This window comes from Halopolyspora algeriensis (assembly GCF_003337235.1).
Lineage (GTDB): Bacteria > Actinomycetota > Actinomycetes > Mycobacteriales > Pseudonocardiaceae > Haloactinomyces > Haloactinomyces algeriensis.
In genome coordinates, this window is the sequence record NZ_QPJC01000008.1 from 113,009 (window position 1) to 169,982 (window position 56,974).

Consider the following 56,974-nt stretch of genomic DNA (forward strand, 5'->3'; position numbering starts at 1 on the left):
GGGGTAGCTGTATCCGAGCCGGTGCACCTCCAGCGCGGGTGTTCCGGCGTGCTCGTGGGCAGCGTCGTCGCCTGCCGCTGCGGTCAGGCGGTCCACAGCGCCACCCCCAGCAGGACGGCGGAGGTTCCGACCGGGGACAGTCCCAGCAGCCAGGTGCGGGTCCGGGACCACGCGGGAGCCGGGCGCCGTCGCTGCGCCTCGGGCATCGTTCCGGTCCATCCCCGTGCGAGCATCGCCAGGTGCACGCGCTCCCCGCGCTCGTAGGAGCGGATGAACAGGCTGCCCACGCTGCGTGCCGTGGCGCCTGCCTGCCACAGGAACCGCGGGTCGTGACCGCGGGAGATCCGCGCGATCCGCATCCGCCCGGCCTCGGCCACGATGAGCTCCACATAACGCAGCATCAGCGAGGAAATCGTGATGATCAGCTGCGGGGTGCGCAACCGCTGCATGCCGAGCAGGAGATCGTTGGGGGCGGTCGTCGCCGCGAGCAGCAGCGAGGTCGCCAGGCCGAGGGTGCCCTTGGCCAGGATGTTCCATCCGGCCAGCAGCCCCTCGACCGACAACGGCAGCCCGAGTACCGCCACCTGTTCACCTCCGGCCGTGAACGGCAGCAACAGTGCCAGCACCACGAACGGAACCTCGATCAGCAATCGCTTCGCCACCCACCGCGCCGGTACGCCGGCCACGGCCGAGACCCCGAACAACAGCAGCAGGTACCCGCCGAACGCCCAGAACACGTGGCGCGGTGTGGCCACGACGCACAGCACGGTCAGGAACGCGGCCACGATCTTGACTTCGGGAGCCGCGAGATGGACCGGGGAGCCGCCCGGCCGGTGCAGCAGGGTCGCGTGTCCCGCGCTCACGGCCGCTCAGTCCCTTTCGGCGCCACGTTGCCGCAGCAGCCAGAACAAACCACCGGCGACGGCCAGCGTCGCCGCGAAACCGATCGCGCCCGCGGCCCCGGTCAGTGCCTCGTTGCCACCGAGTGTGTAATCCGCGAGCGGACTGGAGTCGAGTGCGTGCTCGGTGGTGCTCTGCGCGATGCACTCGCCCCGGAGTTGCTCGCCCTGCGCGGTCTCGACGACCGTGCAGCCCTGCCGGGCGACAGCCTCCAGCCCGTCCGGTGAGGAGTCGGCGAAGTAGGAGACTCCGGAAGCCAGGAGCAGGGCAACGAGGCCGAAGCCGAGGAGGAATCCGCTTCGCCTGCGGTTCTGTCGGGGTGCGGTGCTCACGAAGTGCCCTCCATCGTCGCCTCGCCCGCTGCGTCGTCGGCGAGCGGCCGCCTGCGACGCAGCAGATGGATCAGGTCCGGGCGCGCACCGGCGACGGCGCCCACCGTCAGCGCGGTGATGATGCCTTCACCCAGGCCGATCAGGCTGTGCACGCCGACCATGGCGAGTGCGGCGGTGACCACCGAGTACCCGGCTGCGCCACCGATCGCGTACTCGAGGACGAAGCCCAGCGATGCGGCGACGGTGTTGACGAATCCCGCCACGAACGCAGTGGCCATCAACCCGCTGCGGCCGCGCGCCGCGATCGGCCGCATGGCGAGGGCGACGAGGTAGCCGAGTGCGGTACCGATCAGAGCCATGTTGGTGATGTTCGCGCCGAGCATCGTCAGGCCACCGTCGGCGAACAGGAAGGCCTGCACGACCAGCACGATCGACACGCACAGGGCACCGACCCACGGTCCGGCGAGGATGGCCGCCAGCGCCCCGCCGAGCAGGTGGCCGCTGACTCCGGGCAGCACCGGGAAGTTGATCATCTGGGCGGCGAAGACGAACGCCGCGACCAGTCCCGCCATCGGCGCGGCCCGGTCGTCGAGGTCGGACCGGGCCCTGGTCAGGGCCACACCCACTCCGATGATCGCGACCGCCCCGAACAGGAGCGAGGTCGGGGCGTTGAGCAGGCCGTCGCTCATGTGCAAAGCGACCGTCGTGGTGCTCACCGCGGTACTCCTTTTTCGGGATCGGTCTTTTCCTGGGGTTCGGCGCGAAGGGGCGCCACGGCCCCTCACAGAGTAAATGCCAGAGGTGGGCTCTCGCCATACATGTGCAGCAATGTGATCGACTCCGGAAGGCGGCGTATCTCACCGCGCGGCGATCGTGCGCGATCGCGGTGACCGGGATCAGCCGGGAGGCCAGGTCATGACACGGCCCCCGAGCAGGTGGCAGTGCACGTGATGCACCGTCTGGCCTCCCTCGTCGCCGGTGTTGAACACCAGACGATAGCCGGAGTCGGCGATGCCCTCGTTCGCGGCGATCCGGTGCGCGTGGTTGATCAGCTCACCGAAGAGCTCGCCGTCGGCCGTGGCCATCGCCGCCGCGGTATCGTGGTGCGCCTTCGGGATCACCAGGACATGGGTCGGCGCCTGCGGATTGATGTCGCGGAACCCGAGTGTCCGCTCGGTCTCGCCGACCGTCGTCGCGGGCATCTCGCCCGTGACGATCCTGCAGAACACGCAGTCGGTGGTGTCGGTCACGGTATCCCTTTCCCGTCGGCGGTTCGGCGGAACCGGTCGAGCTTGTGGATCTGACCGCCGCATCGTAGAGGGCCGCGAGGCAGTGGCGCGAAAACCGCGGGAATTTCCGAGCTGCTGCCGGTGTCTCATTGCAGGGCCGGTGTCGCTGGAGCAGGACTCACCCGGGGCGGGAGTGCCACTCGGGTGAGCCGGGATCGTTGCGAGCGAAAAGGAGAAAGGGTGCCACGGAACTCGGAGACGGTGCAGGATCCGGCCGCCGATCCGGGTGCGGACACCCGGCTTCCCCGGGAACTGTGGATCCTGATCGTCGGCAGCTTCATCGTCGCCATCGGGATGGGCATCGTCTCGCCCGCGCTGCCGACCTTCGCTTCCAGCTTCGACGTGGGAGTGACCGCGGCGTCACTGATCGTCAGCGCCTTCGCGTTCATGCGGCTGGTCTTCGCACCGGCCAGCGGCAAGCTGGTGTCGTGGTTCGGGGAGCGCCCGATCTACGCCTGGGGCATCTTCATCGTGGGCGTGAGCAGCACGGCCTGTGCCTTCGCCCAGTCCTACTGGCAACTGCTGGTGTTCCGGGGGCTCGGAGGCACGGGGTCGACGATGTTCACCGTCTCGGCGCTGGCACTGCTGGTGCGGCTGGCCCCGCCGCACCTGCGCGGGCGCGCCTCCAGCCTGTGGGCGAGCAGCTTCCTGCTCGGCAGTATCTCCGGACCGCTCATCGGCGGGGTGATGATCGGGTACTCGCTGCGGCTGCCGTTTCTCCTCTACGGTGTGGCGCTGTATCTGGCGGCGTTCGTCGGGTGGTGGATGCTGCGCCACTCGGCCCTGGCCGCGCCCGACCGTGGGAGCGAAGCCCCCGAGATCACCGTCCGGCAAGCTCTCGGGCACCGCGCCTACCGGGCGGCACTGCTGTCGAATCTCAGCAAGGGCTGGGTCGTTCAGGGCGTGCGACTCGCGCTGGTACCCCTGTTCGTGGTGGAGGCGCTGCGGTTGCCGGAGTCGATGTCGGGGATCGCGCTGTCGGTGTTCGCCGCGGGCAACGCCGCCGTGCTGATTCCCGCGGGGCGGCTGGCCGACGGGCGGGGGCGCAAGCCGCTGATCGTCGCGGGGCTGGCGGTCTCGGCAGCGGGCAGCGTCGCGCTCGGATTCAGCGACTCGGTGGCCTGGCTGCTGGTCGCCTCCCTGGTGGCCGGTATCGGTGCCGGCTTGATGAATCCCGCGCAGAGTGCCGCGATCGCCGATATCGTCGGAGCCAAGAGCAAGGGCGGTCCGGTACTGGCCGCCTTCCAGATGACCGCCGATGTGGGCGCGATCCTCGGACCGGTGGTGGCGGGCGTGCTCGCCGACGTGCTGAGCTTCCGGGCGGCGTTCACGGCGACCGGCCTGATCGCCGTGCTCGCCCTGCTGCTGTGGTCGGTCGCTCCCGAGACTCTGGTGCGGTCCCGGGGCGCCGCCGGGGAGGGCGACGGCAGCGAGCAGCAGGGCACCGCGGCCGAAGCCGGCTTCGCCGACACCTCCTCGGACGCCTCCCGCGCCGGACGCGGTACGGACTGACCGACCTTCCGCGGATGCTCCGTCCCCCGGGTGGGCCGTTGTCGTTGCCGTATGTGTCCGGGATCGCGAAACGGGGTATGTCCTCCTTGGGTACCGGATGGTGCTGCGAGGCAGCCCTTGGTCACACGGAGGACGACATGAGCACCGGCATCAACGCGACAGAGCTCTCCGAGGAGGCACTGGTCAGGGAACTCACGCACCTGCACCACACCCGGAACGAGACTTTCCTGCACGGTGCCCCCGACGCGCTGCAAGAACACACCGCCCGGACCTTCGAGCTGGAGCAGGAGTACTTGCGGCGGCATCCCGAACGCGAGGTCAATCCTCGACGGACCCGAGCAGGAGCGAGAGGAGCCAAGGCACATGCCTGAGTCCGCACCGCAAAGTCCCGGGCACACGGCGGGCAATCGTGAGCGTCCGCGCATCGTCGTCGTGGGTGGTGGGCATACCGGGCTGACCGCCGCGCTCCGGCTGCAGTCCCGGCTCGAGGACGGTGAGGCGACCATCACCCTCATCGATTCCCAGCCGCACATGACCTACCAGCCGTTCCTGCCGGAGGCCGCGGCCGGATCGGTGGAACCTCGCCACGTCGTGGTGCCGCTGCGGGAGTCCCTGCGCCGGTGTGAGGTGCTGACCGCGTCGGTGACCTGCATCAATCATGCGGAGCGGGAGCTCACCGCCACGATGGCCTGTGGCCGGGAGGAACACATCGAATACGACATCCTCGTCGTGGTTCCCGGCTCGATCTCCCGAGCCCTGCCGATTCCGGGGCTGGGGGAGGAAGGCGTCGGCTTCAAGACCATCGGCGAGGCCATCTACCTGCGCAACCACGTGTTGTCCAGGTTGGATGCCGCAGCGACCACCTCCGATCCGCAGCAGCGGCGCAAGCTGCTCACGTTCATGTTCGTCGGTGGTGGCTACGCCGGGATCGAGGCGATGGCCGAGCTGGAGAGCATGGCCCGATACGCCACCCGCAACTACCCGACGATCGATGTCGGGGACATGCGATGGATTCTGGTCGAGGCGATGGACCGGATCATGCCCGAGGTCAGCGAGCCGATGGGCGTGTACACCCGCCATCGCCTGCAGGAGCGTGGCATCGAGGTCAAGCTCAACACCACGGCGAAAACCATGGAGGGCGGACACGTCGTGCTCTCCGACGGCGATGAGTTCGACACCGACACCATCGCGTGGACGGCCGGGGTCAAGCCGCACCCGATGCTGGAGGAAAGCGACCTTCCCCGGGACGGCAAGGGCCGCGTGCAGTGCACGGCCAAGCTCCAGGTGGACGGGATGCAGGATGTGTTCGCGGCGGGCGACTGCGCCGCCGTGCCCGACTTGACCAGTAGCGATCCCGAAGCGCTCTGCGGACCGTCGGCGCAGCACGCGGTGCGTCAGGCGAGGGTTCTCGCGGACAACATCATCGCCGTGCTGCGGCAGCGCCCGCTGACCGACTACCGGCACAAGTACTCCGGGTCGGTCGCCGGCCTCGGATTGTTCCAGGGCGCGGCGGAGGTGTACGGCATCAAGCTCAAGGGATTTCCCGCGTGGCTGCTGCACCGCGCCTACCACCTGGCGAAGATGCCGACCGCCTCGCGCAAGGCGCGGATCATGGGCGACTGGCTCATGGAGCTGCCGCTGCCACGCCAGGTCGTCGCCCTCGGCGGGTTGCACGAGCCGAGATCGGAGTTCGTCAAGGCCGCCAACACGCGCGGATTGCCGAGCGAGCGGAGCCAGGCGGGCTGATCCGAAGCGGCGCGGTGCTCGTGCCGGGGCTCGACGCACGGGCCCCGGCACCCGACTGTGCCCTCGATGAGGAGGAGTTTTCCGTGGAAGCGCACATCATCGGGACCGGAGACGGCGGATCGGGGACCCCCCTTGATGGGCCCGCTCGGAGCCTGTTGTACGGTATGCAGGCACGCGATGAACGGAGGCAACAGCAGCCGGGATCGCGGTACAACCGAACAAGGGGCTGTGGCGCAGCGGTAGCGCACCTGACTGGCAGTCAGGGGGTCAGGGGTTCGAATCCCCTCAGCTCCACCAGTGAGAGCGGGCCGCCGGAATATTCCGGCGGCCCGTCGAATTGTGCGGAGAAACCGGTCGCCGTTGCCGGGCGAAGGTCCAGGGGTGTGGCAATGCCCCCTGCGGTGCATTCTGGGTGGATCGCTCACAACAATCACACGTGTTGGAAGACATGAACAACCACGAGACCTCAACTTATGGTGATCAGGCCGTAAGCCTGCCGCAGCAGACCGCCACCGGGCGGCGGCTCGCTCTGCTGCCGGAGAGCATGAACGAGTACGCGATCTTCTCGCTGGATGCGCAGGGTCGTGTGCAGACCTGGAACCCCAATGCCGAGCGCATCAAGGGCTACAGCGTCGACGAGATCATCGGCCGGCACTTCTCGGTGTTCTACCCGGCGGAGCAGGCCGCTACCGGTTACCCGGACTGGGAATTGGAGCAGGCCGCCGAGAGCGGGTTCTACATCGACGAGGGTTGGCGCCTGCGCAAGGACGGCAGCCGGTTCCTGGCCCATGTCGTCATCACGGCGCAGCGGTCGCCGGAGGGGGAGCTGAGCGGTTTCATCAAGGTGACCCGGAACATCACCGAGGCCCGGGAGCGGGAGCGGCGATCGCGCCGGCGGTTCACCGACCTGTTCCATATCGCTCCGGTGGGCATCGGCGTGTTCGACGAGACCGAGCAGGTGCTGGACGCCAACGACACGCTGTGCGATCTGCTGGATTACCGGCTGTCCGACCTCCACGGCAAGAACGCCGCCGACCTGCTGCATCCTCAGGACGGGGCCGAGGGGCTCATCTCGACGATGACGGACCCGGGCGGGCCCCCGAGTCGTCAGCGCATGCCGCAGCGGGTACTGGCCCGCTCGGACGGGCAGCCGGTGACGTGCGACGTGCACAGCGCGCTGTCGGTCCAGGAGGACGGGAGGCGCTACTGGCTGGTGGCGTTCCAGGACGTCAGCGAGCGGATCCACCACGCCGAGGTGCTGCACCATCAGGCCACCCACGACGATCTGACCGGGTTGCCCAACCGCAAGGGCCTCAACGAGCTGTTCGAGGAGTTGGGCGAGGACAACGCCGGGCGGATCGCCGTGCTGTTCTGCGACATCGACAACTTCAAGCGCATCAACGACTCGCTCGGCCACGAGGCGGGTGACGAGCTGCTGCTGGCACTGGCTCGGCGCCTGCAGAACGGGCTGCCGCAGAACTGCACGGCGGCCCGGCTCTCCGGCGATGAGTTCCTGATCGTCTGTTCGGACGTCGACGCCGCCGGGGGCCTGGAGGCGCTCACGACCTGGCTCGCGGAATTCCTGCACACGGCCGTGCCGATGCGCGAGCAGGTGATCCGCGTGTCGGCCTCCGTCGGTGCCGCGCTGTTCGACCCCGCCAGCATGACCGCCGACGATCTGTTGCGGATCGCCGACGCGGCGATGCTCAAGGCCAAATCGGGAGGAGCCGGGCGCACGTCGCTGGCCGACCCCGAGCAGATCACCACGCTCAGCGGGCAGGTGCGCCTGGAGCAGGAACTGCGTCAGGCGATCGACAACGACGGTCTGGCCCTGCAGTACCAGCCGGTGGTGGACCGGGACGGCTCGGTGGTGATGGCCGAGGCGCTGCTGCGCTGGCCCCATCCCGAGCGCGGCATGCTGGCGCCGGACGTCATCCTGCCCGTGGCCGAGCAGGGCGACCTGCTGCGGGACCTGGACCGCTGGGTGTTGCGCACAGCGCTGCACGAGGCGGCGAGCTGGCCGACGTCGAACGGGCACCCGGTGGGCATCGCGGTGAACCTGGGGGGGCTGCTGCCCGACACCCCGGACTTCGGCGACGAAATCTCGGCCATCATCACCGAGAGCGGTCTCGACTGGCACCGCGTGGTCCTGGAGGTCCTGGAAACCGTCCTGGTGGACCTGCCGGAACGGCCGCAGCAGGCCATGACCGAGCTCACCGGACGCGGGATGCGGTTCGCCATGGACGACTTCGGCACCGGCTACTCCTCGCTGGCCCGCCTGAACGAGCTTCCGACGCAGATCATCAAGCTCGATCGCCGATTCGTCTCCGGCGTGGACGACAATGCCGCCGACTATGCCATCGCGCGCGCCGTGGTGGACATGGCCCGTGCCATGGGGCGCGCCTGCGTCGCCGAAGGGGTGGAGACCGCCACCCAGTTCCGGTTGCTCGGTGAGCTCGGGGTGGATGCCTACCAGGGCTTCCTGTTCTCCCGGCCGGCCCCGCCCTCCGAGTTCCGCGCCCTGCTCGGCGGTGGACCGCTGTCCGTGCCGACCGACGAGTGAAACCGCGGTCGGCGACCCTGGGCTGAATTCGTGCACCGCTTCGGGAGAGCGTGGGCGCGCACCGGCACCGCGGTTGCCTGTTGCGGCCGGCCGGATCAGTGCACGAGGTGCAAGCGGCACCCACGTGGGTACACCCCCAGGGGCGGACGGAGCGACTCGACGCCGCCCCGATGACGCACGAGGGAGGTACCCATGACTTCACCCGAGCCCACCTCGGCAGCCACCCACCGCCGGATCGTGGCCTCCTACCCCGAGTACCGGCAGGCCGAGCGCGCGGTGGACCACCTGTCCGACAACGGCTTCCCGGTCCAGCACAGTGCCATCGTCGCGCGCGAGCTGGAACTGGTCGAGCAGGTCACCGGCCGGTACAGCTACTTGTCCGCCGCGGGCAACGGCGCGGGAGGGGGTGCGATCACCGGGGCGCTGCTCGGTTGGTTGTTCGGCTTGTTCACCTGGGTGACGCCGCTGATATCCGGGCTGCTGCTGGCGCTCTACGGCGCGATCCTCGGCGCGATCATCGGTGCCGTCATCGGACTGATCGCCCATGCCATGTCCGGCGGTCGACGCGACTTCAGCTCCATGCCCAACCTGCGGGCGGATTCCTACGATCTGCTCGTCGACAGCGACTATGCCGACCAGGCGACGACCATGCTGAATTCCGCGGGGGCTCCCGGCCTCGGGCGCGCCGCTACGGGAACCGAATAGCGACGGCACCGGGCGCCGAGGAGGCACCGACGGCGCGCTCCCCTTCGTGCCGGCGATCGAGCTTGTGCTCCACAGTGGTCGATTCACCGGCCCGGAGGGGTGGTGGCCGGTGCCGGTTCGTCCAATGAGGACATCAGTGGGCGATTGTTCCTGAGCAGAGCCACGGTGAAAACGCACCTGGTGCACATCTACAGCAAGCTGGGGGTGGATTCGCGGACGGCGGCGGTGGCGGCGGCGAGTGAACGGGGCCTCGTCCGGCGCTGGTGACCCGGCCGAGCCGAGCGTGGGCGGTGACCCCGAGTCACCGCCCACGCTTGGCTTTTCGTCATCGGCGCGTCAGCGCGGCTGCGGTATCCCGGCAGGGTCCGCGCCGGTAGCCAGCGCGCTGGCAACCGAAGGAGCACGGACGAACCGCTCGGTGACCTCCATCAGTTCCAGCAGCCGGTCCACCACGCGGTTTCCGGTGACCAGCACCAGCGAGATCCCGCGACGCTGGGCACGCCAGCCCGCCTCCAGCAGGGCCACCACACCGGCGGTGGTCAGAAACGACACGGCCGAGAAGTCCACCACCATCCTCTCGAACGTCGCGTCGATCCGGCGGCGGAGCACATCGGCGAACTCGTCGGCACCGGCGGAATCCAGAGTGCCACCGGCCGTGATCACGTGAGATCCGCTGTCGGGCTGGTGCACCCGCAACCACAGGGGACGCTCGACGGGTGGGCGGGACGCGGGCAACGCCGGGGGAGGTCCCTCGGAGATTTCCGCGGTGGCGGTGTTCGGCGCGTTGGCCGACGTGGAAGCTGAAACAATTGCCATGAGGACTCGCTTCATCGCAAAGAAGGGCCATCCGGTCGTACCGGGGTCCGAACACCTCTCAGATACCCCGGGGCCGGATCCGCACGGTCGGGTCATCCGCACGGACGGGCGGGCTCGTCGAACCCACAGCTTCACGATAGCTGCTGGTGAGGCCCTGACCAGCAAAGAAAACACGTAGTATCGCTCACAACACATATGGTGAGAATTCGGCGGATCGAAGGCGGTCAACCCGTGTCCGGCGGGGTGGTCCGCACCGGTTCTCGTGCACGAGCGGTGAGCGAGTGGGCGTGCCCGACGAGGAAACCGGGGCGTTTCCCACCTTCGGTGAGCCGTCACCGCACCGGTGCTGTCACACGTTGACGGTCTGCATCCCGCGCTCGTCGTAGCGCTGCCCGGAGGCGACCCCGCGGGGTGCGACCTCCTCGATCGCATCGAGGTCGGAACGGGTGAGGCCGACGTCCATGGCACCGATGTTCTCGTCGAGATAGGTACGCCGCTTGGTGCCGGGGATGGTCACGATGTCCTCGCCTTGGGCGAGCACCCAGGCGAGGGCGAGCTGCGAGGCCGTCACGCCCTTGTCCTCGGCGAGCTCGTGAACCCGGTCGACCACGGCCAGATTGCGGTCGAAGTTCTCGCCCTGGAACCTCGGCGCGTTGCGGCGCCAGTCGTCGGCCGGGAGGTCGTCGATGCTGCGGATCCTGCCGGACAAAAAGCCGCGCCCCAGCGGGGAGTAGGCGACGAATCCGATGCCCAGCTCGCGGCAGGTCGTCAGCACGCCGTTGTCCTCGGGGTCGCGGCTGAACAGGGAGTATTCCGTCTGCACCGCCGTGACCGGGTGAGTGGCGTGAGCCGCGCGGATCGTGTCCGGCGAAGCCTCGGAAATCCCGAGGTAGCGCACTTTGCCCGCCTGAACCAGCTCGGACATCGCACCCCAGGTCTCGGCCACGGGAACGTCCGGATCGACGCGGTGCTGGTAGTAGAGGTCGACGTGGTCGGTGCCCAGGCGCTGCAGGGAGCCGTCGACGGCCCGGCGGACGTACTCGGGACGCCCGTTGATCCGGCCGGCGAGGTTGCCGTCCTCGTCGACCTCGTTGCCGAACTTCGTCGCCAGGGTCACCTCGTCCCGGCGCCCGGCCAGCGCCCGCCCCACGAGACGCTCGTTGGTCCACGGCCCGTACATGTCGGCCGTGTCCAGGAATGTCGCCCCGTGGTCCAGTGCACGCAGGATCGTGGCTTTCGACTCCTGGTCGTCCTGGCCGGAGTAGGCGAAACTCATGCCCATGCAGCCGAGGCCCTGCGCGGGAACGGTCAGGCCCTGGCTGCCCAGACTGCGATGCTGCATCTGCCGGTTCTCCGTCTCCGTGAGAGATGATGCGACGTGGTCTCTTCACCTTGGTGATGTGCCCATGGTCGCCGCTTCGCCACCCGGCCGCATCACGTGGTCGGTCGGGGTGGCCTCGATGGAGCTTCCCGGCGCTGAATCACACGATCTTCGACATGCCGGACGGCTGGGCTTCGTTGCTTCCCACGAAGGGTTGAAGTTGCCCCTGTGACCGTATCCTCCGTGACCGTGTCGCCGACCGGGTTGCGCGCGCCGCGAGCAGACCGGTACCGGTGAGCCGGGCGATCCATCGAACGGCGCGCTCGGCGCTGCTTTTCGGGTCCGGGGTGCGACACGTGAGATGCTGAGCGCCTTCGCTTTCGGTCGATGGAGGAGGACGAGCATGGATCGCAAGGGTGTGCTCGTGGTGGTGTCTCTTGCCGTGATCGCGGCAGGCTTCCTGGTGACCCGTGACCCGGTGGGGGCCGCGGAGACCGTGCGCCGGGGATGGGACCTGGCCGTGAGTGCGCTGGCCATGGTGGCGGATTCCCTCGTGACGTTCCTCCGGCATCTCTTCGAGGGGCAGTGATCACTTTCGGCGGTGATCACTCCTTCGGGATTTTCGTCAAGAAATTCGGGCGTTCGTCACGTGTGTCGCTTGTCACCGACGAGTATTGGGGGCAGAGTCGGGGGAACAGCACGATCAAGGCACACGAGAGGTGTTGGGCATGTCCTCGACGGCTGAGATGGGGGACGTGCTGCGTGCGCTCGCGCAGCTGCGAACCGGGGTCGATGGCCTGCACGCGCGGTACGGCGACATTCCCACGGTGCGCCGTATCGACAACGATCTGGAGCGTCTGGAGATCGACGTCTCCGAACTGTCCACCGTTGCGCCGACACCACCGACCCAGCGGAGCACGCGGCGTTCCGCCCGGGCGAGCACGGAGCAAGGGGAAGTGGTCGAGGTGCCGGACACGCCGTACGACCCGTCCTTGTGGCGCGACGTCGACGACGAGGGAGTGGGCGGCAGGCAACCACACGATCGCTGATACGCCCGAACGACAACGAGGTCCGCGATGTCCGCTCCCCCCACCACCGCCACCGGCCGTGCACGGTTGTCCGCGCGCACTCTGCGAACCGACCGGTGGTGGCTGCCACCGCTGGCCACCTTCCTCGGCCTGTCGGCGTTCGTGATCTACGGCCTGATCCGCACCTTCATGAACCAGTGGTACTGGGTACCGGAGTACCACTACCTGGCACCGTTCTTCTCGCCCTGCTTGAGTGACACCTGCATACCGGGAGCGAGCCACTTCCTCGGTACGCCGTTCCCCCTGCCGTCGTGGATCCCGCCGCCGGTCATCGTGCTGCCGTTCGTGCTCGGCTTCCGCCTGACCTGCTACTACTACCGCAAGGCCTACTACCGCTCGTTCTGGGTGTCCCCGCCCGCCTGTGCTGTCTCGGAACCGCACAGCCGCTACACCGGCGAAACCCGGTTCCCGCTGATCATGCAGAACGTGCACCGTTACTTCTTCTACGCGGCTCTCCTGGTCGCCCTGGTGCTCACCTACGACACGGTGATCGCTTTTCAGGGCCGCGACGGAGGCTTCGGGATCGGGCTCGGCACCATCCTGATGGTGATCAACGTCGTGCTGCTGTGGGCCTACACCCTGGGCTGTCATTCCTGCCGCCACCTGGTCGGCGGCCGGATCAACCACTTCTCGAAGCACCCGGTGCGCTACTGGATGTGGACCCAGGTGACCAAGCTCAACAGCAGACACATGCTGCTGGCGTGGGCCTCGCTGATCTCGGTGGCGGTGGTGGATCTGTACGTGATGCTGATCGCCGGCGGTTTCTTCGCGGATCCCAGGCTGATCAATTGACCGCACGCTGCGCTCTGCTGCCGGTGCACGAGCGGCCCGAATCCTGGCAGGCTCAACCCACGAGGAGTCGAGACACGACATGGTGGAGATCGAACGGCACGACTACGACGTGATCGTGATCGGTGCCGGCGGTGCGGGCCTGCGCGCCGCGATCGAGACACGCATGCGGGGACTGCGTACCGCGGTGGTGTGCAAGTCCCTGTTCGGCAAGGCCCACACGGTGATGGCCGAAGGCGGCATCGCGGCGTCGATGGGCAACGTGAACTCCAGCGACGACTGGCAGGTGCACTACCGCGACACCATGCGCGGCGGAAAGTTCCTGAACAACTGGCGCATGGCCGAGTTGCACGCCAAGGAGGCGCCGCAGCGGGTCTGGGAACTGGAAACGTACGGGGCACTGTTCGACCGCACCGGCGACGGGCGGATCAGCCAGCGCAACTTCGGAGGGCACGAATACCCGCGGCTGGCGCATGTCGGCGACCGGACCGGCCTGGAACTGATCCGCACCCTGCAGCAGAAGATCGTCTCCCTGCAGCAGGACGACCACGCCGAGCACGGCGACTACGAGGCGCGGCTGCGGGTGTTCGCCGAGTGCACCGTGACCGAACTGCTGCTCGACTCCGGCCGGATCGCGGGAGCCTTCGGCTACTGGCGGGAGAACGGTCGCTTCATCCGGCTCCACGCCCCGACGGTCGTGCTGGCCACCGGGGGGATAGGCAAGTCGTTCAAGGTCACGTCGAACTCCTGGGAGTACACCGGCGACGGCCATGCGCTCGCGCTCCGCGCGGGAGCCTCGCTGATCAACATGGAGTTCGTGCAGTTCCACCCGACCGGAATGGTCTACCCGCCCAGTGTCAAAGGCATCCTGGTCACCGAGTCGGTGCGGGGTGACGGCGGTGTGCTGCGCGACTGCGAGGGTCGCCGGTTCATGTTCGACTACATCCCCGAGGTGTTCAAGGACTCCTACGCCGACGACGAGCAGGAAGCCGATCGCTGGTACTCCGACCCCCATGGCAATCGGCGCCCGCCCGAGCTGCTGCCGCGCGACGAGGTGGCGCGTGCGATCAACAACGAGGTCAAGGAAGGGCGCGGCACCCCGCACGGCGGGGTGTACCTGGATGTGGCCAGCCGGTTGTCGACCGAGGAGATCACACGACGGTTGCCGTCCATGTACCACCAGTTCAGGGAACTGGCCGATGTGGACATCACCTCGGAGAAGATGGAGGTCGGACCGACCTGCCACTACGTGATGGGTGGGGTCGAGGTCGATCCGGACACGGCCGCCGCGCGCGTGCCGGGCCTGTTCGCCGCCGGAGAAGTGGCCGGAGGAATGCACGGCTCCAACCGGCTCGGCGGGAACTCGCTGTCCGATCTGCTGGTTTTCGGCAGGCGGGCAGGCCTCGGCGCGGAGCAGTACCTGCGGCAGCTCGGTGCGGATCGGCCGGAGGCGTCCGAACCGGATGTGGACGCGGCGGCACGGCGCGCGCTGGCGCCGTTCGACGCAGGCGAGTCCCCCGCGGCGGAGAACGCCTACACGGTGCACGCCGAGCTGCAGCAGATCATGAACGACCTGGTCGGCATCATTCGGGACGGTGACGAGATGCGCTCGGCGCTGGAGTCGTTGGCCGAACTCGAGCGCCGATCCCGCAACCTCGCGGTGATGGAGGGCAATCGGCAGTTCAACCCCGGCTGGCATCTCGCGCTGGACATGTCCAACATGCTGCTGGTCAGCGAATGCGTCGCGAAGGCGGCGGTGCGCCGCACGGAAAGCCGCGGCGGGCACACGCGTGACGACCATCCCGAGATGGACCCGGCTTGGCGGCGCACGGTGCTGGCGTGCTCGTGGCGGGACGGGGCTGTCGAGGTCACCGAGCAGGAACAGCCACCGGTACGTGCCGACCTGCTCGAACTCTTCGAACTCGCCGAGCTGCGCAAGTACTTCACGGAGGAGGAACTCACCGGGATCCCGGACGGGTCGACTTCCGTGGGCCGGTCGTGAGCACAACAGGAAGGATCGGCGGCAATGGGTTACCAGGCACATTTCCGGGTGTGGCGCGGCGATGCCGACTCCGGCGGGCTGCACGACTACACCGTCGAGGTCAACGAGGGTGAGGTCGTCCTCGACATCCTGCACCGGTTGCAGGCCACCCAATGCCCGGACCTGGCGGTGCGGTGGAACTGCAAGGCCGGGAAGTGCGGTTCCTGTTCGGCCGAGGTCAACGGGCGGCCGAGGCTGACGTGCATGACGCGGATGTCGACGTTCACCGAGGACGAGACGGTGACCGTCACCCCGATGCGCACGTTCCCGGTCATCAAGGACCTCGTGTGCGACGTGTCCTACAACTACGTCAAAGCCAGGGAGGTGCCCGCCTTCCGGCCGCCGGAGGGCGTGGCGCCCGGGGAGTACCGGATGCAGCAGGTCGACGTGCAGCGCTCCCAGGAGTTCCGCAAGTGCATCGAGTGCTTCCTGTGCCAGAACGTGTGTCACGTCATCCGCGACCACGAGGAGAACAAGGAGGCCTTTTCGGGGCCTCGCTACCTGATCCGTGTCGCCGAGCTGGAGATGCACCCGCTGGACAGTCACGAGCAGGCGGGTGGAAACCGTGCCGAGGAAGCCCGTGACGAGCACGGACTCGGACTGTGCAACATCACCAAGTGCTGCACCGACGTCTGCCCCGAGCACATCCGGATCACCGACAACGCACTGATCCCGCTGAAGGAACGGGTCGCCGATCGCCGCTACGACCCGATCCTGCGGTTCTTCCGCCGCAAGGAGGGCTGAAAGGCGAGCGCTCGCCGGACGGGTCCGGTGGTGGGCGCAGGGAGGAGACCGGGTCTCCTCCCCGCGATCAGGTCAGCCTGATCTGACGGTTCACGTCCTTGTAGAGCAGGTACCGGAACTTGCCCGGCCCACCCGCATAGCAGGCCTGCGGACAGAAGGCGCGCAGCCACATGAAGTCGCCGGCCTCGACCTCGACCCAGTCGTCGTTGAGCCGGTACACCGCCTTGCCCTCGAGCACGTAGATGCCGTGTTCCATCACGTGCGTCTCGGCGAACGGAATGACGGCACCGGGTTCGAAGGTCACGATGTTGACGTGCATGTCGTGGGCGAGGTCGTCCGGGTCGACGAACCGGGTGGTCGCCCAGGTGCCGTTCGTGTCGGGCATCGGTGTGGGCTCGATGTCCTGTTCCTGAACGGCGAACGCCTTGGGGGTGGTGTAGCCCTCGAGAGGTTCGTAGGCCTTGCGGACCCACTGGAAGCAGGCCCGTTCGTCGGATTCGTTGGCCACCGACCAGTTCGCTCCGGCAGGCAGGTACGCGTATCCACCGGGAGTGAGGGGGTGGTCCTCACCTTCGACGGTCACGTGCAGGGTGCCTTCGAGGAGAAAGAGCACGGACTCGACGCCGCTTTCGGGCTCGGGCTCCGTGCTCCCGCCACCGGCCGACACCTCGACGATGTACTGCGCGAACGTGGTGGCGAACCCCTGCACGGGCTTGGCCAGGATCCACGCGCGCGTACGGTTCCACCCCGGCAGGTTGCTGGTGACGATGTCGCGGAGCACGCCACGAGGGATGACCGTGTACGCCTCGGTCACGACGGCACGATCGGTCAGCAGCGTGGACTGCGAGGGAAGGCCTCCCTCGGGGGCGTAGTACGTCGGTTCGCTCAACGAAAAAACTCCTGTCTCGGTCGCGACGGCTCCACGTGCTGCCGGGTGCGGGTATCACCGCCGGTGTGCGCCGCGAGCAGGGTACTGCGGCGCCAGTGAGGGTAGACGGTCCGCCCTCGAAACGTACACCTTTTGTTGAAGTAGCTGGTGAGAGGGCTGCGTTGCCAGGGTGATGGTGCCAGGGTCGATCGTGCTCCCGAGCAACGACCGCACACCCGTGCCGCCCGGTCGCAGCACGCTGCGCCGGTGCTACGAGTGCGGTCGCTCGCCGTCCCCGCGCTGCAGCCGTTGGTTGCGGGAGCTGAAGGAACGGCCCAGTTCGGCCACCTGCTGTTCCAGCTGCGGCATCAGCCGGCGCGTCGTGGGCAGCATCAAACGCCCCATCAGCCGCGAGGTCGGCAGGTTGCGCAGCCAGTGCATCAGCATGATCGAGCGCGGGACGTAGATCCTGCGAGCGCGGCGCTGAACCCCGTCGGCGAACGCGCGGGCGCACTCGTCCACCGATGTCGTGGCACGCATCGGCCACGGGAGCCGCCGTCGCATCTCGGTGAAGGCGGGCAGGTCCTCGGAGGCGTCACGGACGAGGTCGGTGTCGATCCACGACGGGTGTGCACTGCCGACCGCCACTCCGTGATGGGCGACCTCGGAGCTCAGGGCGCCGGCCAGCGCCTCGGCGCCCGCCTTGCTCGCGGTGTAGGCGGCCATTCCGCCGACCGGTGTGAAGGCCGAGAGCGAGGACACCACCAGAGCGTAACCGCGCCGCTCGATGAGCTGCGGCATCGCGGCGCGCACGGTGTGGAACACACCGTTGAGGTTGACGTCGACGGTCTTGGTGAACGCTTTCGGATCGTGCTGGTTGACCGTGCCGAACGGCGCCAGGCCGGCATTGGCGATCACCACGTCGATTCCGCCGAGCTGATCGACCGTCGCCTTCATCGCGGCTTCGACCGAGTCGGGGTCGGTCACGTCGGCCTCGAACCACGCGTGCCCGTTGCCCAGTTCGACCGCCACCGCTTCGAGTTCCTCGGGCTCCAGTCCGATCAGGGAGATCCGGGCTCCGCGACGGGCCAGTTCCCGGGCGGTCTGAGCACCGATTCCCCTGGCGGCACCTGTGATCGCAACGACTTTGCCGGAAATCTGCATCGGCATGGGCACTCCTCGATCGGCGCTGACGAGCGTGTCCCGAGTTCACACCCGGGTTTGAGCTACCCATAGTAGGTTACTCGGGCGTAAAGTAAAGGACTGCCGGTCGAGGTTGTGCGGGCATCGGCCGACGGTGGCCGGGCGCTCCCAGGTTAGCTTTCGCTGTGACCTGGCGCGGTGGTCGGTGAACCGCCTTCTCAGATGGCGCCTTGCGGCGTTGGAGGCCACATCAGGTAGCCACCTACATCACGTGGCCCCCTGCCTTGCAATGCATCCATCTGAAAAGCCGGAGGTGGTCACCCTGCTCAGGCTGAGCACTCGTGCAAAAGCCATTCTGAAAGACCTCATTAGGACCCGCTACAGGGTCTCCAGCCGTTGCCGCAGCTCCCGGATATCGGCCTGGCGATCGTTTTTGATCTGCTCGGCGATCGAGCGCAACTGCGGATCCGTGCCCTCGTTGATCTCCGTCGTGGCGGCGTCCACGACCTTCTGCGTGTGGGTCAGCATGCCCTGGATCCACAGCCGTGCGACCCGGCCCTGCTGGGCCTCCTCCAACTTGCTCAGCAGTTCGCCGGCGCCCACATTCGGCGCCTGCGCATCCTCGCCCGGGCCGACGTTCTGCGGCGGGGCATCGGACTGTCCGTGCTCGCGCAGCCAGTTCCGGATCTCCTCGATCCGCGGCCCGTGCTCGTGCTCGAACTGCTGCGCCAGATCCGCGACCCACTGCCTGCTCACGTTGGCCTCACCGGCCTCCAGCAGCTGCAGCTCCACCTCGTGGAGGGCAAGCATCTCCTGGGCGAACTGCAGGTCGGTGTTGACGTTTCTGGTCTCGTCCCCGTCCTGGGATCCCTCCGCGGGAGCGATGGCGCTGGGCGGCGGCGGTGTGCCCGGGGCGGGTGGCATGGGGCTGGGTGCCTCGGACGGACTGCAGCCTGCGAGTGCAATGCCGGCAGCCGCCAGCGCACCGGTGATCGTGCTCTTGCGCACCGTTGCTTCGCCTCCGGGTGTGGTGGTGCTCGTGCCCGTGTGAATCCGTGCTGCCGAATCCCGCGCCGGCGGCCTCGGTGATCGCGACGGGCTGTGAACGGTCTTGCCCGTGGAACCGTCCACGGCTCCACGGAGCTGTTTTCCGTAGCGTAACCCGACGGCGCTCGCGCAATCGCGCGGAGGCGTGCTCGCGGGCTCGGCCGGATCCGGGCGAAGAGGACTCGGCGAAAGATCCGGCCGAGCGTGTCGCGTGGATCTCAACCCGATGACCGGCCGTCGCCGGATAACTAGGGTGACTACGGCCCGGTCGCACAGCAGTGAACCGGCCGGGCTACTATCCGCAGGCGGCAGCGATCGTGACCTTCATTCGGGTACGGGCTGCCGGAATCACCGACCCACCCGGGTCGGCGGGCCCGAACCGGGCCCGGAACGTATTGAGGCAGTGCAGGAGGCACCGTGACGGCCGTCGCGCCACAGCCGATCGCCACGCGCCCACAACCGGTGCGCAACACATCGAAGGGGTCCGCTGTGCTGCGGCTGCTCCGCGTCACGGACCCCAAGCAGATCGGAATCCTCTACCTGACCACGTCGATGGGTTTCTTCCTGGTCGGCGGCCTGATGGCCATGCTGATCAGGGGTGAACTCGCGGTACCGGGGATGCAGTTCCTGTCGGAGGAGCAGTACAACCAGCTGTTCACCATGCACGGCACGATCATGCTGCTGCTGTATGCGACGCCGGTGCTGTTCGGTTTCGCCAACTACATCCTGCCGCTGCAGATCGGCGCGCCCGACGTCGCCTTCCCGCGGCTCAACGCGTTCTCGTACTGGCTGTACCTGTTCGGCGGACTCATCGTGATCGGGGGGTTCCTCGCTCCCGGAGGCGCCGCCGACTTCGGCTGGTTCGCCTACACCCCGTTGTCGAACAGCATCTACTCGCCGGGCATCGGTGCGGACCTGTGGATCACCGGGCTGCTCGTCAGCGGTCTGGGCACGATCCTCGGCGGCGTCAACATGATCACCTCGGTGGTGTGCATGCGCGCGCCGGGCATGACGATGTGGCGGATGCCGATCTTCACGTGGAACATCCTCGTGACGAGCGTGCTCATCCTCATGGCCTTCCCGATCCTGACCGCGGCGCTGGCGGGACTGCTGGCCGACCGGCACCTGGGAGCGCACGTGTTCGACCCCGCCAACGGCGGTGTCATCCTGTGGCAGCACCTGTTCTGGTTCTTCGGCCACCCCGAGGTCTACATCGTGGCGCTGCCGTTCTTCGGCATCGTCACCGAGATCTTCCCGGTGTTCAGCCGCAAGCCGCTGTTCGGCTACACCGGCCTGATCTACGCCACGCTCGGCATCGCCGCCCTGTCGATCGTGGTGTGGGCCCACCACATGTACGCCACCGGCGCGGTACTGCTGCCGTTCTTCGCCTTCACCACGTTCTTGATCGCCATTCCCACGGGAATGAAGTTCTTCAACTGGGTCGGAACGATGTGGCGCGGCCAGCTCACCTTCGAGTCGCCGATGCTGTTCAGCGTCGGATTCCTGGTGACCTTCCTGCTCGGCGGACTCACCGGTGTGCTGCTGGCCTCGCCGCCGATCGACTTCCACGTCTCGGACACCTATTTCGTGGTGGCGCACTTCCACTACGTGCTCTACGGCACGATCGTGTTCGCCACTTTCGCCGGGATCTACTTCTGGTTCCCGAAGATGACCGGCCGGATGATGGACGAGCGGCTGGGCAAGCTGCACTTCTGGTTGACGTTCCTCGGCTTTCACCTCACGTTCCTCGTCCAGCACTGGCTGGGCAACGAGGGCATGCCCCGGCGCTACGCCGACTACCTGCCCTCGGACGGCTTCACCACGCTGAACATGGTGTCCACGATCGGCGCGTTCATCCTGGGTGCCTCGATGCTGCCGTTCTTGTGGAACGTGTTCAAAAGCTACCGTTACGGTGAGATGGCCAATGTCGATGACCCGTGGGGCTACGGCAACTCGCTGGAGTGGGCCACCTCCTGCCCGCCGCCGCGGCACAACTTCACCGAGCTGCCCCGCATCCGCTCGAACCGCCCGGCTTTCGAGCTGCACTACCCGCACATGGCCGAGCGGATGCGGCTGGAGGCCCATGTCGGTTTGACCGGTAAGCCGTTGGCGCACTCCGCCGCACCTTCCGAGCATGCTGCCCAGCTCACGGTTCCCCCGGAGCAGGGCGGCGACCGTGATCCGCGGGAGGAGTGACGTCGGACATAGCCCCACGACACGCTGTTGTGTCAGGGTGGGTGAGCTCGATGCCGAGCCCCGGTGGACGGCCCATGGCCGTTCCCCGGGGCTCGCCTTTGTTCGAGTGTGCGAACCGTGATGAGTCGAATACTCGAGGGAGTGCCGTCAGTCGTGACCACGCCGAATCCCACCACCGTGCTGATGACCGTGACCGGCAAGGACAAACCGGGGGTCACCTCGGTCCTGTTCGCCGCACTCACCAGGCACGGGGTGGACGTGCTCGACGTGGAGCAGGTGGTGATCCGCGACCGGCTGGTGCTCGGGGTGCTGGTATCCACCGAGTATGACCCCGAGCAGCTGCAGGAGTCGGTCGAGCAGGCGATGGCCAGCGTCGGCATGGCGGTGGACATCGAGATCGGCGCCGAGGACGGCGAGGCCGACAAGCTGGGATCCACCCATGTCGTGGTCGTGCTCGGCCAGCCGGTGACAGCACGGAGCTTTTCCGAGGTCGCACGTCGATTGGCCGCGATCGACGTCAACATCGACTCGATCCAGCGCGTTGCCGACTATCCCGTCACCGGACTGGAGCTTCAGGTCACCGCGCCGGACACGGGAGAGGACACCGACGCCACCCTCACCTCCGAGATGGCGAACCTCTCCGCCGGGCTCGGGGTCGACGTGGCCGTGGAGCGTGCCGGGCTGACCCGCCGCGCCAAGCGGCTGGTGGTTTTCGACGTCGACTCGACCCTGATCCAGGGCGAGGTCATCGAGATGCTCGCGGCCAAGGCGGGACGCGAGGAAGAAGTACGCCGGGTCACCGAGCAGGCCATGCTCGGGGAGCTGGATTTCGCCGAGTCGCTGAGGCGACGCGTGGCCGTGCTGGAAGGGTTGCCCGCCACGGTGATGGACGAGGTCGCTGCCGACCTGGAGTTGACTCCGGGAGCACGGACCACGATTCGCACGCTGCGGCGCCTCGGGTACCACACCGGTGTGGTCTCCGGTGGATTCACCCGGATCATCGACCAGCTGGTGGACGATCTGGGGCTGGATTTCAGTGCGGCCAACGATCTCGAGGTCGTCGACGGCAAGCTCACCGGCAGAGTCGTGGGTGAGATCGTCGACCGGCCGGGCAAGGCACGGGCGCTGCACCGGTTCGCCGAGGAGTTCAACGTGCCGATCGGGCAGTGCGTGGCCGTGGGAGACGGCGCCAACGACATGGACATGCTCTCGGCCGCCGGGCTCGGTGTGGCGTTCAACGCCAAGCCGGCGCTGCGCGAGATCGCCGACACCGCCCTGTCGTACCCGTTCCTCGATGCCGTGCTGTTCGTGCTCGGGGTGACGCGGGCGGAGGTGGAGGCCGCGGATGCGGCGGACGGTGTCCTGCGCCGCGTCCCGCTCGACGTGTAAGAGGTGTCCCGGTGTTGGCATCCTGGATATGGCCGGTCCGGGCGGTCCGGTTGCTGCTCGGTGGGCTTGCCCTGCTCGCCGTGGGCACGCAGTTCACCCATGAGGCCACCCTGCCCGGGTTCTCCCCGGTGAACTTCTTCAGCTACTTCACCATCCTGAGCAACATCGCGGTGGGACTGCTCCTGGTCGCTCTGGGGGCTCTTCCCGGCACGCGCCACCCGCGCCTGGAGTGGGTGCGGGCAGCGATGGTCGTCTACATGGCCACGACGGGGCTCGTGTACGCCATCCTGCTCGATACGGGTGATCCTGGTCTGACATTGCCGTGGGTCAACACCGTCCTCCACAGGGTGATGCCGGCCGCCCTGTTCGTCGACTGGCTCGTGATCCGCCCGCAGCGACACCTCGGATACGGCAAAGCGCTGGCCTGGAGTGGTGTTCCGGTGCTCTACCTGGCCTACTCATTGGTGCGGGGCGCGGTGATCGGCTGGTACCCGTACCCGTTCCTGCAGCCCGTGGAGGTCGGCGGGGTGGCGGGGATGCTGGTTCACATCCTCGGTATCGCCGCGGGCATCGCCGCCGCTTCACTGCTGGTCGCCTGGCTGGGCAACGTCCGCGTGCAGTCCACGCAGATGCGTGCGGCGGCTTGAGGGGTCCGCGGACGGGCTTGCATCGCGGTGCGGGGTTTCCACGCTCGGTACCCGCTCAGGCCCAGGTGACGGGCAGCGAGTGCACGCCGAAGATCAGCATGTCGTTGCGCAGCGGCACCTCCTCGGCGGGCTCTGCCGCTGTCGCCCTCTCGGCGACCTCGTGCGGCTGCATCTGGGTGGCGTCGCGGTGGCGGACCTTGGTCGGAACTGAAACGAGAATCGGCCAACACGGCCCGGGCCTGCTCGAAGCCGGTCAGACTACACACAAACCTGCACAACGTGCATCGATGCGGGACGTGCGCTCTTGCTCCGGCCGGTGGCGGTGATCGTCCCAGCGGACTTGCTGTGGTGTTCGGTGATGTCAGGGCCACCTGCGGGGCCGGGCGGGAGGAATCCGGTGCGGATAATCGGGAACGTGACAGATGCTGCTTCCGTGCTCGAGCCGTTGACCGCCCGCTACGCCTCGTGGCTGGAGCTGCCCGACGAGTCGACGGCCGACACTTCGGACGAGGATCCGGACAACGTCATCCTGATGCCGATGGTGCTGCGGATCGAACGCAACGATCCACCCGCCCGCACGGACATGCTGCAGGCGGCGGGCTCGGCGGCCGTCGCGGTGTGCCTGGACGAGCGGTGCGGCCCCGGAGGCGAGTGGCGCGAGGCGGTGGGTGCCTGGGTGGCCGACCGTATCCGCAAGGTCGCACGGCGCGCTCGGGGTTCGCACTGGAACGCGGTGCAATCGCTGCCGGGGCACACGGTCACCGTGGGCAATGCGCAGGTGCGCGCGTTCCTGCCGATGCGCCTGTCCGAGATGCCCAAGGAACTCACCCGCCTGCAGATCTCCGGCAGCGAGGTCGAGCCCGGCGAGCCGGGCTCGCCCGTGCCCGGCGTACCGAGACTGTGGCTCAATCCCGACATCGAGATGAGCGCGGGCAAGTCCGCCGCCCAGGTCGGCCACGCCACCATGATCCTGGCGGCGCTGCTGCACGGTTCGGGGCAGGATGCCGCGCTGGACGCATGGGCGAAGGAAGGATTCCCGTGCGCGGTGCGGACACCGGATGCGGCGAGCTGGCGCGCCATGCAGCCCGGCGATGCCCCGGAGCCGGCCTGGCGCGAGCACGGTGTCGCCGCTGTCCGCGACGCGGGCTTCACCGAGATCGACCCGGGTACCGTCACCGTGCTCGCGCAGTGGCCGGGATGAATGGTGCGGTGCGACCGAATGCGGGATGCCGTCAGGGTGAGTGCAGCGGATTGGGGACGTGCCCGTGCACGGCCGCGTGCGGGCGCTCGGGGCGATCCCGGTAGGCGTCGAGCAACAGGCGGTTGCGGTTCAGGCAGAGCCGCTCGATCTCCGGAGTGAACAGGTCGAACATCGCGAATCGTTCGGCGAGTTCGGGGAAACGCTTCTGGTAGGCGAGAACCTCCTCGCGCACCATCGTCCAGAACCGCTCCTGCGGCACGCCGAGGTGGTCGGCGACCAGCGGAGCGAGATAGCGGAAGTGGCCGACGAACAGGCCACTTTGGATGAATTGGCGCAAGAACTCCGGGGGCTCGCGCAGCAGCGCCGCATCCACCTCGGCGGGCAGGTCCGCCAGCTCGGGGAGCGGATCGGCACTGATGTTGACGTCGTCGACGAAGTCCTTGACCGCCAACCTGGCGGGTACGTCGTGCTCGTCGAACACGACGATCGTGTTCTCGCCGTGCGGGGAGAACACCACGCCGTACCGGTACAGGAAGTGCAGCAGGGCGGGCAGCAGGGCACCGAACAGACGCTGCAGCCAGGTTTCGGCATCCAACCCGGAGCGCTCGACCAGTTCGGTGACGAATGCCCGGCCGTGGGCGTCGACGTGCAGCAGAGAGGCCAGAGTGCGGGCGCGCTCACCGGAGTCGAGCTTGTTCGCCAGGGATTGCCGCCAGATGGTGCCGAGCAGCTCGCGGTACTGGTACGGCACGTCGTCGATGCGCTCCAGGACGGGATGCTGCACGGTCACCGAGGCCACCTCGCCGAGCAGCACGGCACGCGTGTCGTCCCGGAGGAACTCGTCGGTCTCGGCGATCCCGAGCATCCACGAGGTCACGGCCGGGGCGGCCACGGTGCGCTCGGTCGGCAACCCTCGCCACACCAGCGTGTTCAGGATCGACAGCGGCAGCTTGACGTAGTGCTGCTCGGGTCGGTCGAGGTTGGCGAAAGTGCGGATGGACTGCTGGGCGCGGTAGCGATCGGGACCTTCACCGAGCGGCACGATCCGCTGCGCCGCGATCTGCGGTGTGAAGGTTGGCAGCACGACCTCATCCCACTGCCAGGGATGCACGGGCATCCAGATGTAGTCCTGCGGGGTCAGGCCACGGCCGGTCAGCTCCTCGGTGAACCGCTGCCGGGTATCGTCGTCCAGCTCGCCGCCGAGGAGCTCGTCGCGGGACAGACCCTCCACCGCCCGGTACTCGGCGAGTGAATGATGCACGGCGATCCACGGCAGCCGGTGCTCTCGGCGCGCCTCGGGAGCGTAGTGCGCGGCGTCCGAGGCGGAAAAACCCATGCGGCCCTTGTTCGGCACCAGCCAGGGGTGTCCCGTCTGGTGGCCTTCCAGATCGATGTAGCCGAGATCCGCCAGCTCGGCAGCCGTCACCGCGTCGGGACCGAGCAACCGGGCATCGGCGGTCAGGGTCGCGGTCAGCTCGCGGGCCAGGTGTCCGGCGGTGTCCCCACTGATCCCCAGCACGGTGCGGGCATCGAGCAGGAACTGCAGCGGGTCGTCGGCCGGTTCTTCGGTTCCGGCGGCTGTTCTCGTGATCGAGGTGGGGTCCACGCGCCAGTGCCCGAAGGCACCTCCGTCCGCGGAGAACGCGTAGGAGACCGCGCCGGGCAGGTCGAGGCGGTAATGGCCCGGTCGTGTCCCGACCGGTTCGAGCAACTGCTCGTAGGACAGTTCGGCCAGGGTCTTGGCGAGCAGTTCTCGCCCGGCGCGCCGCCAGTTGTCGGCGGTGAGCTCGTCCGGCACCGACAGGGACATCGAAACCTCCTGCAGAAGGTGAGTTGATTGTTGTGACGTGCTGTGGTGGCCGCTGAACCTCAGTCGAGGCCGAAAGTGGTGAAGGCACCCCTGCGAGCGAGCGGGTAGGCGTCCCGACCGGTCACGGCGTTGAGGATGACCGACGCTCGGTGGGCTCCCAGGCCGAGATCCGGGGCTCCGACACCGTGGGTGTGCATCTCGGCGTTCTGCACGTACAGGCCGCCGGTCACCGCGTCGTCGAGCGCGACACGGTAGTCGTCGGAAACCCGGTAGCGTCCGGAAGAGTCCCAGCACACCACGTCGGTCAGCGGGTCGAGGCAGGACGGCCGCCGCGCCGCATACCCGGTGGCCAGGACGAGCCGTTGTGTGTGGACGGTGAACTCCCGGTCCTGCTCGGTATGGTGACAGGTCAGCTCGATGGCATCGTCGCCGCGGTGGGCCTGCGTGACGGCCACGTTGGGCATCATGGTCACGTCCGGGTCCCGGCCACCGACTCCGCGCTCGTAGAGGACGTCGTGGATGGCGGCCAGCGTCCCGGCGCTGCTGGCCTTGTAGAGCTGTCCTTGCCCGGCGAGGACACTGTCACGGGTGTGTTGCGGCAGGGACCGGAAATACCGGGTGTAGTCGGGGGTGAAGTGCTCGAGGCCCAGCTTGGAGTACTCCATCGGCGCGAATGCCCGGGACCGGGTCAACCAGCGCAGGGTCTGTCCCGGTGCGTGCGGTGATCGCAGCAGGTCCAGGAAGACCTCCGCGCCGGACTGTCCCGACCCGAGCACGGTGATGTCGCCGGCCTCGTGCAGCGACTCGGCATTATCCAAATAGGACGAACTGTGGAAGACCTCTTTGTCCGGCAGGCCGCGCAGTGGAGCGGGAACGACCGGTTCGGTGCCCACACCGAGCACGACGTTGCGCGCGGCGAACGTCTCGCACCGGTCCGTGTGCACGTCCTGGGCCTCGACCCGGAACACCTCGCCGTCTGCGTCCCAGTGCACCGCCGTGACCCGCTGTCCGAAGCGGCAGGACGGCAGCTCTTCGGACACCCAGCGGCAGTAGTGGTCGTACTCCCGGCGGGAGATGTGGAAATTCTCGGCGAAGTAGAACGGGTACAGCCGCTCGTGCTCGGCGAGATAGGCCAAGAAGGACCACTGACTCGTCGGGTCCGCGAGCGTGACCGGATCGGCCAGGAACGGCACCTGCAAGGTGGTGCCGTCGATGAGCAGGCCGGGATGCCAGGAGAATTCCGGTTTCTCCTCGAGGAACAGGGTCGAGACATCCTCGAGGGGATCGGCCAGCGCGGCCAGCGACAGGTTGAACGGCCCGACACCGATACCGAGAAGGTCGTAGGTCGTCATGAGTTTTCGCCGGCCTCCAGCATTGCTTCCTCGGCGAGGGGATTGGCGATGTCGCAGTACACGGACTGGGTTTCCAGCGGGCCGACGAGTTCGTCGAGCCCGTCGACGCGGGTGAGCAGGTTGGCCTTGCAGCGCAACGTGGCCGAATCGGCCAGCGTCCGGGCCAGCCGCAGGTGCGGAAAGTTCCGGAGGCGGTCGCGGAACACGGCGAGCAGGCGTTGCTCATCGGCGAGCCCTTGCGAGCCGAACGCCCCCACGACGCCGAGGAGGTTGTTGATCCCGATGTAGTACCCCAGGCGTTCGTCGATCACGGCGTCGGCGCAGCGGTTGTCCCCCTCCTCGCCGACGCCGAGCAGGAAGCGTTCCAGCGCCTCGATCCGCCGTTCGGACAGGTAGTACCCCTGGTTGTCGCGGTACCACCCGCCGCAGGGCCACCCGTCGGCGTCGAGGGTCACCAGCGTGTTCTGCTGATGCGCCTCCAGGCCCAGGCCGTGGGTCTCGTACAGCCACAGCACGGGAGCGATCACCTCGTCGAAGTAGCGGGCGCACCACTGCTCGGCGATCTCGCGGGTGGTTGCGCCGGTGCGCTCGGCGAGGTCCTCGACGAGCGAGGCGAGTTCGGAACGTCCCAGATCGGGTCGTTCCGCCAGCAACCCGGCCACGCACCCGGTGCGTCCGGTGGCCGCGGTCGTGTCGTGCTCGCCGAAGGGGTTGGAGCGCACGACCAGTTCCAGCCCGCTCTCCTCGACGCCGAGGGCGTCCACGGCCAACCAGGCCGGATCCCGCACCACTCCGAACCGCGGATGGGCCCGCGCGAGCTCATCGGCCAGCCCGGCCTCGAACAGCCGGTGGATCTCGGCGCCACGGCGCAGCTCCTTGCGCAGGTTCTCCCGCTTGGAATTGGTGATGGCCAGGCCGAGGGAGAACTTCAGCATGACCGGCGCATGCGGGTGGTACACGGTGCGCAACGACGCGGTCGGAAACCACCGCGGACCCGACTGCCCGAGGTCGCGCAGCAGGTCGGCTTCGAGCAACCGCCTGATGTGCGGCCGTGCGTACAGCTCACGCGCCTGCCACGGGTGAGCGGGCACGGCAACGGCGCCCTCCGGTACCTCGGGGGCGAAGTCCGCGAGCAGTTCCGCGACATCGCCGGATACCGAGACGATCGAGGAGTCGGCGGCGAACCAGTGCAGCGCGAAACTCGCGCGCAGTTCGGGAGAAAACCACTCGGCCTCGGTGTCGGTCCAGCCGATGCGGCTCTTCGGCGCCGGGTGCAGCGGGTGGCCGAGCACCAGTGCCTGCTCGGCGGCCAGGAACGGTGTCGCCGTGCCCGCGGGCTCGGAGCCGTGCCGGCCGCGCGAGGCCAGGTGCAGGTGGACACGTCGCACCGAGTCGGCGACTCGGGCCACCAGATCGCCGACCGCGTCCGCCGTCGCCCGTCCCGCGGAGGCCTCCAGCGCCAGCAGTGTCGCGATGGTCACGGCATCGACCGGGGTTCCCGTGCTCAGCGTCGTCGTCCCGAAGCGATGGAAGCCGGCCGGGGAGCGATACAGGACCTCGGTGCGCAGGCAGGTGCCGCTGGTGGGCAGTTGCAGCAGCAGGGGCCCGGATTCGGGCACCGCAACACGATTTTCCCGGATCCAGCAGCGGAGCAGCCCGTTCACCGCTGCGGTCCCGGCCATGTCCTCCGGGGACCGCTCGTCGGTCGTGCGGATCGGTGCGGTGGGTGCCGCGGTCATGCGCACTCCTTGTCTCCGGCGGCGACAACGGCGTCCAGCAGGGCGTCGATGTCGGCCTCCGTGGTGTTCGGATTGAGCAGCGTGAGCTTGAGCTGGACCGCCCCGGCGAACTCGGTGCGGCCGACGACGGCGCGACCTTCGTCCATCAGGCGCCTGCGCAACCGGGCATTGACCGAGTCCGGATCGCCGGAACGCGGCAGGTAGCGAAAGACCACCGTGGTCAGTGCGGGATCGCTGTGGAGAGCGAGCCGAGGGGTACCGCGCACTCGCGACGCCGCATGGCGGGCGAGGTCGTGGCAGCGATCGACGAGGGCGCCGAGCCCGGCACGACCCAACGCCCGCAGCGTCACCGCGACCTTGAACGCGTCGGCCCGGCGGGTGGTGCGCAGCGAGCGGCCGAGCAGGCTGCGGTAACCGGCCTGCTCGTCGTCCTCGGCGTTGAGGTAGGCGACTCGGCGCTGCAGCGGCTCGAACAGGGTGGCGTCCCGGACGCAGAAGAGTCCTGCCGCGACGGGTTGCCACCCCAGCTTGTGCAGGTCGATGGCCACCGAGTCGGCACGTTCGAGGCCGTCCAGCAGCGGCGCCAGTCGCCGCGAGAACACCGCGCCACCGCCGTAGGCGGCGTCCACGTGCAGCCACAGACCACGGGCCTCGGTGATCGCGGCGATCTCGGCGAGCGGGTCGATGGTGCCGAGGTCGGTCGTCCCCGCCGTGGCCACGACGGCGATGGGGACATCGCCGTCCCCGTCCACAGCGTCGAGAGCTCTGCGCAGGCTGTCCGGGTCCATCCGCCGCCGGCTGTCCAGCCCGACCTCGACGGCCGCGTCCTCACCGAGCCCGAGCACTCCGGCGCTGCGGGCCACCGAGAAGTGCGCATCCGCCGAGCACAGGATCCTCGGCCGCCCCCGGACTGCGGCATCGTTCGCCGCGCGGCCGGCGTGCTCGCGGGCCAGCATCAACCCGGTCAGGTTGGACTCGGTGCCGCCGGAGGTCATCGCTCCGGTGGCCGTTTCCGGGGAATACCCGATGAGCGAGGTCATCGCACGTACCACCTCGGCTTCGATGGCGACCCCGGACGGTCCCTGGTCCCAGGAATCCAGCGAGGAGTTCACCGCCCCGGCCACGGTGTCGGCGGCGACCGCGACCGCCAGGGGTGGTGTGTGCAGGTGCGCGGCACACGCCGGATCGGCCGGGTCGATCGCGTGTTGGGAGAACCACCGGCTCATTTCCGTCAGGGCCCGGGCCGATCCCACCCCGGTTTCGGGACAGCTTCCTTCCGGGAAGCCGCCGGCTCCGCTGTGGAGCCCGTCCGCGCCGGGGCCGCGGGCGGGCAGCGGGCCGTTGCGCTCGATGGTGCCTTTGGCGAAGCCGTCGAGTGCGGTGTCGATCAGCGGGCGGAGGTGTTCGTGCCCGCTGCTGCCACCGGCGAGCTGGGTACTGGTCGTCACGCGCTTTCCTCGTCCCTGTTGCCGGCCCCGCTGTCGGGGCGACTGTTGCCCGGAGCCCTGTCTGCGCGGGGCTGCCGGAGTCACCGTGCGAACGCCACTGCGCGACCGGGTGCGGTTGTGCAGCGGCTGTGGCTGCCGGACGCGCCAAGTAGGTGAGCCTTGCCTTACTTATCTTTGGGGACCCTAACCATGGCGAGGAGGCCGCACAAGCCCGGCACTGCCGCCTCGACGGGGATCCAGTGGGGCGAAGGCGGCTGCGAATATGTGCGCGAGCGCAGGTGGCAAGGGCCGTGACGTGCGTCCGAGGGACGAGCGGGGAGCGGCACGGATCACTCGATATGACGAGTGCCACGAACCAGGTGAGGCCACGCACCCCTAATCGTCGTCGACGCCGCGTGCCGCCAGTGCCTCACCGAGTTCGTCGGCATGGCGCAACGTGCGGATCAGAAACGGCACCGCGAATGCGGGCAGCGAACGCTCGGCACTGCGCGCTCGCTGCGCCTCGCGGGTCTGCCCGGCGATCATCGACAGCGCCGCGACAGCCTGCAGGGTCAACCCCACGAGCAGCCCGAGGCGCTCCGGGCGCACCCCGAACCGCCGGGTCGGCCGCAGGCCGCGCTCCACAGCGGTGACCAGATCATCGACCCTGGTCGTCAGGGTGAACAGGTTAGCAGCACCCAGAGTCACCAGGAGGCGCAGACACACCACGGCGGCGCTGTCGAACCCGACCAGCCACCACTGCGCGGCGAACACGAGCCCCAGCACCGGTACCAGCAGGCGCACGAGCTGCAGACAACGCCGTGGTGACACCCGGGCGACCGGATAGCCCAGCGTGACGGCCAGTGCGGTCACGCCGAGCCAGACCGGCGAGTGCACGACGAAGATCAGAACGGCCAAGGCCAGCAATGCCAGGAACTTGTGGCCCGCCGCCGCGCGGTGCAGCACACTGGTGCCGGGTTGGTAGAGGCCGAGTGGAGTCAACTGATCAGCTTCCGATAGTGCTCGAGAGCGGGCTCGGGAAGGTCGTCGGCGGCAACCCGGCCCTCGTCCAGGACCACGACGCGGTCGAAGTTGCCGAGCAGGTCGAGATCGTGGGTCACGAGGACGATCTGCTGGGGGAGTTGTTCGAGCAGTTCGACGAAGCGCCGCTTGTTGCGCAGGTCGAGCAGTGTGGTCGGTTCGTCGCAGACCAGCACGTCGGGCTCCAGCACCAGCATCGAGCACAGCGCCAACAACTGCTTCTGCCCGCCGGAGAGTTGATGTGCCGGGTGCTCCTCGTACCCGGCGAGCCCGTACCGGGCGAGCATCCCGGATGCCCGGCGTTCCCGCTCGGCTCTGGACAGACCCTTCTTGCGCAGTGAGAACGCGACATCCTCACCGGCCGTGGGCATGACGATCTGGCTGTCGGGATTGGTGAAGACGAACCCCACCCGGTTGCGGACCGCGCGGCCCTGCCGCGCCGGGTCCACGCCATCGACGAGCACCCGGCCGCCGGTGGGATGCACCAGCCCGTTGATCATGCGGGCCAGCGTCGACTTGCCCGAACCGTTCGCCCCGACGAAGGCGACCCGCTGCTCGGTCAGCCGCAGGGTCACGTCGTCGAGCACGGCGTGCTCGCCGTAACGGTGTCCGATCCCCTCGAATTCGATCACTGCACTCGCTCCCACATCGTGGCCACACCCAGCCCGCCACCGGAGGAGAGGGCGGCCAGGCCCGTTCGCGCCCCATCGGCGAGCATCCGGTGGAACAGTCGCACCACCAGCACGGCACCGGAGGCTCCCCACGGGTGTCCGAGTGCGATCGCACCCCCGTCCGGGCTGACCGTGTCCTCGTCGATGCCCGCCGCATCCAGGCAGGCCAACGCCTGCCCGGCGAAAGCCTCGTTGAACTCCACGACCTGCGGCAGGCTCCCGTACCGCTGCAGCACCGCGCGCATCGCGGGCGCCGCTGCCAGGCCGAGGCGGTTCGGATCGATGCCCGACGTCTGCCAGTCCACCAGGCGCAATCCGGGCAGCCCGAGAAGTCTGCGACGGTGCTCGCTGGTGAGCAGCACCACTGCCGCGCCGTCACTGATACCGCAGGAGTTCGCGGCGGTGGCGGTTCCGTCGGGCGTGAAGGCCGGGCGGAACCGGGCGAGCCGCTCGGGCGTGAAGTTCTCCCGGGGGCGCTCGTCGGTACCGACCCCACCGACCTCGACGAGCTCGGCGTCGAAGTGCCCGCGGCGCTGCGCCGCCACGGCGCGGGCATGGCTGCGCGCGGCAAAGGCGTCCTGGCGCTGCCGGGACACGCCGGATTCGGCGGCGACCAGGTCGGCCGCGGGGCCCATATCCGGATCGCCGATCCCCGGTGGGGCGAACGGAGCCCGGGAGTAGAACCGGGGCGGCTCGGCGGACGAGCGAGGACGCCATGCCCGCCACGGTGCGGTGGACGGACTTTCGACGCCGCCCGCCAGACAGGCCTCGCCGAGCCCGGCACGGACCATGGTCGCAGCCGTGACGATCGCACTCAGCCCGCTCGCACACTGCCGGTCGACCGTCATCCCCGGGACATTCACGTCGAGACCGGCCCGCAGCGCCGCCACCCGAGCCGGATTCCCGCCGGGTCCCATCGTGTTGCCCAGCACCACGTCGGCCACCTCGTCGACACCGCCGTCGTGCAGCGCGGTGCCCAGCGCGGCAGCGGCCAGCCGGTCGGTGTCGAGATGCCGCAGTGTCCCACCGGCCTCCCCGATCGGGGTGCGGCGGGCTGCCACCACCACGGCAGCGTTCGGGTCCGTCACGACAGCACCTCCGCGACGAGGGTTCCCGCGCGCAGCTGCTCGGTGACCCGGGCCCGCGCGGGCTTTCCGGCTGCCGTGCGCGGAAGGGCCGCCGTGGCCAGCCAGCGCCGGGGGCGCTTGCCCGGTTCCAGCTCCGCGCGCGTCCGGGCGCGCAGCGCGCCCAACCGGGGGCGCGTGTCCGGGGCGGTTTCCACGACGGCGGTCAGCAGTGCGCCGAACCGGGGATGCGGCGTGGCGGAGACCACGACATCGGCAACGCCGTCCACACCCCGCAGGACCGCCTCGACCTCTTCGGCGGCGATCACCTTGGCACCGCTGGTGACCGTGGCACCGGCACGCCCCAGTACGGTCAGGGTGCCGTCCCCGTGGCACACGGCCCGATCGCCCACGCTGAAAAAGCCACCCTCGGCCGGAGAGCGGACCGCTCCCGCATCGAGATAGCCGTCGAAGGCGAGCGGGGAACGTACCCACAGCAAACCGGCCGTGCCCGCGGGCACCGACCGGTCACCGTCCCGGACGTCGAGTTCGACACCGTCGACCGGGCGCAGCGGGGCGCGGTCCCGACGCAGCGCCACCAGGGAATGCTCGGCGGAACCGTAGTACTCGACCAGTGCACATCCGGGGAGGATCCGGGTCAGGCGGTCCCGCAGCTCGTCGTCGACCCGCGCCCCACCGCAGACGACCGTGTGCACGGTGCATTCCGCACGCAACCGCGGTCGCCGTTCGAGGACCGCCAGCAGCGCCGCCAGCATCGCGGGCACCAGGTGGATCACGGTGTGCCTCCGGCAGGCTCGGGCGGCTTCGGTGGCCGACCAGCGTTCGAGCAGGCGCACGTCGTGGCCCTCGTGCAGCGCGTGCAGGGCGGCGAACAGGAACAGCGACGAACTCAGCGGGCCGGGCACGAGCACGCTCTCCCCACCCGGGGTGACACCGAGATCGAAGGCCCGGAAGCTGTCCTGCCACGAGCGCCTGCTGCGGATCAGTACTCTTGGTCGACCGCTGCTGCCCGAGGTCGTGGCCAGGTAGAACGGTGTTTCGCCGGTGCCCTGCGGTGTCACCGGCCGGGAGGAGGACCGCGGGATACCGTCCACGAGCACGTCCGGGCGCGCGTCGTCGAGAACCGCAGCGCGTTCCCGGTCCGCCCACGCCGGCTCGACGAGCAGGGTTGCGGCGCCGAGGAGGTCCGCGCCGAGGAACCAGCACAGGCGGGTCGGTGCATCGGCGTGCACATCGACGGCCACGCGCCCGCCCGCGCATGCCCCCGCGGCCCGCAGACCGCGGGCGGCGCTGTGGACGCGCGCGAGGAACTCCGTTCCGGTCAGGATTTCGCGCTCGCCGGAGACCCGGCCGGTGACGGGGCCTGCGAGCACGGGTGGCGGTGCGTGCACGGGTGCTCAGTCCTCGGCAGTGCGCGGGGATGCGGCGGGCACCGTGGGGACCGCTCGGTGGACGGCAGCCGCGACCAGGGACACGAGCACGAGTTTCGCGGCATCACCGGGCACGAAGACCAGCGACTGGATCGCCGCGACCCGCAGGTCTCCGGTGAACGCGGCCCAGTACGGGATGCCGACGAGGTAGTCCACCGCCACGCCGGCGACATTGGCGAGCAGCAGAACCAGCAGGCCTGGCCGGGGGGTGGCGCGTTGCACGATCAGCCCCACCACGACCGCGGAGAACACGTAGCCGATCAGGAACCCGCCACTCGGCCCGGCGAAGACGGCGAGGCCACCGCGCCCCCCGGACAGCAGTGGCAGCCCGAGAGCGACCAGAGCCAGGAACAGCAGGACAGCGGCACCGCCCCGGCGCGCACCGAGAATGCTGCCCGCCAGCAGCGGGCCCGTGTTCTGCAGAACGATCGGCACCGCGGCGCCACCGAGGTAGAAGCCGGGGAAGAGCCCCAGCACCGCGATGAACGCGGCGAAGACCACCGTCCTGGCCAGGTCCGCTGCGGGCAGGGCCCTGCCGGATGACTGCGATATCGACGTGTTGCGCGCTTCGGACACGGGTTTCCCTCGACGTTTTGGTGAATCCGCCGCTGCAGGCGGTACGAACACACCGGTGAGCGGACCCGCGGTCACGCTTCCGGCGGCTATGGCGAGGACAAGCTACCCGGATCTGTCGCCGGAACAGAAAAGATCAAGCTCAGTTGTGGAGGCTCCACAAGCGTGCCGGGCTCGCCCGTGCCGGAGTCCGCGTGAGGTCGCGGTGTCCGCCGGCCGCGGCCTCAGCGAGCCGCGGCGTCCGAGGTCGCGGTGTCCAGGGCCGCGGCATCCAGGCGGCGCAGTGCTCCCCGGACCACTTCCGGGTCCTGGGTCGCCCAGAACGGCGGCAGCGAAGCACGCAGGAAGCTGCTGTATCGAGCGGTGGCCAGCCGCGGATCGAGCACCGCGATGACCCCGCGGTCGTGGGAGGAACGCAACAACCGGCCCGCACCCTGCGCCAGCAGGAGCGCCGCGTGGGTGCCCGCCACGGTGAGGAACCCGTTGCCGCCGTGCGCCGACACGGCCCGCTGCCGGGCGGAGGCCAGCGGATCGTCCGGGCGGGGGAACGGGATCCGGTCCATGACCACCAGTTGCAGTGACTCGCCGGGCACGTCGACTCCCTGCCACAGCGACAACGTGCCGAACAGACAGGTCGCCGGATCTTCGGCGAACCGATTCACCAGCAGCGCGGTCGTGTCCTCGCCCTGGCACAGCACCGGAGTCGCAAGCCGTTCCCGGAGTGCTTCGCCGGCTTGTTGCGCCGCCCGCATCGACGAGAACAGTCCCAGTGTGCGCCCGCCGGCGGCCTGCACGAGTTCGGTCAGCTCGTCCACGTACTCGGGTGGCAACTCACCGGGGCCTCGTGGTGGCAGATGCCGGGCGATGTAGAGGATGCCGCTGCGCCGGTAGTCGAACGGCGAACCCACGTCCAGACCGGTCCAGGTCACCTCGCCGGTGTCCGAGGGCGGCTCCTTGGCCCCGGCCGTATCCGTGGCAGGTCGTGCCGCCTGCTGCGGCGGAAGCCCCCACTGCCGCGCCAGGGTGTCGAACGAGCCGCCGAGGGCGAGAGTCGCCGAGGTCAGCACGGTGGTGCGTTGCCCGAACATCCGTTCCCGGAGCAGCCCGCCCACGCCCAGCGGCGCGACTTTCAGGGAAGGTGGACGGTTGGTGTCCCCGGTGATCCAGACGACATCGCGCCGGTCGCCTTCCTCCTCGCCGAAAGCCTCCAGCAGCCGTACCGCGATGTCGTGAACCTCTTCGGTCGGCGCCAGCGCCAGTTTGCGTGCGGTCCCGCTTTCGACGTCCTCCGTGCGCTCCGGACCCAACGCGGTGATGCAGGCCGCGGCGGCGTCGCGCACCGCGCTCAGGGTTCCGGCCAGGTCGCGGGGCATCTCGTCGAGCCGCTGCGGCCGGGAGTCGGCGAGCACGAGTTCCAGCCCGTCACCCGCCTCGTCCAGCCGATCGGCGATTTCCTGGTCGATGGCCCGCCCGCAGCGGCGTGCGGCGAGTTTGGCCGTGCTCGCCGAGAGCTCACCGGTCGCTGCCGAGGTCACACGATCGACGAGGTCGTGTGCCTCGTCGACCATGACCACGTCGTGCTCGGGCAGTACCGGGCGGTCGTCCAGGGCATCGATGGCCAGCAGCGCATGGTTGGTGACGACGATGTCGGCACGGCCCGCCTCGCTCCTGGCGTGCTCGGCGAAGCAGTCGGTGCCGACTGGGCAGCGGTGCGCGCCCAGGCATTCCTTCGCCGTGACCGACACCTGCCGCCACGCCTGCTCGGACACGCCCGGCACGAGTTCGTCCCGATCGCCCGTCTCGGTTTCCGACGACCACTCGTGCAGCCGCTTGACCTGGCGTTCCAGCGCCGAGGCAGCGAAGGGGTCGAACAGAGCGGACTCGTCGGGTTCCTCCGGGGCGTTGCCGTGCAGCCGGTTCAGGCACAGGTAGTTCCGCCGACCCTTGAGGATGGCGAACGTGGGCCTGCGCCCGAGCGCCTCCGCCAGGGCGGTGACCAGTCGGGGGAGGTCGCGGTCCACGAGCTGGCTCTGCAGCGCGATCGTCGACGTCGAGATCACGATCGTGGCCCCGGAGGTCACCGCGTGCCGGAGCGCCGGGACCAGGTAGGCCAGCGACTTGCCGGTCCCGGTGCCCGCCTGCACCGCGAGATGTTCCCCGGAGGCGATCGCGTGCTCGACCGCCTCGGCCATGGCGGTCTGCCCGCTGCGCTGCGAACCGCCGACGGCTTCCACCGCGATCGCCAGCAGTGTGAGCAGGTCGGCGGCGCGGCCGTTGCCCGCCGGGGCAGCATCGCCGCCGGAGGGATCGTCGTGGGAGCCTCCGCCATCGCTGCCCGGAGAGAGGGCACCGGCGAGTTCCGGGGGAAGCTCGTCGTGCTCATCGGGTTCGAAGACACCGGGGTCGGACCATCGCGGAACGGAAGCGGGCACGCCCGCACACGCTACCGCCCCACCTCGATTTGGAGGATGCGCGGTCGGTTTGCGCAAGGGTGCGGGTGGCGGAACCTCCGGCTGCGCCTCGCTGCGCCGAGCCCCGACATCAGGTAGGTTGCTACATCACGTCGGGACTGTCCTCGCGAGGCTGTGCGGCGAGAACCCGCGGGGGCACGCCGACTGCGTACGTGGCTGAAAGCGGCTCCACGCCGCTTGCCGAAGCGACCGCAAACAGCCGGCCAGTCGGTCCCACCCGCACCGCTACGCAAACCGACCCACACACCTTTCAAGCCACGACGGGGTCGCCGACGAGGGTCACCCCCGCCTGCCGCAGCTCGTCCAGCGCGGCATCGACGCTCGAACGGGAAACACCGGCGGTGAGCCCCAGCAGCACACTCGTGGCGAAGCCCTCGCGGGCCGCGTCCAGCGCGGTGGCGCGCACGCAGTGATCGGTGGCGATGCCGACGACGTCCACCCGGTCCACCTCGTGACCGGCCAGCCACCGGGCGAGGCCGTTGCCCTCGAACCCGGAGTAGCCGTCGCTGTACTGGCCCTTGGAGAACACCGCCTGCACCGGGGCGACGTCGAGTTCCGGGTGGAACGCCGCGCCCGCGGTCGCCGCGACGCAGTGCACCGGCCACGAGCGCACGAAATCCGGCTCGTCGCTGAAGTGCCCGCCCGGATCGATGTGGTAGTCGCGGGTGGCCACGATGTGGTCGTGGTTCGTCCGGGCCATGTGCTCCGAGATGGCCCCGGCCACTCCCGCGCCGCCGGGGACGGCCAGGGCGCCGCCCTCGCAGAAGTCGTTCTGCACGTCGACGACGATCAGTGCCTTGCTCATCCCGTCTCCCGCCCTCGGTCCTTCGGGTGATGTCAGGTGCTGTGCTCCGCGTCGGCGAACACCGTCGGGATCGCCGGCTCGCCCGCGGACAGTTTCAGGCCCTCCCACGGCACGCTCACCAGCGCATGCCTGAGCCGCTGCCGATTGTCCTCCAGTGTGGGCAGATCATCGACCCGTTCACCATCGCGCATCAGCGGGATCTGCATGAAGCGATCGTGGGGGCCCGCCTTCGGCGGAGCGGCATCCGATGCCCGGTACACGACCTCCTCGATCGCGGTTCCGGTGTCCTTGTGCGTGCGCAGAGCGCCCTTGTGGCCCCCGCGCGACTCCTTGTGCGAGCTGCGCTTGGCCACCGGCCTTCCCTCGACCTCGACGAGCTTGTAGACCATGCCCGCCGTGGGAGCTCCCGAACCGGTCACCAGCGAGGTGCCCACCCCGTAGCCGTCCACGGGTTCGGCACGCAGCGAGGCGATGGCGTACTCGTCCAGGTCTCCCGAGACCACGATGCGGGTGCCCGTGGCACCGAGCGAGTCGAGCTGCTCGCGCGCCTGCCTGGCCAGTACCCCCACGTCGCCGGAGTCGATCCGGATCGCACCCAGCCCCGTCCCGGCGACGTCGACGGCCGTGTCGATACCCCGGGAGATGTCGTAGGTGTCCACCAGCAGGGCCGTGCCGGTGCCCAGGGCCGCGACCTGGGCCTCGAAGGCGGAGCGCTCCGAATCGTGCAGCAACGTGAACGAGTGCGCCGAGGTACCCGCTGTGGGGATGCCGTAGCGGTGTCCGGCCTGCAGGTTCGAGGTGGCCGTGAAGCCGGCGAGGTAGGCGGCGCGCGCGGCGGCGACCGCGGACTCCTCGTGAGTGCGCCGGGACCCCATCTCGATGAGGCGGCGGCCGTTGGCGGCCGAGACCATCCGTGTCGCTGCCGCCGCGATCGCACTGTCGTGGTTGAGGATCGACAGGATCACCGTTTCCAGCAGGACGGCCTCGGCGAATGTCGCTCGCACCGTCAGCACCGGTGATCCGGGGAAGTACAACTCTCCCTCGGGATAGCCGTCGATCCGGCCGCGGAAGCGGTGGTCCCGCAGCCAGGACAGGGCCTCCTCGTCGCAGATCCGGCCCAGTGCCTGCAGCTCGGCGTCGCCGAAGCGGAAGTTCTCGATCGCCTCGAGCAGCCGCTCGATCCCGCCGACCACGCCGTACCGGCGACCGTCGGGCAGGCGCCGGGCGAACACCTCGAACGTGCATTCGCGATCGGCGGTCCCGTCGCGCAGTGCGCCGGCGAGCATGGTCAACTCGTAGTGATCGGTGAACAGCGCCGTACTGGCTGGATCGGTCATGCCCGAGAGGTTACGGGTTTTCGGATGTTCCTGTGGTCGGCATCCTGCTCGGGGCCCCGTGCGAAAATGACGGTATGACCTCGCCCGCCGAAGTGGAGCGCGTACAACCTCAGCCGGAGGAAGCCGCCTTCGAGGACCGGCCGTGGGTGACCGTGGTCTGGAACGATCCGGTCAACCTGATGTCCTACGTGACCTACGTGCTGCAGAAGATCTTCGGTTACAGCAAGGATCATGCCACGAAGCTCATGCTGGACGTGCACAACAAGGGCAAGGCGGCGGTGTCCTCCGGTTCGAAGGAAAAGGTGGAGGCCGACGTGGCGAAGTTGCACGCCGCGGGCCTGTGGGCAACGATGCAGAAGGACTCATGAACGGCTGGACACGCAAGAACGGGCATCTGCGAGCCGAGTTCGCCCCCCAGGAAGCTGCGGTGATTCGTGGTCTGGTCGGCCAGATCAAGGACATGCTCGCCGCGCGTGCCGACGAGGCGCCTGTGGACGAGCTGACCGAGCTCACCGGTATCCGCACCGGGCCGGCCACGCCTCCGGAGGATCGGGTGCTCGGTCGGCTGCTGCCCGATTTCTACCGGAGCGACCCGGAAACCGGTGAGTCCGATGAGGAGGAGACCGGCGCCGCGGGTGCGATGCGCTCGTTGCACGAGCCGGAACTGCTGGAACTCAAAACCGGTGTGGCGGCCACGGTCCTGGAGACCTGCCCCCCGGAGGGCGGCACGGTGAAACTGACCGAGGAACAGGCGGACAGCTGGATGTCGGCGATCAACGATGTCCGGTTGGCCCTGGGCACCGCGTTGGACATCGACGAGGACATGCCCGACGAGTTGCCCGAGGACGATCTTCGCCGGGAGCATCTCAACGTGTACCAGTGGCTGACCTGGGTGCAGGACAACCTGGTGGAGGCCATGAGCTCGTAGTATCTCCTCCAGAATGACTCGCGTAGCGGCTCGGGTGGTGGGCGAGCGGCTCGCGCCGCTTGCCCGACGGTGGTTGCGTGCGATTCGAGGAGGCCGGTGTACGTGGTGGTCGGTGGCAATCCGGGTCGGCTGAATGCGATCGTCGACGTCGACGGCGTGCGGGTGGGTCACCACCATCGCCTGGACGAGCGGTGGGCGACGGGGACCAGTGCCGTGGTGACCCCGGAAGGAGCGGCCGCGGCGGTCGACGTCCGCGGTGGCGGCCCCGGTACTCGGGAGACCGACGTCCTGCACCCCACCCACCTCGTGCAGCAGGTGCACGCCATCGTCCTCACGGGCGGGAGCGCCTATGGACTGGCCGCCGCCAACGGCGCCATGCGATGGCTCGCCGAGCGCGGGCACGGCTTTCCCGTCGGTGCGACCCCGCACGAGGTGGTACCGATCGTTCCCGCCGCCGTGCTGTTCGACCTGCCGATGGGGCAGTGGGGCAACCGGCCCGACGCGACGTTCGGGTATGCCGCCTGCGACGCGGCCACTGCGTCCGAGCTCCGCCAGGGCAACGTCGGGGCGGGCACCGGCGCGGTCGCCGGAAGTGTGAAGGGCGGTATCGGCACGGCCAGTACCGTTCTGAGCGGCGAGATTTCCGCCGCGGGCGCCACCGTCGGTGCGCTGGTCGCGGTCAACTCCTCGGGCTCGGTGATCGACCCGGCCACCGGGCTGCCGTGGGCGGCGGAGCTGGAGCTGGACGGTGAGTTCGGCCTGCGCCGGCCCGACGGCGCCGAGGTCGAGGCGGCGCGCGAGCGTGCTGCCCGGCGCCCCGCGCGCCATGGCACGGCGGCGCGGCCGTTGAACACCACGATCGGCGCCGTGGCCACCGATGTCACCTTGAACAAGGCGGAGTGTCACCGCCTGGCCGTGGCCGCCCACGATGGGCTCGCCCGGGCGGTCAGGCCCGCGCATGCGATGACCGACGGGGACACGGTCTTCGCGCTCTCCACCGGTCGCACCCCGGGGCCGGGCAGCCGGGAAAGCTGGGCGGGCACGCTCGACGAGCTCTGCGCCGCCGCTGCCGACACCGTATCGCGTGCGATCGTGCACGCCGTGCTGGCGGCCGATCCCGTCGGCGACGTGATCGGCTACACGCACCTCTACCGCTCGGCTCGGGAATGAAGCAAGGTCGGATAGCGTTACATGCACAGCGTTGCATGCTGAAAGGTCCCACCGGGATTTCACATGGTGAGAGCCCGGTGACTCATTTCGTAGGATGGTGTCTGTGCTGGTGATCCGACGCGACCTCGTGGATGCGATGGTCGCGCATGCTCGACGGGACCACCCGGACGAGGCGTGCGGTGTGATAGCCGGCCCGGAGGGGTCGGAGCGGCCGGAACGGCTGGTCGAGATGATCAATGCCGAGCGCTCGCCGACCTTCTACCGCTTCGACTCGGGCGAGCAGCTGAAGGTGTGGCGCGAGATGGACGCTGCCGACGAGGAACCGGTGGTGATCTACCACTCGCACACCGCCACCGAGGCGTATCCGTCCCGCACGGACGTCTCCTATGCCTTGGAACCCAACGCGCATTACGTCCTCGTGTCCACGAGAGATCCCGAAGACCACGAGCTGCGCTCCTATCGCATCGTCGACGGCGTCGTGACCGAGGAGCCGGTGGAGGTCGTCGAGTCGTACATGTTCGCCAACACCGGCGCCGACGACATTCCCGACTGTCGGTGATCCCTCTTTTTTCGAACCGGCCGCGGCCGGCCGGTTCAGCGCGCTCGGCGCGAGCGAGCTCGTCGTTGTCCATTCTTGTAGTGCACAGGAGGTTCCACCATGGCAATCAACGTTTCGATTCCGACGATCCTGCGTACCCACACCGGTGGCCAGAAGTCGGTCGAGGCGAACGGCAGCACGGTGGCCGAGATCATCAACGATCTCGACAGCAGGCACAGCGGACTCAAGGACCGGCTGGTCAAGGAGGGCAACCTGCACCGGTTCGTCAATGTCTACGTCAATGACGAGGACGTCCGGTTCGTCGGTGGGCTGGATGCCACCGTCAGCGACGGTGACAGCGTGACGATCCTGCCTGCCGTGGCCGGCGGTATGCGCTGAGCCCTGCCGAGCCGCGAGGAGGCTGACCATGGCCCGTTACGATTCACTGCTGGACGCTCTCGGCGACACGCCGCTGGTGGGATTGCCGTCGCTGTCGCCGTCCGAGAACGTGCGGCTCTGGGCGAAACTCGAGGACCGTAACCCGACCGGTTCCATCAAGGATCGGCCGGCGTTGGCGATGATCGAGGCGGCCGAGAAGGAGGGCCGCCTGACGCACGGTTGTACGATTCTGGAACCCACCTCCGGAAACACCGGGATCTCGCTGGCCATGGCAGCCAGGCTCAAGGGCTACGGCCTGGTGTGCGTGATGCCGGAGAACACCTCGGAGGAGCGCAGGCAGATCCTGCAGGCGTTCGGCGCGCGGATCGTCTCCTCCCCGGCCGAGGGGGGGTCCAACCAGGCGGTGGTGGTCGCCAAGGAACTGGCCGAGCAGAACCCCGACTGGGTGATGCTCTACCAGTACGGCAACTCGGCCAATGCCGAGTCGCACTACCACACCACGGGCCCGGAAATCCTGCGCGATCTGCCCAGCATCACGCATTTCGTCGGCGGCCTGGGCACCACCGGCACGCTGGTCGGTGTGGGCAACTACCTGCACGACCAGAAGCCGGGCATGCAGGTCGTGGCCGCCGAACCCCGTTACGGGGAACTCGTCTACGGACTGCGCAATCTCGACGAGGGATTCGTGCCCGAGCTCTACGACGAGAACGTGCTGACCCGGCGTTTCTCGGTCGGGGCCTACGATGCGCTGCGCCGCACGCGGCAACTTCTGGAATCCGAGGGCATCTTCGCCGGGATCTCCACCGGTGGCGTGCTGCACGCCGCGCTGACCATCGCGGAGAAGGCGGCCAGAGCGGGCGAGACCGCCGACATCGCGTTCATCGTCGCCGATGCCGGCTGGAAGTACCTGTCCACCGGTGCCTACACCGGAACTCTGGACGAGGCCGCACAACGCCTGGACGGTCAGCTCTGGGCGTAGTTGTTCCGCCGCGCCCCGTCGAGGGCGCGGCGGAGCACCGGCGCGCAATCTCGGGGATGACCCCGAGTCGCCGGCCCTCACAGCGGCGTAATGTCGTGGTGTGGAAGCAGTGCCGGAGCCCTCGAGCGGTCGCCGACGAGCTCGCGTCGTGCCCGCGAAGCCGTTCGGCGCGGCCTTTGCCGTGGCCGTGTTCGTCGCCGCTCTCTACGCGCTCGAATTCCTCGACATCATCGTCCCGGTCGACCTGGAGGCCAACGGGATCTACCCGCGGGAAATCCACGGTCTGGACGGAATCCTGTGGTCCCCGCTGCTGCACGCAGGCTGGGCCCACCTGCTGGCCAACACCGTACCGATCCTCGTGCTCGGTTGGCTGACGATGGCCGGAGGAGCCCGGCAGTTCGTCGCCGTGACCGCTCTCGTGTGGATCCTCGGTGGGGTGGGCACCTGGCTGGTCGGTTCGGAGGGAAACCACATCGGTGCTTCCGGCCTGGCCTTCGGCTGGCTGGTGTTTCTCCTGGTGCGCGGGTTTTTCACCCGTAGCTTCGCGCAGATCGCGGTCGCGCTGGTGCTGTTCTTCTACTGGGGTGGCATGCTCTGGGGCGTCCTGCCGGGACGGCCCGGTGTCTCCTGGGAGGCACACCTGTTCGGTGCGCTCGGTGGGCTGCTGGCGGCTCGGCTGGTTGCGGCCGGCGACCGCAGAGCGAATACCCGCGCACGCGGGTCCCGATCCACTGGGAGAATGAGCGCGTGACGGATGCGCCGATCGGGATTTTCGACTCCGGTGTCGGCGGACTGACGGTCGCCCGCGCGATCATGGACCAACTGCCCGGCGAGCGGCTGCGCTACGTCGGCGACACCGCCCACGCCCCCTACGGGCCGCTGCCGATCGCCGAGGTGCGCAGGCACGCACTCGCGGTCGCCGACGCGCTGGTCGAGGGCGGGGTGAAGATGCTCGTGATCGCCTGCAACACCGCGTCCGCGGCCTGCCTGCGCGATGCTCGTGAACGCTACGACGTGCCCGTGGTCGAGGTGGTCCTGCCTGCCGTACGCCGGGCGGTGGCGACCACCCGCAACGGGCGCATCGGTGTGATCGGCACCAGCGCCACCATCCAGTCCCGCGCCTACGACGACGCCTTCGCCGCCGCTCCCGAGGCGGCGCTGAGCACGGTCGCCTGCCCGCGCTTCGTGGATTTCGTGGAGCGCGGTATCACCAGTGGTCGTCAGATCCTCGGACTCGCCCAGAGCTACCTGGACCCGCTGCAGCAGGCCGACATCGACACTCTCGTACTCGGCTGCACGCACTACCCGCTGCTGACCGGGGTGCTGCAGATCGTGATGGGAGAGCAGGTCACACTGGTCTCCAGCGCGGAGGAAACCGCCAAGGACGTGGTGCGGGTGCTCACCGAGCACGACCTGTTCGCCGCAACCGCGGCCGAATCCCCGCGCGAGCACGAGTTCCGATCCACCGGGTCGCCGGAGGCGTTCGCGAAACTGGCTCGCAGATTCCTCGGTCCGGCGACGACAGCCGATGCCGGACAACTGCTCGACGTGTCACGCTCGTCGGCGTGAAACTCACGGTACTCGGCTGCTCCGGCAGCATCCCCGGCCCCGACTCGCCCGCCTCCGGCTACCTCCTCGAAGCCGGGGGAACTCGCATCGTGCTGGACCTGGGTAACGGCACGCTCGGCACGCTGCAGCGGTTCGCCGATCCCTTCCAGGTCGACGCCCTGCTGCTGTCACATCTGCACCCGGATCACTGCGCCGACGTCGGTGCGCTGACGGTGTTGCGGCGCTACCACCCGGACCCGCCCCGCGATCCCGTGCAGCGACGCCTGCCGGTGCTGGCCCCGCCGGAAGCCCCCGAACGGCTGGCCGCGTTGTACGCACCGTCGGCTGCCGAACGTGCCGGAACCGATCTGTCGGATGTGTACGAGTTCCGGCCGCCCCCGGAAGAACCGGTGCACATCGGCCCGTTCGAGGTGCGTGCGTTTCCGGTGACGCACGTGTGCCCCACGTGGGGCTTCCGGATCGCGGCGGAAGGCAGGGTGCTGGCCTACACCGGTGACACCGGGCCGTGCGCGGAGCTCACCGAGCTCGCTCGTGGAGCCGATGTCCTGCTGTCCGAGGCATCGTGGGCCGACTTCGCCGAAGCACCCGACGGCCTGCACCTGTCCGGGCGCCAGGCCGCCGAGGCCGCGGATGCGGCCGGTGCCCGGCAGCTGCTGCTCACCCACGTGCAACCGTGGGTCGAGGGGCGTGCTGTCCTCGAGGAGGCCCGCGAGCGCTTCGCTTCCGCCGAGCTGGTCGAGGCAGGCCGCACCTATACCGTTTAGGCGTGCGTGGATGTGGATCGACGTGTACAGGGGTGCGGGTAGTGGCACCTCGGACGCCGCCTCGCGAGTTCCGATCCGACCACGCTATGAAGGAGGGACCATGACGATCACCGCCGTGTGGCCGATCAGCTCGACCTATGATCCGAATGCGGGGGACGGCCTCACCGTGACCGATCCCGCCGGCATCGACGATCTGGTCGCACGCCTGTCCGAGCCGACCGCAGGACCGGCCACCATCTGGCACGAGCAGCGGGAGCCGGTCGCCGAGGACACCGAGATGCTCGACCACGACGTGCTCGCGGTGGTGCACGACGGCTACGCCTATCTCAGCTACATCGACGCGGGCAACGACTTCGCGATACTCGATGGAGACCCGGCCTCGCCCGGGTTCGCGGGAGAGGACATCGATTTCCCGCCCGGCAGCGGTGTCTCCACGCAGCTGCTCGCCGAGGCACTGCGCGAGTTCCTCCGGACCGGTCGGCGTCCGGCAGCGGTGAGTTGGCAGCCGGTGGAACCGTGAGCGGTGTGCACGGACCGCGAGGGGAGGCCTTAAGGTGGGCGCGTGGTACGAGCTGACGGTAGGAGCGACGATGAGCTCCGGGATGTACGGATCACCCGCGGATACCAGGACTGGCCTGCCGGCTCGGTTCTGGTGGAGTTCGGACGCACTCGGGTGCTGTGCGCGGCCAGCGTTCAGGACGGTGTTCCGCGCTGGCGTGCCGGCTCCGGTCTGGGCTGGGTGACCGCCGAGTACGCGATGTTGCCTTCGGCGACCGGAACCCGCAGTGCCCGGGAGTCGGTGAAGGGCAAGATCGGTGGCCGGACCCACGAGATCAGCAGGCTGGTCGGGCGCTCGCTGCGGGCCTGCATCGACATGGGGGCTCTGGGCGAGAACACGATCACTCTGGACTGCGATGTGATCCAGGCCGACGGCGGTACCCGGACGGCTGCGATCACCGGCGCCTACGTCGCGCTCGCCGATGCCGTGACCTGGTTGCGGGCATCGCGCCGGCTGTCGGACCCGAAGCCGCTGTCCTGTTCCGTCGCCGCGGTGAGTGTCGGTGTCGTCGACGGTCGGGTGCGCCTGGATCTGCCCTATGAGGAGGATTCGCGCGCCGAGGTGGACATGAACGTGGTGGCCACCGATCACGGCACGCTGGTCGAGGTGCAGGGCACCGGTGAGGGCGCCACCTTCCCCCGTTCCACGATGGACAAGATGCTCGATTTCGCGCTGGCGGGCTCGGCCCGGTTGTCGCAGATGCAGGCGGACGCGCTGGCCGAGCCGTACCCGGGCACCCTCCCGGAGGGGAAGGGGCCGGGCGGTAAAGGGCCGGGAGGCAAGGCGTGAGCAGGCTGCTGCTGGCCACGCGCAACACCAAGAAGCTGGACGAGTTGCGCCGGATCCTCGCCGCCGAGGGGGTGCACGGTATCGAGGTCGTCGGGCTGGACGCGGTCCCCGAGTTCCCGGAAACGGTCGAGACCGGCGCGACGTTCGAGGACAACGCCGTGGCCAAGGCCGCCGACGCCACCGCCGCGACAGGACTGCCCGCCGTGGCCGACGATTCGGGACTGACGGTGCAGGCCCTCAACGGCATGCCCGGGGTGCTCTCGGCGCGCTGGGCCGGGCGCCACGGTGACGATGCCGCGAACCTGGAACTGCTGCTCGGCCAGCTCGCCGATGTGCCCGACGAGCGCCGGGCAGCGGCGTTCGTCGCGGCTGCGGCGCTGGCGCGGCCGGACGGCAGCGAGGTCGTGGTGCGCGGGGAGTGGCGCGGTACGTTGACGCGCGAACCGCGCGGGACCAACGGTTTCGGCTACGATCCGATCTTCGTGCCGGAGGGGGAGACCCGTACCTCGGCCGAGCTGACCTCGGACGAGAAGGATGCCGACTCCCACCGGGGCCGAGCCCTGCGCCTGCTGCTGCCCAGCTTGCGCGAGCTCGTGGCCTGATCGCGGTGGGCGGCCGGCGGCGGTGACGCGATTGTGGCGAGGCTCGCCCCGCTGTGGGCAGGGGTGATTCGGCCAGCTAACTTTCTTGCCGTGTTCACCGGATGGCTGGAACCGACCCTGTTCGGGTTTGTCGGCTTCTTCTCCGGCGCGATCAACGCGGTCGCCGGAGGAGGGTCCCTGCTGGTCTTTCCCGCGCTGCTGGCGACGGGCATGACCCCGCTGGTGGCCAACGTGACGAACTCGGTCGCCCAGGGTCCCGGATTCGTCGGGGCGGCTGTCGGGCAGCGCAGTGACCTGGCGAGCAACAGGCAGCGGCTGGTGTGGACCTCGATCGCGGCTGCGGTGGGGTCGGGGATCGGTTGCGTGCTGTTGCTGACGTTGCCCGGTTCGGTGTTCGACATGGTCGTACCGGCGCTGGTCGGTCTGTCAGCGGTGCTGATGGCGCTGCAGGGCGTGATCAAGAGGTGGCTGGGCAATCCCGATCGGGACGCACCGGATCACACCGTCCTGCTGACCGCGGGAATCTTCCTCGCCTCGATCTACGGCGGCTATTTCGGGGGCGCGCGCAGCGTCATTCTGATCGTGATCCTGGCTCTGGCGGCCAACGGGCCGCTGCGCGAACTCAACGCCGTCAAAAGCTGGCTCAGCCTCGTGGGCAGTGCGGTGACCCTCGCGGTGTACGCGCTGGTGGCGCCGGTCGACTGGGGAGCCGTGCTGCTGCTCGTGCCCACGACGTTGCTCGGCGGGTACGTGGGCAGCAAACTCGCGCAGCGACTGCCCGCCGCGGCACTGCGCTATCTTGTCGTCCTGATCGCGGCGACCGTCGCGATCTACATGGCCGTCGACTGACGGGCACCGCGCCCGGGTCCCGACCGGGCTCATGGCTGCGCGGAATCCGTGGTTCCGAGAAAAAGGGCGCCCTGCCGGGAAGGGCGCCTTCGGAATGTTTCGTGGCAGGGCGAGAAGCCCGATCGAGTGAGACCGTGTTCGGCTCAGACGCCGATCTCGCGGCGCAAGCGGTCGACGTGGCCGGTGGCCTTGACGTTGTACATCGCCTTGTCGATCTTGCCGTCGGCGTTGACGACGAACGTCGAGCGGATCACGCCCTGCACGGTCTTGCCGTAGTTCTGCTTCTCCCCGAACGCACCCCAGGCCGCCATCACCGAGTGATCCGGGTCGGACAACAGGGGAAAGGTCAGGGACTCGTCATCGCGGAAGGACACCAGTTTTTCCGGCCGGTCGGGGGAGATCCCGAGCACCGTGAAGCCCGCATCGTTGAGCGGGGACAAGCTGTCCCGGAAGTCGCAGGCCTCCGTCGTGCATCCGGGGGTGCCCGCGGCGGGGTAGAAGTAGACGACGACCGGCCGGCCCCGGTAATCCGACAGTGTCACGGTGTTGCCGTCGGCATCGGTCAGGGAGAAGTCGGGGGCGGCATCGCCCGGGGAAAGTCGTTCGGTCATGCTTCGACGTTAGCCGATGCCCCATGCCGCTGATGCCGCGGCGTGGGATGTGAGGGTCCGGCCGCTCGTCGCAGTCGTCCGGGTCCCGGCCACCGGGTCGTCGCCGGGACACGGGAACGGCCACGGACGGTGCCCGGAGTGGCTCCGTGGTGGGCGCCGAGTTGCGCGGGCACGGGAACGCGCGTAACGACGAGCGCATACGCCAACGGTGCCGGAGGAGCAGCGATGCCGACAGTGGCCGACCAGTTCATCGACGTTCTCGTCCAGGCCGGGGTTCAGCGGGTCTACGGGATCGTGGGAGACAGCCTCAACCCCGTGGTCGACGCGGTACGCCGGACCGAGGGCATCGAGTGGATACACGTCCGCCACGAGGAGACCGCCGCGTTCGCGGCCGCGGCCGAGGCGCAGATCACCGGCAGGATCGCGGTGTGCGCGGGGAGTTCCGGCCCCGGCAACCTGCATCTGATCAACGGCCTGTTCGATGCGCACCGCAGCGGTGCACCGGTGCTGGCCCTGGCCTCCCAGATCCCCTCGACACAGATCGGCACCGGCTTCTTCCAGGAGACCCATCCCGAGAAACTGTTCAACGAGTGCAGCCACCTGTGCGAGGTGGTGTCCCAGCCGGAACAGATGCCCCGGTTGCAGCGCATCGCGATGCAGACCGCTGCGGGGCGGCGCGGCGTGTCGGTGCTGGTGCTGCCCGGCGATGTGGCCGAAGAGCCCGCTGTGAACCCGACCGGTCAGGGCACCGTGCATCGTGAGCCGCCGACGGTGGTGCCGCCCGAGTCCCAGGTTCGTGCGCTCGCCGAGGCGATGAATTCGGCCGAACGCGTGATGTTGTTCTGCGGCGCCGGGACCCGGGGAGCCCACGATGAGGTGATGCGCCTGGCGAGCGTGCTCAACGCTCCTGTCGGGCACGCCCTGCGCGGCAAGGAGTGGATCCAGTACGACAACCCGTACGACGTCGGGATGAGCGGCCTGCTCGGCTACGGTGCCTGCCACGAGGCCATGCACCGGGCCGACCTCGTCGTGCTGCTGGGAACCGACTTTCCCTACGACAACTTCCTGCCGCAGGCCCATACCGTGCAGGTGGACATCGAACCGTCCCACCTGGGACGCCGCACCGTGCTCGACGTGGCGGTGCAGGGAGACGTGGGCGAGACGATCCACGCGGTACTGCCTCATCTCGAGCAGAAAACCGATCGGTCCTATCTGGATCAGATGCTGCGCGAGCATGCCGACAGGCTCGAACGCGTCGTGGACGCATACACGCGCAACGTCGAAAGACAGGTGCCCATTCATCCCGAATACGTCGCCGACGTGCTCGATGACGTGGCTACCGAGGACGCCGTGTTCACCGTGGATACGGGAATGTGCAACGTGTGGTCCGCCCGGTACGTGACGCCCAACGGCAGGCGGCGGGTACTGGGATCCTTCGTGCACGGCTCGATGGCCAATGCGCTGCCGCAGGCGATCGGTGCGCAGCTGGCCGACCGGGAGCGCCAGGTGATCGCCATGGCCGGCGACGGCGGCCTGGCCATGCTGCTCGGTGACTTGCTGACGCTGCGCACGCACAACCTGCCGGTGAAAACGATCGTGTTCAACAACGCGTCGCTGAGCATGGTGAAACTGGAGATGCTGGTCGACGGCCTGCCCGACTTCGGCACCGACCACGAGGGCAGCGACTTCGCTGCGATCGCCTCGGCCGCCGGGATCCACTCCGTGCGCGTGGAGCGCCCTGGAGACGTGCGGGACGCACTGACCTCGGTATTGCGGCACCCCGGTCCGGCGCTGCTGGATGTGAGCACGGATCGTAACGCCCTGTCCCTGCCTCCGCAGATCACCGGAGAACAGGTGAAGGGCTTCGCGCTGGCTGTCAGCCGCACGGTGCTCTCCGGTGGGGTGGGCAAGATGCTCCAGCTCGCACGGAGCAATCTGCGCAACATCCCGAGGCGCTGAGGCGCCGGGAACGCACGCGGGCGGCCGGTACGTCGAGGCGAGCGAAAGGGACCGATCGACCTGCCCGGATCTCGTCGGTCGAGGCGGCGCTCGATATGGACAGGGCCGTCTTCGGCGGGGCCGGACCGCACCGACTTTCGCGCCGACTTCCGACCATGGGATGTAAGCGGTACAAACGGTACATGGCGGACGGATTCGATGTCACGACCCGCTCGATGCTGCGATCCAATGAAGCCAACTGGGATGCCCGGACTCCGGTGCACTTCGCCAGTGCCTTCTACGGCCTGGACGGAACCCGGAGCGCCTTTCACTGGTTCGCCCCCTTCGAGTGGGAGGATCTCGGAGACCTCACCGGGCAGGAAGTGCTGCACCTGCAGTGCCATCTCGGCACCGAGACCCAGGCCTTCGCGCACAAGGATGCCAAGCACACGGTCGGGCTGGACTTTTCGAGCGAGTCGCTGGAGCATGCGCGGTACATCGCCTCGAAGGCGGGGCTGGACATCGAATACGTGCACGCCGATGTGTACGACGCGCCGGAAGTGCTGAGCGGTCGCTGCTTCGACGTGATCTACACGGGCAAGGGCTCGCTGTGTTACCTGCCCGACCTTCCACGGTGGGCGCGGATCGTCAACGAATTGCTCCGGCCGGGTGGCATCCTGTACCTCACGGAGTTCCACCCGTTGCTGAATTGCCTCGGCCCCGTCGCCAAACCGGGGGAAGGGCAGGAGCTCCTGCTGCGCAACGATTACTTACCGGGGCGGGGAGCGGTCGAGCGCGACTCGACCTACACCTATACGGACGGTCCCGCCATCCGGGGCAAGACGGTCAGTTACGAGTGGACACACGGGTTGGGCGACGTCGTCAACGCCGTCGTCGGCGCGGGCATGACGGTCTCGCAGCTGCGCGAGACCGATGCGCTTCCGTGGCAGCGCTGGGAGCAGATGGTGCCCACCGACAACGGCTGGTGGCGCCTACCGGACGGTGCCCCTCGCATTCCCCTGCTCTACGCGCTCCGTGCCACTCGGTGAGCCGGCTGCTTGCGGGAGCGGCGGGTTTCGAGGAACGGAACCAGCAGGTCGGGGACGGCTTCGTCCGCGAAGGTCAACCCGTCGTGGACGGCGACATCGCGGACCGCGTAGACCCCGGCTCCCGCGGCGGTCGTGGCGGAGATGGTGATCAACCCGGATCGCCGTTGGAACAAGGACTGCTTCATGCGCCACCCGATGACTCCACTGCGCCGCAGTGCGACCGTGCGCCGGATACCGGTACCGGAACGGGTGATCACGTACTTTCCGTCCAGTGCATGGCCGAGATTGCGGTAGGCATCGACGGCGAGCCCGATCGCGATCGGAACGGTGCCGAGTGCGGGGATCCACACCCATGAGGGCATCCAGCCGATCATCGCCCCGCACACCGCCAGTGCGATCACCAGCGCGACGGGGCCGACCAGTGCCCGTGTCAGGCGCCGCCGCAGCGCGGCGCCCGGGTGCGCCGCGACCGGGCAGTTGTCCGTGACCGGTCGGTTCTCCCGCAGGACGGCGGCTGCGACACGGTCGGCTTCGGCCCGTGGAGCGGGCGGCAGTATTGCCTTGCGGTCCGGCTGCTTGGTCTCCGTCTGCTCCCCCAGGCCGGTGGCCACGGCATTGGTGCGGGCTCCGCCCACCCAGCGCAGGAGCAGGGGTTCGGCGAGTTCGATCCCTCGAAGTCTGCGTTCCTCCAGCGACAGGGATCGGGTGGTGAGCAGTCCCCGGCGCACCCGCAGGGTCGCGTCCTGCTCCCGGGTCAGACGGAATCCCCACCACATCTCGAGCGACAGCAGGAACGGTCCGAGCACCCCGAGTATCAGCAGGATGAGGACGACAACGGTGATACCGGTCCACAGCGGCAGAGTTTCGAACCACTTGCCCGCCGTGTCGAACACGCCCAACGTGGTCAGCACGTTGTTCAGGGTGCCGATCGCGGAGACGAGCGCACCCCAGACGACCAGTACGAGCGACACGGTCGCCATGGAGTAACCCAGCCAGAGCGGGCGCAGCCGGGCTATTTCGGTTTCACCGGGCTCGGACGCCTCGGCCGTTGCCGTACCGGTCGGTTCCGTGTCGGCGCGGAGCAGTTCGCGGCGGAGCGCCTCGGCTCGGGGTGTGGCGATCGCGTCCAGCTTGAGCTCGCTGTTCTCCCCGGCCTGTTGTCCGGTGCCGATCTTCACGATCGAGAGGCCGAAGAGCCGGTGGGCCGGTGGCGCCGTGAGATCGACACTGCGGATCCGGTCGCGCGGAATGGAGCGGTGGCTGCGGGACAGTTTGCCCGCACGCCTCTCGAATCGGTGCTCGGTCACGCGGTAGTAGGTGAAGTACCAGTTCACCGCGGCGCCACCGAGGACCAGGGCGATGACTGCCAGCCCGATTCCCACGGTGATCAGCAGTGTGGGCACATCGGTGTCGCCGAGGGCCATGAGGACGACCACGGGCAGCAGCGATGCGAGTGTCGTCGCGCCGACCGCCAGGATGCTTTTCGGGTCGAGCCGGTGCCACTGTCCGTGGGGGTCGTCCGGTGGGGTGGTCATGTGGCATCCCCCCGCGTGGCCTGTGTGACGGCGGTGAGGTGTTCGACCACCTCCGTGGCCACGTGCTGGTCGAGGCCCTCGATGGTCAGCGGCCCGGCCGCGGAAGCCGTGGTGACGGTGACGCTGGACAGGCGGAACAGCTGCTGCAGCGGGCCCCGTTGGGTGTCCACGGTCTGGATCCGCGAGAGAGGAGCCACTCGCCATTCCTGGTTGATCCATCCGGCAGCGGTGTAGACGGCGTCGTCGGTGGTCTCGTACCGGTGTACCCGGTACCGCCACTGCGGCATGACGGCGACATAGCAGAGGCCGAGGACGGCGGCGATGATCAGTGCCAGTGCGAACCAGAACCGTGCCGGTTCGATCCACCATGCTGCGAGTGCCAGCCCGACAATGCCGACGATCACCGTCGAGGCTGCTTGCGTGGTCCACCACAGGATGGCGCGCCGCTCGACGCGATGGCGCGGTGGGCGCAGAGTCAGGTGGCCCGCCGGCACGGGCTGCGGCTCGGACACGACTCGCCTCTCTCTGCTGGATGTGGAGTGAGACTCTCTCACGGGTCGGCTCTATCAGGGTAGGGCAACGAGCGAGCCCTCCGAACACCCTCGGCAGGTGGTGATCGGACACCGCCGGTGATCTGTGCCGGGGTGGGGAGCAGGAGTCGAGACACTGCGTGCTGCACGTTTCGCATTATTGTGATCGAATTCGTTCCCGGAGGAAGTGAAAAATTGATCCGGATAATTTTTTTCGACCTTCGGGTTCGTGTGGAAGAATACCCGTCGGAGTGAGTGTGCCGTCCTCCGGAAAGGTGGTCGCGGACCGCGGCGAACCTGCTGACGAGGGCGTTCTGCGGTGGCTTGGGAGCGTCGTGCCCCACGGTGGCGATCGAAATGCCACGACACGACCGTTGTGATGACGCAACTCGCCACAATTTCGATCAGGACGATCTTCCTGTTGGTGCGGTATCTTCTCACCGGAACGAGATGCGAACGTTCGAATCGAGTTCCGATTCTTTTTTCGTGAAAAAACAGGACGAGAGGAATGATCGCTGTGCGCAATGTCTACCGTGGACTGATCGCCGGAGCGCTCGGGCTTCCGTTGGCGTTCGGGGCACCCAGCGTGGCTCTGGCCGGTGAGTACGACAAGGACGGCGGGGGCTACCACAAGTCCGACGAGGGCCACGGCAACAAGGACGACGGGGAAAACGGCAAGAAGGACGGCAAGGGCGACCGCAAGAAGTCCGACGCGGGCGACGGTGACAAGGCCGTGGACGCCAGCCGGCCGAGTTCGGAGCAGGTGCAGGGCCAGGAGAACACCGGCGGGCAGGAGCAGGAGACCGATCAGAAGAACGCGAGCTCGTTCTCGATCTACCAGTTCGTCTTCGGCGGTAAGGGTGACCCGCTGCAGACGGTCACGCCCATGGTCGACCAGACGAACGAGGGCACGACCGAGCAGAACCAGGGCTTCGCGCAGGGACAGGCCTCCGAGCAGGGCCAGGATGTCAGCCAGGGCGCCACTCTGAACAAGGGCTCCGGCACGAGCGAGGACACTCGGACGGAGGAAACCTCCGAGCAGGGCCAGGGCTCCGGACAGGGTCAGACCGCTGAGGAGGGGCAGGCCACCGAGAAGATGTGAGTACGTCCGTGAAGCAGCCGGTGGCGGGCCCGGCCGGGCCCGCCACCGGCTGCCACGGGAAATCGCCGCTGCGGGCGGGATATCGGTGCACGGTGTCCGCGAGTGAGGCCGGCGGGATTCGAACCCGCACTGGCTAGGACCTAAACCTAGTGCCTCTGCCAATTGGGCTACGGCCCCGATGTTTCCAGCCTAGCGTGTGCTCGCGAGAGTCCTTGCGGCGGTCGAACTCCGCGCCGGGCGGGTTTTCGGCGCGACACGGGCAACCACGGGTGAGAACCTTTGAGCTGTGTGATCTACCGTGTACGCAGCCAGGTGAACACGAAGGAGGACACGTGGCCCGCGACCCCGACGCCATCCAGCGAGACATCGAGAAAGCCCGTGATGCGCTGGCCGCGACACTCGACGAACTGGAAACCAAGGCGAACCCGACGCGCGCCGTCGAAGTCGGAAAGGCCACTGTCCAGGAGAAACTGAACGACCCGAGAGTGCGCTACGCGCTGATCGGCTTCGGAGCCCTGGTGACGGTCGCCCTGGTACGCAAACTGTTCCGCTGACCGTTCGACGCGTGTGCGCTGCTGTTCGACAAGCAGGACCCGTGGCCCTGTGGCTCGAGCCGCACGACATACCCGGCACAGGCCCGCATGCCGGGAACGTGCTCGTGGCATCAGCGCAGGAGCGGTAGCAGAGCCTCGTTGAGCAATCGGTCGACGAAGCGCTGATCCAGCGGCTCGCCGGTGAGCATCAGTCGGTGGATCAGCGCGGCCCCGGCCAGTTCGACAACGGTGTCGATGGGGGCGTCGGTGCGGATTTCACCGCGCTGGAGGCTGCGTTCGATGATGCGGCGCAGCATGTTCCGCTGTGGAAGCAGGAAGGACTCCCGGAACGCCTCGGCCAGTTCGGGCTCGTGCGGCAGCTCGCCGACCAGCGCCTGTGCGGCCTTGCCGATCGGGCCGGTGAGGAATCCGGCGAAGGCGCTCAGGAACTC

57 protein-coding genes, 2 tRNA genes and 1 pseudogene (2 of these 60 cut by a window edge) are annotated in these 56,974 nt (G+C 68.6%); 33 read left to right on the forward strand and 27 right to left on the reverse strand.

Features of this window, described 5'->3' with window-relative positions; genetic code table 11:
- The 5 genes from DFQ14_RS13675 to DFQ14_RS13695 form a co-directional block, all read right to left on the reverse strand.
- Nucleotides 1-96, reverse strand: the 5' end (the start) of a protein-coding gene (locus DFQ14_RS13675) for an energy-coupling factor ABC transporter ATP-binding protein (protein WP_246195517.1). It extends 687 nt beyond the left edge of the window; the window shows 96 of its 783 coding nt (coding positions 1-96); the start codon lies at nt 94-96; the stop codon falls past the left edge of the window.
- On the reverse strand, nt 84-863 hold the full coding sequence (gene cbiQ, locus DFQ14_RS13680; RefSeq protein ID WP_170206324.1) for a cobalt ECF transporter T component CbiQ: 780 nt from the start codon (nt 861-863) through the stop codon (nt 84-86). Before cbiQ ends, DFQ14_RS13675 begins: the two co-directional genes overlap by 13 nt.
- A gap of 6 nt (nt 864-869) precedes the next feature.
- The gene (locus DFQ14_RS13685) at nt 870-1,232 is read right to left on the reverse strand and encodes a PDGLE domain-containing protein (protein WP_114453656.1); all 363 of its coding nucleotides are present in this window, start codon (nt 1,230-1,232) and stop codon (nt 870-872) included.
- Nucleotides 1,229-1,921 carry an energy-coupling factor ABC transporter permease gene (locus DFQ14_RS13690; RefSeq protein WP_114453736.1) on the reverse strand — a complete coding sequence of 231 codons (693 nt, stop codon included), beginning with the start codon at nt 1,919-1,921 and terminating at the stop codon, nt 1,229-1,231. Before DFQ14_RS13690 ends, DFQ14_RS13685 begins: the two co-directional genes overlap by 4 nt.
- 207 nt (nt 1,922-2,128) lie before the next feature.
- Entirely contained in the window at nt 2,129-2,482 is a 354-nt protein-coding gene (locus tag DFQ14_RS13695; protein ID WP_257233698.1) for a histidine triad nucleotide-binding protein, read from the reverse strand.
- A gap of 219 nt (nt 2,483-2,701) precedes the next feature.
- On the opposite strand from DFQ14_RS13695, the gene DFQ14_RS13700 reads away from it, so the two are divergent.
- The 7 genes and pseudogenes from DFQ14_RS13700 to DFQ14_RS13730 form a co-directional block, all read left to right on the forward strand.
- Entirely contained in the window at nt 2,702-4,033 is a 1,332-nt protein-coding gene (locus tag DFQ14_RS13700) for an MFS transporter (protein ID WP_246195516.1), read from the forward strand.
- A 137-nt stretch (nt 4,034-4,170) separates the two neighbouring features.
- Entirely contained in the window at nt 4,171-4,404 is a 234-nt protein-coding gene (locus tag DFQ14_RS13705) for a DUF6158 family protein (protein ID WP_114453737.1), read from the forward strand.
- A complete protein-coding gene (locus tag DFQ14_RS13710; protein WP_114453658.1) occupies nt 4,397-5,779 on the forward strand; it encodes an NAD(P)/FAD-dependent oxidoreductase in 1,383 nt (460 codons plus the stop codon). Before DFQ14_RS13705 ends, DFQ14_RS13710 begins: the two co-directional genes overlap by 8 nt.
- A 222-nt stretch (nt 5,780-6,001) precedes the next feature.
- A tRNA-Ala gene (locus DFQ14_RS13715) sits at nt 6,002-6,076 on the forward strand.
- A 139-nt stretch (nt 6,077-6,215) separates the two neighbouring features.
- Entirely contained in the window at nt 6,216-8,342 is a 2,127-nt protein-coding gene (locus DFQ14_RS13720; RefSeq protein WP_246195515.1) for a putative bifunctional diguanylate cyclase/phosphodiesterase, read from the forward strand.
- A gap of 192 nt (nt 8,343-8,534) precedes the next feature.
- Complete coding sequence (locus DFQ14_RS13725) at nt 8,535-9,047, forward strand: general stress protein (protein ID WP_114453660.1); 513 nt, start codon at nt 8,535-8,537, stop codon at nt 9,045-9,047.
- Nucleotides 9,048-9,149: 102 nt separating this feature from the next.
- Nucleotides 9,150-9,314: pseudogene (locus DFQ14_RS13730) on the forward strand (response regulator transcription factor); the annotation flags it as partial.
- Nucleotides 9,315-9,383: 69 nt separating this feature from the next.
- Here the strand turns inward: DFQ14_RS13730 and DFQ14_RS21885 are convergent.
- Entirely contained in the window at nt 9,384-9,863 is a 480-nt protein-coding gene (locus tag DFQ14_RS21885; RefSeq protein ID WP_158546700.1) for an STAS domain-containing protein, read from the reverse strand.
- Between the two features lie 349 nt (nt 9,864-10,212).
- Nucleotides 10,213-11,205, reverse strand: coding sequence for an aldo/keto reductase (locus DFQ14_RS13740; RefSeq protein WP_114453663.1), 993 nt, complete (start codon nt 11,203-11,205; stop codon nt 10,213-10,215).
- 382 nt (nt 11,206-11,587) lie between these two features.
- On the opposite strand from DFQ14_RS13740, the gene DFQ14_RS13745 reads away from it, so the two are divergent.
- From DFQ14_RS13745 to DFQ14_RS13765, 5 genes are all read left to right on the forward strand, one after another.
- Entirely contained in the window at nt 11,588-11,773 is a 186-nt protein-coding gene (locus DFQ14_RS13745; RefSeq protein WP_114453664.1) for a hypothetical protein, read from the forward strand.
- A 139-nt stretch (nt 11,774-11,912) separates the two neighbouring features.
- A complete protein-coding gene (locus DFQ14_RS13750) occupies nt 11,913-12,233 on the forward strand; it encodes a thioesterase (protein WP_114453665.1) in 321 nt (106 codons plus the stop codon).
- Nucleotides 12,234-12,260: 27 nt separating this feature from the next.
- The gene (locus DFQ14_RS13755) at nt 12,261-13,064 is read left to right on the forward strand and encodes a hypothetical protein (protein WP_114453666.1); all 804 of its coding nucleotides are present in this window, start codon (nt 12,261-12,263) and stop codon (nt 13,062-13,064) included.
- A 79-nt stretch (nt 13,065-13,143) separates the two neighbouring features.
- The gene (locus tag DFQ14_RS13760; RefSeq protein WP_114453667.1) at nt 13,144-15,063 is read left to right on the forward strand and encodes a fumarate reductase/succinate dehydrogenase flavoprotein subunit; all 1,920 of its coding nucleotides are present in this window, start codon (nt 13,144-13,146) and stop codon (nt 15,061-15,063) included.
- Nucleotides 15,064-15,087: 24 nt separating this feature from the next.
- Nucleotides 15,088-15,846, forward strand: a complete 759-nt coding sequence (locus tag DFQ14_RS13765) for a succinate dehydrogenase/fumarate reductase iron-sulfur subunit (RefSeq protein ID WP_114453668.1) — start codon at nt 15,088-15,090, stop codon at nt 15,844-15,846.
- A 67-nt stretch (nt 15,847-15,913) separates the two neighbouring features.
- On the opposite strand, the gene DFQ14_RS13770 is transcribed toward DFQ14_RS13765, so the two are convergent.
- From DFQ14_RS13770 to DFQ14_RS13780, 3 genes are all read right to left on the reverse strand, one after another.
- Nucleotides 15,914-16,735, reverse strand: coding sequence for a bifunctional allantoicase/(S)-ureidoglycine aminohydrolase (locus DFQ14_RS13770; protein WP_114453669.1), 822 nt, complete (start codon nt 16,733-16,735; stop codon nt 15,914-15,916).
- A 249-nt stretch (nt 16,736-16,984) separates the two neighbouring features.
- Nucleotides 16,985-17,878 (reverse strand): SDR family oxidoreductase, encoded by an 894-nt coding sequence (locus tag DFQ14_RS13775; RefSeq protein ID WP_420810169.1) that lies wholly within the window; start codon nt 17,876-17,878, stop codon nt 16,985-16,987.
- Nucleotides 17,879-18,235: 357 nt separating this feature from the next.
- Complete coding sequence (locus tag DFQ14_RS13780) at nt 18,236-18,865, reverse strand: DUF305 domain-containing protein (RefSeq protein ID WP_114453671.1); 630 nt, start codon at nt 18,863-18,865, stop codon at nt 18,236-18,238.
- A 456-nt stretch (nt 18,866-19,321) separates the two neighbouring features.
- Here DFQ14_RS13780 and ctaD point away from each other — a divergent pair, with 456 nt between their 5' ends.
- The 4 genes from ctaD to DFQ14_RS13800 all read left to right on the forward strand — a co-directional run bounded on the left by ctaD (nt 19,322) and on the right by DFQ14_RS13800 (nt 24,337).
- The gene (gene ctaD, locus DFQ14_RS13785; protein WP_114453672.1) at nt 19,322-21,100 is read left to right on the forward strand and encodes an aa3-type cytochrome oxidase subunit I; all 1,779 of its coding nucleotides are present in this window, start codon (nt 19,322-19,324) and stop codon (nt 21,098-21,100) included.
- Nucleotides 21,101-21,253: 153 nt separating this feature from the next.
- A complete protein-coding gene (gene serB, locus DFQ14_RS13790) occupies nt 21,254-22,489 on the forward strand; it encodes a phosphoserine phosphatase SerB (protein ID WP_114453673.1) in 1,236 nt (411 codons plus the stop codon).
- A gap of 11 nt (nt 22,490-22,500) precedes the next feature.
- Nucleotides 22,501-23,136, forward strand: a complete 636-nt coding sequence (locus tag DFQ14_RS13795) for a Pr6Pr family membrane protein (RefSeq protein WP_114453674.1) — start codon at nt 22,501-22,503, stop codon at nt 23,134-23,136.
- Nucleotides 23,137-23,551: 415 nt separating this feature from the next.
- Nucleotides 23,552-24,337 (forward strand): aminoacyl-tRNA hydrolase, encoded by a 786-nt coding sequence (locus tag DFQ14_RS13800; protein WP_114453675.1) that lies wholly within the window; start codon nt 23,552-23,554, stop codon nt 24,335-24,337.
- Between the two features lie 31 nt (nt 24,338-24,368).
- Here the strand turns inward: DFQ14_RS13800 and DFQ14_RS13805 are convergent, their stop codons facing one another.
- The 12 genes from DFQ14_RS13805 to DFQ14_RS13860 form a co-directional block, all read right to left on the reverse strand.
- Entirely contained in the window at nt 24,369-26,147 is a 1,779-nt protein-coding gene (locus tag DFQ14_RS13805) for an IucA/IucC family protein (protein ID WP_114453676.1), read from the reverse strand.
- Nucleotides 26,148-26,206: 59 nt separating this feature from the next.
- Nucleotides 26,207-27,499, reverse strand: a complete 1,293-nt coding sequence (locus DFQ14_RS13810) for a lysine N(6)-hydroxylase/L-ornithine N(5)-oxygenase family protein (RefSeq protein WP_114453677.1) — start codon at nt 27,497-27,499, stop codon at nt 26,207-26,209.
- A complete protein-coding gene (locus DFQ14_RS13815) occupies nt 27,496-29,238 on the reverse strand; it encodes an IucA/IucC family protein (protein WP_114453678.1) in 1,743 nt (580 codons plus the stop codon). The genes DFQ14_RS13810 and DFQ14_RS13815 overlap by 4 nt, the downstream gene beginning before the upstream one ends.
- Nucleotides 29,235-30,686 (reverse strand): pyridoxal phosphate-dependent decarboxylase family protein, encoded by a 1,452-nt coding sequence (locus tag DFQ14_RS13820; protein WP_114453679.1) that lies wholly within the window; start codon nt 30,684-30,686, stop codon nt 29,235-29,237. Before DFQ14_RS13820 ends, DFQ14_RS13815 begins: the two co-directional genes overlap by 4 nt.
- Nucleotides 30,687-31,061: 375 nt before the next feature.
- Nucleotides 31,062-31,667 (reverse strand): energy-coupling factor transporter transmembrane component T family protein, encoded by a 606-nt coding sequence (locus DFQ14_RS13825; RefSeq protein ID WP_114453680.1) that lies wholly within the window; start codon nt 31,665-31,667, stop codon nt 31,062-31,064.
- Nucleotides 31,664-32,338 carry an energy-coupling factor ABC transporter ATP-binding protein gene (locus DFQ14_RS13830; RefSeq protein WP_114453681.1) on the reverse strand — a complete coding sequence of 225 codons (675 nt, stop codon included), beginning with the start codon at nt 32,336-32,338 and terminating at the stop codon, nt 31,664-31,666. Before DFQ14_RS13830 ends, DFQ14_RS13825 begins: the two co-directional genes overlap by 4 nt.
- Entirely contained in the window at nt 32,335-33,465 is a 1,131-nt protein-coding gene (locus DFQ14_RS13835) for a thiolase family protein (RefSeq protein WP_246195514.1), read from the reverse strand. The genes DFQ14_RS13830 and DFQ14_RS13835 overlap by 4 nt, the downstream gene beginning before the upstream one ends.
- Nucleotides 33,462-34,853 (reverse strand): AMP-binding protein, encoded by a 1,392-nt coding sequence (locus DFQ14_RS13840; protein ID WP_114453682.1) that lies wholly within the window; start codon nt 34,851-34,853, stop codon nt 33,462-33,464. Before DFQ14_RS13840 ends, DFQ14_RS13835 begins: the two co-directional genes overlap by 4 nt.
- A gap of 6 nt (nt 34,854-34,859) precedes the next feature.
- Complete coding sequence (locus tag DFQ14_RS13845; RefSeq protein ID WP_179951579.1) at nt 34,860-35,468, reverse strand: biotin transporter BioY; 609 nt, start codon at nt 35,466-35,468, stop codon at nt 34,860-34,862.
- 221 nt (nt 35,469-35,689) lie between these two features.
- Entirely contained in the window at nt 35,690-37,897 is a 2,208-nt protein-coding gene (locus DFQ14_RS13850; protein WP_114453683.1) for an ATP-dependent DNA helicase, read from the reverse strand.
- Nucleotides 37,898-38,186: 289 nt separating this feature from the next.
- Complete coding sequence (locus tag DFQ14_RS13855; RefSeq protein WP_114453684.1) at nt 38,187-38,741, reverse strand: nicotinamidase; 555 nt, start codon at nt 38,739-38,741, stop codon at nt 38,187-38,189.
- Nucleotides 38,742-38,773: 32 nt separating this feature from the next.
- A complete protein-coding gene (locus DFQ14_RS13860) occupies nt 38,774-40,078 on the reverse strand; it encodes a nicotinate phosphoribosyltransferase (protein ID WP_114453685.1) in 1,305 nt (434 codons plus the stop codon).
- Between the two features lie 74 nt (nt 40,079-40,152).
- Here DFQ14_RS13860 and clpS point away from each other — a divergent pair, with 74 nt between their 5' ends.
- The 13 genes from clpS (at nt 40,153) to DFQ14_RS13925 (ending at nt 49,224) form a co-directional block, all read left to right on the forward strand.
- Complete coding sequence (gene clpS, locus DFQ14_RS13865; RefSeq protein WP_114453740.1) at nt 40,153-40,446, forward strand: ATP-dependent Clp protease adapter ClpS; 294 nt, start codon at nt 40,153-40,155, stop codon at nt 40,444-40,446.
- Nucleotides 40,443-41,006 carry a DUF2017 domain-containing protein gene (locus DFQ14_RS13870; RefSeq protein WP_114453686.1) on the forward strand — a complete coding sequence of 188 codons (564 nt, stop codon included), beginning with the start codon at nt 40,443-40,445 and terminating at the stop codon, nt 41,004-41,006. Before clpS ends, DFQ14_RS13870 begins: the two co-directional genes overlap by 4 nt.
- Nucleotides 41,007-41,102: 96 nt before the next feature.
- Nucleotides 41,103-42,176 (forward strand): P1 family peptidase, encoded by a 1,074-nt coding sequence (locus DFQ14_RS13875; protein ID WP_246195513.1) that lies wholly within the window; start codon nt 41,103-41,105, stop codon nt 42,174-42,176.
- Between the two features lie 103 nt (nt 42,177-42,279).
- Complete coding sequence (locus tag DFQ14_RS13880; RefSeq protein WP_114453687.1) at nt 42,280-42,735, forward strand: M67 family metallopeptidase; 456 nt, start codon at nt 42,280-42,282, stop codon at nt 42,733-42,735.
- Between the two features lie 99 nt (nt 42,736-42,834).
- Entirely contained in the window at nt 42,835-43,113 is a 279-nt protein-coding gene (locus DFQ14_RS13885) for a MoaD/ThiS family protein (protein WP_114453688.1), read from the forward strand.
- 28 nt (nt 43,114-43,141) lie between these two features.
- Complete coding sequence (locus tag DFQ14_RS13890; protein ID WP_114453689.1) at nt 43,142-44,092, forward strand: PLP-dependent cysteine synthase family protein; 951 nt, start codon at nt 43,142-43,144, stop codon at nt 44,090-44,092.
- A gap of 148 nt (nt 44,093-44,240) precedes the next feature.
- Nucleotides 44,241-44,843, forward strand: coding sequence for a rhomboid family intramembrane serine protease (locus tag DFQ14_RS13895; RefSeq protein ID WP_246195512.1), 603 nt, complete (start codon nt 44,241-44,243; stop codon nt 44,841-44,843).
- Nucleotides 44,840-45,661, forward strand: coding sequence for a glutamate racemase (murI, locus tag DFQ14_RS13900; RefSeq protein WP_114453691.1), 822 nt, complete (start codon nt 44,840-44,842; stop codon nt 45,659-45,661). Before DFQ14_RS13895 ends, murI begins: the two co-directional genes overlap by 4 nt.
- Nucleotides 45,658-46,425, forward strand: coding sequence for an MBL fold metallo-hydrolase (locus DFQ14_RS13905; protein WP_114453692.1), 768 nt, complete (start codon nt 45,658-45,660; stop codon nt 46,423-46,425). Before murI ends, DFQ14_RS13905 begins: the two co-directional genes overlap by 4 nt.
- A 100-nt stretch (nt 46,426-46,525) precedes the next feature.
- Nucleotides 46,526-46,945, forward strand: coding sequence for an Imm1 family immunity protein (locus DFQ14_RS13910; protein WP_114453693.1), 420 nt, complete (start codon nt 46,526-46,528; stop codon nt 46,943-46,945).
- A gap of 42 nt (nt 46,946-46,987) precedes the next feature.
- On the forward strand, nt 46,988-47,773 hold the full coding sequence (gene rph, locus DFQ14_RS13915; protein ID WP_114453694.1) for a ribonuclease PH: 786 nt from the start codon (nt 46,988-46,990) through the stop codon (nt 47,771-47,773).
- On the forward strand, nt 47,770-48,375 hold the full coding sequence (rdgB, locus tag DFQ14_RS13920; protein WP_114453695.1) for an RdgB/HAM1 family non-canonical purine NTP pyrophosphatase: 606 nt from the start codon (nt 47,770-47,772) through the stop codon (nt 48,373-48,375). Before rph ends, rdgB begins: the two co-directional genes overlap by 4 nt.
- A gap of 90 nt (nt 48,376-48,465) precedes the next feature.
- On the forward strand, nt 48,466-49,224 hold the full coding sequence (locus DFQ14_RS13925) for a sulfite exporter TauE/SafE family protein (RefSeq protein WP_114453696.1): 759 nt from the start codon (nt 48,466-48,468) through the stop codon (nt 49,222-49,224).
- Between the two features lie 143 nt (nt 49,225-49,367).
- On the opposite strand, the gene bcp is transcribed toward DFQ14_RS13925, so the two are convergent.
- Nucleotides 49,368-49,835 carry a thioredoxin-dependent thiol peroxidase gene (gene bcp / locus DFQ14_RS13930; RefSeq protein ID WP_114453697.1) on the reverse strand — a complete coding sequence of 156 codons (468 nt, stop codon included), beginning with the start codon at nt 49,833-49,835 and terminating at the stop codon, nt 49,368-49,370.
- A 225-nt stretch (nt 49,836-50,060) separates the two neighbouring features.
- Here bcp and DFQ14_RS13935 point away from each other — a divergent pair, with 225 nt between their 5' ends.
- The gene (locus DFQ14_RS13935) at nt 50,061-51,794 is read left to right on the forward strand and encodes a pyruvate dehydrogenase (RefSeq protein ID WP_114453698.1); all 1,734 of its coding nucleotides are present in this window, start codon (nt 50,061-50,063) and stop codon (nt 51,792-51,794) included.
- 182 nt (nt 51,795-51,976) lie between these two features.
- Nucleotides 51,977-52,822: a class I SAM-dependent methyltransferase gene (locus tag DFQ14_RS13940; RefSeq protein ID WP_246195511.1), complete on the forward strand. Its 846-nt coding sequence runs from the start codon at nt 51,977-51,979 to the stop codon at nt 52,820-52,822.
- Here DFQ14_RS13940 and DFQ14_RS13945 read toward each other — a convergent pair.
- Together DFQ14_RS13945 and DFQ14_RS13950 are read right to left on the reverse strand one after the other, a co-directional pair.
- Nucleotides 52,798-54,357 carry a PH domain-containing protein gene (locus DFQ14_RS13945; protein WP_114453699.1) on the reverse strand — a complete coding sequence of 520 codons (1,560 nt, stop codon included), beginning with the start codon at nt 54,355-54,357 and terminating at the stop codon, nt 52,798-52,800. The two genes, DFQ14_RS13940 and DFQ14_RS13945, sit on opposite strands and share 25 nt — an antisense overlap.
- The gene (locus DFQ14_RS13950) at nt 54,354-54,869 is read right to left on the reverse strand and encodes a PH domain-containing protein (RefSeq protein WP_246195510.1); all 516 of its coding nucleotides are present in this window, start codon (nt 54,867-54,869) and stop codon (nt 54,354-54,356) included. Before DFQ14_RS13950 ends, DFQ14_RS13945 begins: the two co-directional genes overlap by 4 nt.
- 526 nt (nt 54,870-55,395) lie before the next feature.
- Between DFQ14_RS13950 and DFQ14_RS13955 the strand changes: the two genes are divergently transcribed.
- Nucleotides 55,396-55,989, forward strand: coding sequence for a hypothetical protein (locus tag DFQ14_RS13955; RefSeq protein ID WP_114453700.1), 594 nt, complete (start codon nt 55,396-55,398; stop codon nt 55,987-55,989).
- Between the two features lie 103 nt (nt 55,990-56,092).
- Here DFQ14_RS13955 and DFQ14_RS13960 read toward each other — a convergent pair.
- Nucleotides 56,093-56,166, reverse strand: a tRNA-Leu gene (locus tag DFQ14_RS13960).
- Nucleotides 56,167-56,321: 155 nt separating this feature from the next.
- On the opposite strand from DFQ14_RS13960, the gene DFQ14_RS13965 reads away from it, so the two are divergent.
- Nucleotides 56,322-56,543 (forward strand): DUF3618 domain-containing protein, encoded by a 222-nt coding sequence (locus DFQ14_RS13965; protein WP_114453701.1) that lies wholly within the window; start codon nt 56,322-56,324, stop codon nt 56,541-56,543.
- A gap of 110 nt (nt 56,544-56,653) precedes the next feature.
- On the opposite strand, the gene DFQ14_RS13970 is transcribed toward DFQ14_RS13965, so the two are convergent.
- Nucleotides 56,654-56,974, reverse strand: the 3' portion of a protein-coding gene (locus DFQ14_RS13970) for a TetR/AcrR family transcriptional regulator (RefSeq protein ID WP_246195509.1). The gene runs 432 nt beyond the window's last position; 321 of the gene's 753 nt are visible here — the last part of the coding sequence; its start codon lies beyond the right edge, outside the window — the gene reads right to left on this strand; it ends in the stop codon at nt 56,654-56,656.

Excerpts from the sequence above, each read along its gene's own strand:
- DFQ14_RS13750 (WP_114453665.1), top strand. The coding sequence starts at position 11,913 with ATGTCCTCGACGGCTGAGATGGGGGACGTGCTGCGTGCGCTCGCGCAG.
- bcp (WP_114453697.1), bottom strand. The coding sequence starts at position 49,835 with ATGACCGAACGACTTTCCCCGGGCGATGCCGCCCCCGACTTCTCCCTG.
- DFQ14_RS13815 (WP_114453678.1), bottom strand. The coding sequence starts at position 29,238 with ATGACCGCGGCACCCACCGCACCGATCCGCACGACCGACGAGCGGTCC.
- DFQ14_RS13885 (WP_114453688.1), top strand. The coding sequence starts at position 42,835 with ATGGCAATCAACGTTTCGATTCCGACGATCCTGCGTACCCACACCGGT.
- DFQ14_RS13740 (WP_114453663.1), bottom strand. The coding sequence starts at position 11,205 with ATGCAGCATCGCAGTCTGGGCAGCCAGGGCCTGACCGTTCCCGCGCAG.
- DFQ14_RS13705 (WP_114453737.1), top strand. The coding sequence starts at position 4,171 with ATGAGCACCGGCATCAACGCGACAGAGCTCTCCGAGGAGGCACTGGTC.
- DFQ14_RS13775 (WP_420810169.1), bottom strand. The coding sequence starts at position 17,878 with ATGCAGATTTCCGGCAAAGTCGTTGCGATCACAGGTGCCGCCAGGGGA.
- DFQ14_RS13955 (WP_114453700.1), top strand. The coding sequence starts at position 55,396 with ATGATCGCTGTGCGCAATGTCTACCGTGGACTGATCGCCGGAGCGCTC.
- DFQ14_RS13910 (WP_114453693.1), top strand. The coding sequence starts at position 46,526 with ATGACGATCACCGCCGTGTGGCCGATCAGCTCGACCTATGATCCGAAT.
- DFQ14_RS13710 (WP_114453658.1), top strand. The coding sequence starts at position 4,397 with ATGCCTGAGTCCGCACCGCAAAGTCCCGGGCACACGGCGGGCAATCGT.
- DFQ14_RS21885 (WP_158546700.1), bottom strand. The coding sequence starts at position 9,863 with ATGGCAATTGTTTCAGCTTCCACGTCGGCCAACGCGCCGAACACCGCC.
- DFQ14_RS13725 (WP_114453660.1), top strand. The coding sequence starts at position 8,535 with ATGACTTCACCCGAGCCCACCTCGGCAGCCACCCACCGCCGGATCGTG.
- DFQ14_RS13860 (WP_114453685.1), bottom strand. The coding sequence starts at position 40,078 with ATGACCGATCCAGCCAGTACGGCGCTGTTCACCGATCACTACGAGTTG.
- DFQ14_RS13755 (WP_114453666.1), top strand. The coding sequence starts at position 12,261 with ATGTCCGCTCCCCCCACCACCGCCACCGGCCGTGCACGGTTGTCCGCG.
- DFQ14_RS13810 (WP_114453677.1), bottom strand. The coding sequence starts at position 27,499 with ATGACGACCTACGACCTTCTCGGTATCGGTGTCGGGCCGTTCAACCTG.
- DFQ14_RS13890 (WP_114453689.1), top strand. The coding sequence starts at position 43,142 with ATGGCCCGTTACGATTCACTGCTGGACGCTCTCGGCGACACGCCGCTG.
- DFQ14_RS13870 (WP_114453686.1), top strand. The coding sequence starts at position 40,443 with ATGAACGGCTGGACACGCAAGAACGGGCATCTGCGAGCCGAGTTCGCC.
- DFQ14_RS13935 (WP_114453698.1), top strand. The coding sequence starts at position 50,061 with ATGCCGACAGTGGCCGACCAGTTCATCGACGTTCTCGTCCAGGCCGGG.
- DFQ14_RS13805 (WP_114453676.1), bottom strand. The coding sequence starts at position 26,147 with ATGTCCCTGTCGGTGCCGGACGAGCTCACCGCCGACAACTGGCGGCGC.
- clpS (WP_114453740.1), top strand. The coding sequence starts at position 40,153 with ATGACCTCGCCCGCCGAAGTGGAGCGCGTACAACCTCAGCCGGAGGAA.
- DFQ14_RS13765 (WP_114453668.1), top strand. The coding sequence starts at position 15,088 with ATGGGTTACCAGGCACATTTCCGGGTGTGGCGCGGCGATGCCGACTCC.
- DFQ14_RS13745 (WP_114453664.1), top strand. The coding sequence starts at position 11,588 with ATGGATCGCAAGGGTGTGCTCGTGGTGGTGTCTCTTGCCGTGATCGCG.
- DFQ14_RS13940 (WP_246195511.1), top strand. The coding sequence starts at position 51,977 with ATGGCGGACGGATTCGATGTCACGACCCGCTCGATGCTGCGATCCAAT.
- DFQ14_RS13690 (WP_114453736.1), bottom strand. The coding sequence starts at position 1,921 with ATGAGCGACGGCCTGCTCAACGCCCCGACCTCGCTCCTGTTCGGGGCG.
- DFQ14_RS13760 (WP_114453667.1), top strand. The coding sequence starts at position 13,144 with ATGGTGGAGATCGAACGGCACGACTACGACGTGATCGTGATCGGTGCC.
- DFQ14_RS13855 (WP_114453684.1), bottom strand. The coding sequence starts at position 38,741 with ATGAGCAAGGCACTGATCGTCGTCGACGTGCAGAACGACTTCTGCGAG.
- DFQ14_RS13945 (WP_114453699.1), bottom strand. The coding sequence starts at position 54,357 with ATGACCACCCCACCGGACGACCCCCACGGACAGTGGCACCGGCTCGAC.